Source organism: Streptomyces sp. NBC_01197 (assembly GCF_036010505.1).
GTDB lineage: Bacteria > Actinomycetota > Actinomycetes > Streptomycetales > Streptomycetaceae > Streptomyces.
In genome coordinates this window covers 6,878,143-6,935,813 of record NZ_CP108569.1, presented here as the reverse complement: position 1 = coordinate 6,935,813, position 57,671 = coordinate 6,878,143, and the positions used below count along the sequence as shown (strand labels likewise).

The 57,671-nt window shown below is 69.1% G+C and carries 50 protein-coding genes and 2 pseudogenes (2 of these 52 only partly in view); 21 read left to right on the top strand and 31 right to left on the bottom strand.

Annotated elements, in window-relative coordinates; all coding sequences use genetic code 11:
- Positions 1–2,340, top strand: the 3' portion of a protein-coding gene (locus tag OG452_RS31840; protein ID WP_327299002.1) for a SpoIIE family protein phosphatase. It extends 96 nt beyond the left edge of the window; the window shows 2,340 of its 2,436 coding nt (coding positions 97–2,436); the start codon falls outside the window, past its left edge; its stop codon occupies positions 2,338–2,340.
- A 43-nt stretch (positions 2,341–2,383) separates the two neighbouring features.
- Here OG452_RS31840 and OG452_RS31835 read toward each other — a convergent pair.
- Together OG452_RS31835 and OG452_RS31830 are read right to left on the bottom strand one after the other, a co-directional pair.
- Positions 2,384–2,703 (bottom strand): annotated as a pseudogene (locus OG452_RS31835) (hypothetical protein); the annotation flags it as partial.
- 56 nt (positions 2,704–2,759) lie between these two features.
- The gene (locus OG452_RS31830) at positions 2,760–3,200 is read right to left on the bottom strand and encodes a LysR substrate-binding domain-containing protein (protein ID WP_327299001.1); all 441 of its coding nucleotides are present in this window, start codon (positions 3,198–3,200) and stop codon (positions 2,760–2,762) included.
- A gap of 652 nt (positions 3,201–3,852) precedes the next feature.
- Here OG452_RS31830 and OG452_RS31825 point away from each other — a divergent pair.
- From OG452_RS31825 to OG452_RS31805, 5 genes are read left to right on the top strand one after another with little or no spacing between them, the layout of a single operon-like run.
- Positions 3,853–4,491: a tyrosine-type recombinase/integrase gene (locus OG452_RS31825; RefSeq protein ID WP_327299000.1), complete on the top strand. Its 639-nt coding sequence runs from the start codon at positions 3,853–3,855 to the stop codon at positions 4,489–4,491.
- The gene (locus OG452_RS31820) at positions 4,488–5,507 is read left to right on the top strand and encodes a hypothetical protein (RefSeq protein ID WP_327298999.1); all 1,020 of its coding nucleotides are present in this window, start codon (positions 4,488–4,490) and stop codon (positions 5,505–5,507) included. The genes OG452_RS31825 and OG452_RS31820 overlap by 4 nt, the downstream gene beginning before the upstream one ends.
- The gene (locus OG452_RS31815; protein WP_327298998.1) at positions 5,432–6,295 is read left to right on the top strand and encodes a hypothetical protein; all 864 of its coding nucleotides are present in this window, start codon (positions 5,432–5,434) and stop codon (positions 6,293–6,295) included. The genes OG452_RS31820 and OG452_RS31815 overlap by 76 nt, the downstream gene beginning before the upstream one ends.
- On the top strand, positions 6,271–7,023 hold the full coding sequence (locus OG452_RS31810; protein WP_327298997.1) for a site-specific integrase: 753 nt from the start codon (positions 6,271–6,273) through the stop codon (positions 7,021–7,023). Before OG452_RS31815 ends, OG452_RS31810 begins: the two co-directional genes overlap by 25 nt.
- The gene (locus tag OG452_RS31805; RefSeq protein WP_327298996.1) at positions 7,020–7,589 is read left to right on the top strand and encodes a DUF6262 family protein; all 570 of its coding nucleotides are present in this window, start codon (positions 7,020–7,022) and stop codon (positions 7,587–7,589) included. Before OG452_RS31810 ends, OG452_RS31805 begins: the two co-directional genes overlap by 4 nt.
- Here OG452_RS31805 and OG452_RS31800 read toward each other — a convergent pair.
- The 8 genes from OG452_RS31800 to OG452_RS31765 all read right to left on the bottom strand — a co-directional run bounded on the left by OG452_RS31800 (position 7,576) and on the right by OG452_RS31765 (position 12,489).
- Positions 7,576–8,220 (bottom strand): hypothetical protein, encoded by a 645-nt coding sequence (locus OG452_RS31800; RefSeq protein ID WP_327298995.1) that lies wholly within the window; start codon positions 8,218–8,220, stop codon positions 7,576–7,578. The two genes, OG452_RS31805 and OG452_RS31800, sit on opposite strands and share 14 nt — an antisense overlap.
- A complete protein-coding gene (locus OG452_RS31795) occupies positions 8,217–9,197 on the bottom strand; it encodes a hypothetical protein (protein ID WP_327299849.1) in 981 nt (326 codons plus the stop codon). The genes OG452_RS31800 and OG452_RS31795 overlap by 4 nt, the downstream gene beginning before the upstream one ends.
- Positions 9,197–9,820, bottom strand: a complete 624-nt coding sequence (locus OG452_RS31790) for a hypothetical protein (RefSeq protein WP_327298994.1) — start codon at positions 9,818–9,820, stop codon at positions 9,197–9,199. Before OG452_RS31790 ends, OG452_RS31795 begins: the two co-directional genes overlap by 1 nt.
- The gene (locus OG452_RS31785; RefSeq protein WP_327298993.1) at positions 9,777–10,040 is read right to left on the bottom strand and encodes a hypothetical protein; all 264 of its coding nucleotides are present in this window, start codon (positions 10,038–10,040) and stop codon (positions 9,777–9,779) included. The genes OG452_RS31790 and OG452_RS31785 overlap by 44 nt, the downstream gene beginning before the upstream one ends.
- A gap of 346 nt (positions 10,041–10,386) precedes the next feature.
- Positions 10,387–10,638, bottom strand: a complete 252-nt coding sequence (locus tag OG452_RS31780; RefSeq protein ID WP_327298992.1) for a hypothetical protein — start codon at positions 10,636–10,638, stop codon at positions 10,387–10,389.
- A gap of 110 nt (positions 10,639–10,748) precedes the next feature.
- Positions 10,749–10,877 (bottom strand): LPFR motif small protein, encoded by a 129-nt coding sequence (locus OG452_RS31775; protein WP_327298991.1) that lies wholly within the window; start codon positions 10,875–10,877, stop codon positions 10,749–10,751.
- Between the two features lie 310 nt (positions 10,878–11,187).
- Complete coding sequence (locus tag OG452_RS31770; protein WP_327298990.1) at positions 11,188–11,439, bottom strand: DUF5133 domain-containing protein; 252 nt, start codon at positions 11,437–11,439, stop codon at positions 11,188–11,190.
- A gap of 168 nt (positions 11,440–11,607) precedes the next feature.
- A complete protein-coding gene (locus OG452_RS31765) occupies positions 11,608–12,489 on the bottom strand; it encodes an RNA polymerase sigma factor SigF (protein WP_442810126.1) in 882 nt (293 codons plus the stop codon).
- Between the two features lie 455 nt (positions 12,490–12,944).
- Here OG452_RS31765 and OG452_RS31760 point away from each other — a divergent pair, with 455 nt between their 5' ends.
- Positions 12,945–14,168, top strand: a complete 1,224-nt coding sequence (locus OG452_RS31760; protein WP_327298988.1) for a phospholipase D-like domain-containing protein — start codon at positions 12,945–12,947, stop codon at positions 14,166–14,168.
- A gap of 158 nt (positions 14,169–14,326) precedes the next feature.
- Here the strand turns inward: OG452_RS31760 and OG452_RS31755 are convergent, their stop codons facing one another.
- The gene (locus tag OG452_RS31755) at positions 14,327–14,497 is read right to left on the bottom strand and encodes a hydrophobic protein (protein WP_327298987.1); all 171 of its coding nucleotides are present in this window, start codon (positions 14,495–14,497) and stop codon (positions 14,327–14,329) included.
- Between the two features lie 189 nt (positions 14,498–14,686).
- On the opposite strand from OG452_RS31755, the gene OG452_RS31750 reads away from it, so the two are divergent.
- On the top strand, positions 14,687–14,863 hold the full coding sequence (locus tag OG452_RS31750) for a CsbD family protein (protein WP_327298986.1): 177 nt from the start codon (positions 14,687–14,689) through the stop codon (positions 14,861–14,863).
- Positions 14,864–15,662: 799 nt separating this feature from the next.
- On the opposite strand, the gene OG452_RS31745 is transcribed toward OG452_RS31750, so the two are convergent.
- The gene (locus OG452_RS31745; protein ID WP_327298985.1) at positions 15,663–17,042 is read right to left on the bottom strand and encodes a PP2C family protein-serine/threonine phosphatase; all 1,380 of its coding nucleotides are present in this window, start codon (positions 17,040–17,042) and stop codon (positions 15,663–15,665) included.
- Between the two features lie 496 nt (positions 17,043–17,538).
- Between OG452_RS31745 and OG452_RS31740 the strand changes: the two genes are divergently transcribed.
- Genes OG452_RS31740 through OG452_RS31725 form a run of 4 tightly spaced genes read left to right on the top strand, consistent with a single transcriptional unit; the run spans position 17,539 to position 23,906 of the window.
- Positions 17,539–18,270: a TnsA-like heteromeric transposase endonuclease subunit gene (locus OG452_RS31740; protein WP_327298984.1), complete on the top strand. Its 732-nt coding sequence runs from the start codon at positions 17,539–17,541 to the stop codon at positions 18,268–18,270.
- A complete protein-coding gene (locus OG452_RS31735; protein ID WP_327298983.1) occupies positions 18,267–20,351 on the top strand; it encodes a transposase in 2,085 nt (694 codons plus the stop codon). The genes OG452_RS31740 and OG452_RS31735 overlap by 4 nt, the downstream gene beginning before the upstream one ends.
- 2 nt (positions 20,352–20,353) lie before the next feature.
- A complete protein-coding gene (locus tag OG452_RS31730) occupies positions 20,354–21,520 on the top strand; it encodes a TniB family NTP-binding protein (protein WP_327299848.1) in 1,167 nt (388 codons plus the stop codon).
- Positions 21,474–23,906 carry a TniQ family protein gene (locus OG452_RS31725; RefSeq protein WP_327298982.1) on the top strand — a complete coding sequence of 811 codons (2,433 nt, stop codon included), beginning with the start codon at positions 21,474–21,476 and terminating at the stop codon, positions 23,904–23,906. Before OG452_RS31730 ends, OG452_RS31725 begins: the two co-directional genes overlap by 47 nt.
- Here OG452_RS31725 and OG452_RS31720 read toward each other — a convergent pair whose 3' ends face one another.
- From OG452_RS31720 to OG452_RS31685, 8 genes are all read right to left on the bottom strand, one after another.
- On the bottom strand, positions 23,907–24,671 hold the full coding sequence (locus tag OG452_RS31720) for a maleylpyruvate isomerase family mycothiol-dependent enzyme (protein WP_327298981.1): 765 nt from the start codon (positions 24,669–24,671) through the stop codon (positions 23,907–23,909).
- Positions 24,672–24,775: 104 nt separating this feature from the next.
- A complete protein-coding gene (locus tag OG452_RS31715) occupies positions 24,776–24,970 on the bottom strand; it encodes a LysR substrate-binding domain-containing protein (protein WP_327298980.1) in 195 nt (64 codons plus the stop codon).
- On the bottom strand, positions 24,967–25,266 hold the full coding sequence (locus tag OG452_RS31710; protein ID WP_327298979.1) for a LysR family transcriptional regulator: 300 nt from the start codon (positions 25,264–25,266) through the stop codon (positions 24,967–24,969). Before OG452_RS31710 ends, OG452_RS31715 begins: the two co-directional genes overlap by 4 nt.
- Before the next feature lie 8 nt (positions 25,267–25,274).
- Positions 25,275–26,651 carry an MFS transporter gene (locus OG452_RS31705; protein WP_327298978.1) on the bottom strand — a complete coding sequence of 459 codons (1,377 nt, stop codon included), beginning with the start codon at positions 26,649–26,651 and terminating at the stop codon, positions 25,275–25,277.
- Positions 26,652–26,799: 148 nt separating this feature from the next.
- Positions 26,800–27,945, bottom strand: coding sequence for a M20 family metallopeptidase (locus tag OG452_RS31700; RefSeq protein ID WP_327298977.1), 1,146 nt, complete (start codon positions 27,943–27,945; stop codon positions 26,800–26,802).
- Positions 27,945–28,619, bottom strand: coding sequence for a DUF1028 domain-containing protein (locus OG452_RS31695; protein ID WP_327298976.1), 675 nt, complete (start codon positions 28,617–28,619; stop codon positions 27,945–27,947). The genes OG452_RS31700 and OG452_RS31695 overlap by 1 nt, the downstream gene beginning before the upstream one ends.
- Positions 28,616–29,086: a RidA family protein gene (locus OG452_RS31690; RefSeq protein WP_327298975.1), complete on the bottom strand. Its 471-nt coding sequence runs from the start codon at positions 29,084–29,086 to the stop codon at positions 28,616–28,618. Before OG452_RS31690 ends, OG452_RS31695 begins: the two co-directional genes overlap by 4 nt.
- 10 nt (positions 29,087–29,096) lie before the next feature.
- Positions 29,097–30,383: a flavin-containing monooxygenase gene (locus tag OG452_RS31685; RefSeq protein WP_327298974.1), complete on the bottom strand. Its 1,287-nt coding sequence runs from the start codon at positions 30,381–30,383 to the stop codon at positions 29,097–29,099.
- A gap of 274 nt (positions 30,384–30,657) precedes the next feature.
- On the opposite strand from OG452_RS31685, the gene OG452_RS31680 reads away from it, so the two are divergent.
- Positions 30,658–30,888, top strand: coding sequence for a hypothetical protein (locus tag OG452_RS31680; protein ID WP_327298973.1), 231 nt, complete (start codon positions 30,658–30,660; stop codon positions 30,886–30,888).
- 195 nt (positions 30,889–31,083) lie between these two features.
- On the opposite strand, the gene OG452_RS31675 is transcribed toward OG452_RS31680, so the two are convergent.
- Positions 31,084–32,187 carry an LCP family protein gene (locus tag OG452_RS31675; RefSeq protein ID WP_327298972.1) on the bottom strand — a complete coding sequence of 368 codons (1,104 nt, stop codon included), beginning with the start codon at positions 32,185–32,187 and terminating at the stop codon, positions 31,084–31,086.
- 506 nt (positions 32,188–32,693) lie between these two features.
- A complete protein-coding gene (locus OG452_RS31670) occupies positions 32,694–33,899 on the bottom strand; it encodes an L-talarate/galactarate dehydratase (RefSeq protein WP_327298971.1) in 1,206 nt (401 codons plus the stop codon).
- Between the two features lie 165 nt (positions 33,900–34,064).
- Here OG452_RS31670 and OG452_RS31665 point away from each other — a divergent pair, with 165 nt between their 5' ends.
- Positions 34,065–34,943, top strand: a complete 879-nt coding sequence (locus tag OG452_RS31665; protein WP_327298970.1) for a LysR substrate-binding domain-containing protein — start codon at positions 34,065–34,067, stop codon at positions 34,941–34,943.
- A 106-nt stretch (positions 34,944–35,049) separates the two neighbouring features.
- Here OG452_RS31665 and OG452_RS31660 read toward each other — a convergent pair whose 3' ends face one another.
- From OG452_RS31660 to OG452_RS31650, 3 genes are all read right to left on the bottom strand, one after another.
- Positions 35,050–36,798, bottom strand: a complete 1,749-nt coding sequence (locus OG452_RS31660; protein ID WP_327298969.1) for a multicopper oxidase family protein — start codon at positions 36,796–36,798, stop codon at positions 35,050–35,052.
- 300 nt (positions 36,799–37,098) lie between these two features.
- Positions 37,099–37,704 carry a class I SAM-dependent methyltransferase gene (locus OG452_RS31655; protein WP_327298968.1) on the bottom strand — a complete coding sequence of 202 codons (606 nt, stop codon included), beginning with the start codon at positions 37,702–37,704 and terminating at the stop codon, positions 37,099–37,101.
- A 21-nt stretch (positions 37,705–37,725) separates the two neighbouring features.
- Complete coding sequence (locus tag OG452_RS31650; RefSeq protein WP_327298967.1) at positions 37,726–38,940, bottom strand: cation:proton antiporter; 1,215 nt, start codon at positions 38,938–38,940, stop codon at positions 37,726–37,728.
- Positions 38,941–39,365: 425 nt separating this feature from the next.
- Between OG452_RS31650 and OG452_RS31645 the strand changes: the two genes are divergently transcribed.
- Positions 39,366–39,650: a LapA family protein gene (locus OG452_RS31645; protein ID WP_327298966.1), complete on the top strand. Its 285-nt coding sequence runs from the start codon at positions 39,366–39,368 to the stop codon at positions 39,648–39,650.
- Between the two features lie 40 nt (positions 39,651–39,690).
- Here OG452_RS31645 and OG452_RS31640 read toward each other — a convergent pair whose 3' ends face one another.
- From OG452_RS31640 to OG452_RS31630, 3 genes are all read right to left on the bottom strand, one after another.
- The gene (locus OG452_RS31640; protein WP_327298965.1) at positions 39,691–40,254 is read right to left on the bottom strand and encodes an RICIN domain-containing protein; all 564 of its coding nucleotides are present in this window, start codon (positions 40,252–40,254) and stop codon (positions 39,691–39,693) included.
- Positions 40,255–40,517: 263 nt separating this feature from the next.
- Positions 40,518–42,176, bottom strand: a complete 1,659-nt coding sequence (locus tag OG452_RS31635; RefSeq protein WP_327298964.1) for an acyl-CoA dehydrogenase family protein — start codon at positions 42,174–42,176, stop codon at positions 40,518–40,520.
- A gap of 35 nt (positions 42,177–42,211) precedes the next feature.
- Positions 42,212–42,832: a TetR/AcrR family transcriptional regulator gene (locus OG452_RS31630; RefSeq protein ID WP_327298963.1), complete on the bottom strand. Its 621-nt coding sequence runs from the start codon at positions 42,830–42,832 to the stop codon at positions 42,212–42,214.
- Positions 42,833–42,906: 74 nt separating this feature from the next.
- On the opposite strand from OG452_RS31630, the pseudogene OG452_RS31625 reads away from it, so the two are divergent.
- Positions 42,907–43,119 (top strand): annotated as a pseudogene (locus OG452_RS31625) (AMP-binding protein); the annotation flags it as partial.
- 413 nt (positions 43,120–43,532) lie between these two features.
- Here the strand turns inward: OG452_RS31625 and OG452_RS31620 are convergent.
- Positions 43,533–44,921, bottom strand: coding sequence for a PP2C family protein-serine/threonine phosphatase (locus OG452_RS31620; RefSeq protein WP_327298962.1), 1,389 nt, complete (start codon positions 44,919–44,921; stop codon positions 43,533–43,535).
- Positions 44,922–45,248: 327 nt separating this feature from the next.
- Here OG452_RS31620 and OG452_RS31615 point away from each other — a divergent pair, with 327 nt between their 5' ends.
- Entirely contained in the window at positions 45,249–48,092 is a 2,844-nt protein-coding gene (locus tag OG452_RS31615) for a SpoIIE family protein phosphatase (protein ID WP_327298961.1), read from the top strand.
- A 374-nt stretch (positions 48,093–48,466) separates the two neighbouring features.
- On the opposite strand, the gene OG452_RS31610 is transcribed toward OG452_RS31615, so the two are convergent.
- Positions 48,467–48,895, bottom strand: a complete 429-nt coding sequence (locus tag OG452_RS31610) for a secondary thiamine-phosphate synthase enzyme YjbQ (protein ID WP_327298960.1) — start codon at positions 48,893–48,895, stop codon at positions 48,467–48,469.
- A gap of 117 nt (positions 48,896–49,012) precedes the next feature.
- Between OG452_RS31610 and OG452_RS31605 the strand changes: the two genes are divergently transcribed.
- Positions 49,013–50,116 carry an NAD(P)-binding domain-containing protein gene (locus tag OG452_RS31605; protein WP_327298959.1) on the top strand — a complete coding sequence of 368 codons (1,104 nt, stop codon included), beginning with the start codon at positions 49,013–49,015 and terminating at the stop codon, positions 50,114–50,116.
- A 322-nt stretch (positions 50,117–50,438) separates the two neighbouring features.
- Here the strand turns inward: OG452_RS31605 and OG452_RS31600 are convergent, their stop codons facing one another.
- A complete protein-coding gene (locus OG452_RS31600; protein WP_327298958.1) occupies positions 50,439–52,241 on the bottom strand; it encodes an ABC transporter ATP-binding protein in 1,803 nt (600 codons plus the stop codon).
- Between the two features lie 108 nt (positions 52,242–52,349).
- Between OG452_RS31600 and OG452_RS31595 the strand changes: the two genes are divergently transcribed.
- From OG452_RS31595 to OG452_RS31585, 3 genes are all read left to right on the top strand, one after another.
- Positions 52,350–52,805 carry a MarR family winged helix-turn-helix transcriptional regulator gene (locus OG452_RS31595; protein ID WP_327298957.1) on the top strand — a complete coding sequence of 152 codons (456 nt, stop codon included), beginning with the start codon at positions 52,350–52,352 and terminating at the stop codon, positions 52,803–52,805.
- A 118-nt stretch (positions 52,806–52,923) separates the two neighbouring features.
- Positions 52,924–55,872, top strand: coding sequence for an FAD-binding and (Fe-S)-binding domain-containing protein (locus OG452_RS31590; RefSeq protein ID WP_327298956.1), 2,949 nt, complete (start codon positions 52,924–52,926; stop codon positions 55,870–55,872).
- Positions 55,873–56,007: 135 nt separating this feature from the next.
- Positions 56,008–57,671 carry the 5' portion of an ABC transporter ATP-binding protein gene (locus tag OG452_RS31585; protein WP_327298955.1) on the top strand. It continues 208 nt past the right edge of the window, so 1,664 of the gene's 1,872 nt are visible here — the first part of the coding sequence; the start codon lies at positions 56,008–56,010; its stop codon lies off the right edge, out of view.

Below are 57,671 nucleotides of genomic sequence, written 5' to 3'. Positions count from 1 at the left end.
ATCGGATGGAGCTCCGCTGCGGAGCAGCTTCTCGGTTACCAGCCGCACGAGATCCTCGGCCGGCCCCTGACCACGTTCCTGTCACCCGGCCCGGCACCCTCTGCCCGGCCCCGCCCTCCCCTCCCTCCCCGGCTCCGCGGAAACGAGATCCGCGCCGCCCGGCACCGTGACGGGCGTGAGCTGATCGTCGCCACCGCGGTGTGCCCTCTGTCGGACGCGGGCACGGCGGAGCGCGTCCTCGTCGCGACGGAGCTGAAGGATCTCCGGCTGTGGGAATCCCGGCTGGCCCTGCTGCACGGACTGACCACCCAGTCACCCGTCGGGCTGGCCATCTACGACACCGACCTCCGCCTCGCCTGGTGCAATGCGGCGTACGAACAGGAGATGGGGCGGCCGTTCGCCGAGTTCCGCGGCTCTCGGGCCGACGAGATGTACTCCGAGGGAAGATTCGTGACCAAGGGGCACCCGCCCACTCTCGACGCGGTCATGCGTCAAGTGCTGGACACCGGAGAACCATTTCTGGACCTGCACTTCCTGGGCCGGCCGCCCAGCGACCCGGAAACGGACCACCTCTGGTCCTGCGCCTATTACCGGCTCCAGGACGCCGACGGACACGTATTCGGGGTGTGTGAGGACGCATTCGACATCACCGATCGGTACCGGGCACAGCAGCGGCTGGCCCTGCTCGTCGAGGCCGGCCGCGGCATCGGCACCGCCCTCGATGTACTGGCCACCGCCGAGAAGATCACCGAGGTCGCGGTACCGGAGTTCGCCGACACGGTCACGGTCGACCTTTCGAGGGCGGTACTGGAAGGCGAGGTGCCGCCCGCCAGCGACTCGGCCGCGATATCGCTGGTGCGGGTCGCCCGCCGCCCGGCCGGGGACCACGAGGAAGCCGGACAGGGGGAGCCAGGACAGCGGGAGCCCGGCCGGCAGCCTTCTCCCCCTCCCCTCGTGAACCACGCACCCGTCGAGTACCGGCCCGGTTCGCCGCAGGACCGCAGCCTCTCCTCGGGCGGGCTCGTACTCGACGACATGGCCCTGGTCGTGCCACTGCGCACCGAGAGCAGCATGCTGGGGCTCGTCACCTTCATCCGCGACACCGGTTCGGCCCCCTTCGACAGCGGCGAAGTGGCGCTGGCCCACGAGCTGGCCGCCCGTACGGCGGTGTCCATCGACAACGCTCGCCGCTTCGCCCGTGAACGCACCGCCGCCCTGGCCCTCCAGCGCCGGCTGCTGCCGCAACACCTCCCGGAGCAGTCAGCGGTCGACCTGGCCCATCGCTACCTGCCCGCGGACGACGTGACCGGGGTCGGCGGTGACTGGTTCGACGTCATCCCCCTGTCCGGAACCCGGGTCGGACTCGTGGTCGGGGACGTGGTCGGCCACGGCCTGCAGGCAGCCGCCACCATGGGACGGCTGCGTACGACCGTACGCGCCTTCGCCCAGCTGGACATGGACCCTGTCGAGCTGCTGTCGCGGCTCGACGACCTGGTGGGGCAGTCGGCCGACGAGCAGTGGGTCGATCCGGCCACACCCGACAGCGCCTACGCCGATGTGACCACCGGGGCGACCTGTCTCTACGCGGTCTACGATCCGGTCTCCCGGCGCTGCGTGATGGCCAGGGCCGGGCATCTGCCGCCGGCGATCGTGGATCCGGACGGCCGGCTGTCCTACCCGGACCTGCCGGCCGGGCCGCCGCTGGGTCTCGGCGGCCTGCCGTTCGAGTCCATGGAGATCGAGCTGGCGGAGGGCAGCCTGCTGGCTCTCTTCACCGACGGCCTGGTCGAGGCCCGCGACCGCGACATCGATCAGGGGCTGCACACCCTGGGCCGTGTACTGCGCGACCACCACGCGTCGCTCGAAGAGCTCTGCGACCGGGCTGTGGCAGAACTCCTGCCGGACGGAACAACGGCCGACGACACCGCCCTGCTGCTCGTCCGCACCCGCGAACTCCACGCCTCGCAGGTCGCCGAATGGGAGCTGCCCGCGGAACCGTCCGCCGCGGGCCATGCCCGGGAGCTGGCCACCACACAACTGCACCACTGGGGACTTGAGGAGTTGTCGTTCGCGACCGAGCTCATCGTCAGCGAGCTGGTGACCAACGCGGTCAGATACGCCGATGGGCCGCTCCAGGTGCGCCTCATCCGCGACCGGACCCTCGTGTGCGAGGTCGCGGATACGGGCCACACCTCACCGCATCTGCGCCACAGCGGCGAGGACGACGAAGGCGGGCGCGGCCTGTTCATCGTCGCGCAACTCGTCCAGAGGTGGGGAACGCGCTACACCCGCTCCGGCAAAACCATCTGGACCGAACAGGCCCTCCCCGGGGCCGGTTAGGACCTTCCATGGCGGGCGGCGCACCGCCGCCTGTCCCGGCTCGTCAGGCTCCGTCCGAACTGGACAGGGCTTCGGTGATCAAGCGGGTGGCGAAGCCGGGATCGTCGGTGATGCGGTTGATGTGCTCCGCGAGCAGGAAGGCGGTGACTTCAAGGGAAGCCATCTCCTTCTGGGTCCAGTCTCCGTACTGTTTGCGCCACAGGCTGGGGCTCAGGCCGGTGCCCGCCGCGATGACGAGACCGGCCATGGTGGGGATGGCCTCGGTGAGAATCAGCGTGCACGCGCCGTCCAGTACGTCATCGGCTCCCCGGGGCCCAGAGACGCGGTGAACTGGTCGATCAGCGCCCGCTGTTCGGGGTCGGTCCCGTCCTCCGTGGGATCACGGAGGGACAGGGGGGACAAGCCCTGCCTGAAGCACGTCAGGTCACCGGGATGGTGCCGGCCGCCATCTCCCGCACCGTCTCCATGACCGCCCGGGCACGGGCGGTCTGCGTCACGCCCTGCACCGTTGCCAGCTTGAGTTCCAGCGGTGGGTATCGCTCACTCAGCTCCAACTCCACGACCTCTCCGCCGCCATACGTCTCTCTGGTCGCGGGGCGCTGGTTCAGCACCGAATAGCCGAGACCTCTGGCGACCATGGAGCGGACGGTCTCATAGCTCCGGGTGCGGTATCGCACCTCGGGTGCGGTGCCGGTGGCCGCCACGAGCGCGCGGAAGTAGTCCCGGCTGTAGGGCAGGTCGAGCAACACCAGTGGCTCAGCGGCGAGTTCGGTCAAGTCCACCACCGCCTGGCCGGCCAGGCGGTGGCCGGCCGGGACGATGACATGGGCCGGAACGCGGGCGATCGTCTCTCCGCGCACTTCGAGATCGGCGGACAGGCCGAGGTTATCTTGGGCGCCTGAATGAGGTCAGGCATGCAAGACAAGTAGGGTAGTTCTGTACTTGCCTCAACGGTATCCAAGGGGTATTAGGCACGTTGGCTACGTCTGCTCTTCTGTACCGGCGTTATCGAGCTGAGCGGGCCATATCGGGCGACGGGTCTACGCACTGGGTCGTCGTCAACGAAGCCTTCGAGCTGCACATCGAGGCGTGCGCCTGGCTGGCGGGACTCAGGAGCAACGACCGGGCCTACAACACTCAGCGCACGTATGCCGGCCGGATCGCCCTGTATCTGTCGTACTGCACCGGGAACGCAGTCGACTGGACGTGCCCCACCCTGACCCAGCTCATGGCGATGATGCGGTGGTTGGTCGATGAGCCGCTACCGCCGAAGGGCCGCCGCCCGGCTGCTGAGCCGCGCTTTCGCGGCAAGGGCACGGCGAACAAGATCATGGGCACGGTCGGGGAGTTCCTGACGTGGTCGGCGCTTCAGGGCTGGGTGCCGGCGAGTGTGGTGAGCCAGCTCGTGCAGCCGAAGTTCCTGCATTACACCCCGCCCGGGTTCGATCCGGGCGAGGACGGCCAGCACCGCACGATCCAGGAGAGGCCGATCAAGTACAGTACCGTGTCGCGGTGCCGGGTTACGAGTGGCTGTCCGACGACCAGATCGAGAAGGTCCTCGACTGCACGACGCATGCCCGTGACCGGTTCCTGGTGTCTCTGCTGGCGGTCACCGGCATGCGTATCGGCGAGGGGCTGGGGCTGCGGCGTGAGGACATGCACTTCCTGCCCGACTCCGCCTCGCTGGGCTGCCGGGTCGAGAGGCCGCATGTACATGTGCGGCGCCGTCTGAACAGCAACGACGCGTATGCCAAGTCGCACTATCCGCGGTGGATTCCAGTGGAGGCCGAGACCGTGGAGCTGTACGCCGCCTACCGCTACGAGCGCGACGCGGTAGCGGAGGCCGAGGGCTGCGACATGGTGTTCGTGAACCTGTTCCGCGCCCCGCTCGGCGAGCCGATGAAGTACCCGAGCACGTATGAGCTGTTCAAGCGGCTCGCGGCCCGCGCCGGGTTCCGCGCCCGCCCCCATATGCTGCGGCACTCGGCGATCACCCGGTGGCTCCGCTCCGGGATGGACCGCGACGTGGCCCAGAACATGGCTGGACACCAGTCGCCGCAGTCGATGGACCCCTACACCCACGCGACCGACCAGGACAAACGCGACGCCGTCAAGCTGGTGGCCGCCAAGAGGAAGGAAGCCAGTCAGTGACGGTGTCCGGCAACGTCGTTCCGCTCCACCAGCCCCGGCGGGACGCCAGCCAGGCGGCGAGCGGTCTGCCGCAAGAGGTCCTCACCGAGTGGACCGCGTGGCTGCGCGCGGAGTTCGAATCCGCCTGGCGGCCCGGTGAATGGGACGCTGACACCCGCCTGTTCAGCGGTGACGTCGACCACGCGGGCACGGCCGTCTACCGGTGCGATGTGGCCGCCTGCGACGCCCTTACCCGTACCCGGCGGGGCCTGTGCGCCATCTGCGAGAAGACCCACCGCGCCGGCAGTCTGGGGCTGAAGGAGTTCAAGGCCACCTACGTGCCGGACCGTAACCGGGTGATCTCTGGTGAGCGGGCCGACTGCCGTGTGACGGGGTGCCCGCGGGACTCGGTCCTGTGGGGCCTGTGCAACGCGCACGGTTCGCTGCGGCACAAGGATCTGCAACGCGACCCCGGCTCCGAACTGGAGACGTGGATCGAGCGGCAGACGCCGTATGGGCCCTCTCCTGCCTGCCGGGTGGCGGGCTGCCGCTACGACGCTCGGGAAGTGTGGGGGCTGTGCAGCATACACCAGAGCCGCTGGAAGAAGACCACGGCCACAGCCCGGGGGCGGCGGTCCGCGCCGCCGCCGGCGTGGTTGGAGAGGCAGGCACCGTTCCTGAACGTCCACCAGTTCTCCTTGGCCCCGCTGCATCCGGTGACCCGTCTGGAGATGCTGTACGCGTTGCAGCAGCGCGACGAACGCGGCCAGAAGATCGACCCCGTGGCCGTGCGCCAGGCCGTCTCGCACCTCGCGGAGCGGGTCGGCTCCATCGCCACCGCGACGGCCGGGCAGTTGCCGAGCGGGACGCAGGCGATCGTGGACGCGCTCCTTCGCGAGACGCACCGCATCCTGCGCCGGCGTTCGACCGCTTCGAGGGCGTCGACCCGACCAGCAGGGACGTGCTGGACCTGTCTGAACTCGGCGTCAAGAGCCTGCGCGGGGGTATCACCCAGCGGCCTCTCGGCCTGGACGTGACGGACATCCGTCAGCCGTGGCTCAGGGACATCCTGGTCACCTTCATCGCCGAGATGAAGCCGAACACCACCGAGGCCAGACGGGGCCTGCGGGTGTGCAAGGCGGTCTCCCGGGCCCTGGACACGCGGATCGGTGGCGGCATGGACCCGGCCAAGCTGATGTTCGCCGACATGAACGCCGTGGTCGACACCTTCCGCGTGCTGCCCAAGCTGGACGGCGGGCCCCTGTCGAGCAAGCAGCGCGGGGCCCTGCTGTCGTTCTTCTTCAAGATCCTCGACTACAACCGGGCCGCGGGCCACCTGGACGGCATGTCCGCGAGCTTCGCGAGGCACTCCAGCCACGTCATCAAGACCGAGGAGGTCGACGAGGACGAGGCCGGCAAGGCCCTGCCGGAGTCCCTCATTGCTCAGCTCGACGATTACGTGGACCTGCTGGGACAGGGCATGACGCACGGGAAGATGACACCCGAGCAGGTCCAAGCGATGGCCCGCGCGGTCTACGAGCTGCTGCGGGAAACCGGCCGGCGCCCGTATGAGATCGCCGAGCTGCGAACGAACTGCCTCAAACACGCGGATCGCGAGTGGCTGTTGATCTGGGACAACCGCAAGGGTCGCCGTCTGAACCGGCGCCTGGAGCTTGAGCACGGCACCGTGGAGACCATCCGCACCTGGCGGGCCGTGCGCGACACGCTCGACCTGCCCACCGGCAGCGAAGGGTTCCTGTTCCCCCCCCAGCGGGTGAGAACGGCATCATCCGTCATCTGGTGCCCGAGCAGATCTCGTCGATGATCCGCAAGTGGGCCGACAGCGTCCCGGTCCTGCTGTCCGAGGAGTTCGACCAAGACGGTGACCGGGTGCCGTTCGACCGTTCACTGATCTACCCATACGCGTTCCGCCACTCGTTCTGCCAGCGGTACGCGGACGCCGGGGTACGCATCGAGGTACTGCGGGAGCTCATGGACCACAAATCCATGCAAACCACCCAGCGGTACTACAAGATCAGTCACAAGCGGAAGCGGGAGGCGGTCAACGTGATGCGCCTGCACACCGTGGACCGCAGGGGCAGGTCCGCGCCGATGGCGTCAGCTACCGCGTACGAGGCCCGCTCGGTGGCGGTGCCGTTCGGCAACTGTACCGAACCCTCCAACGTCAAGGCGGGGGGAAAGGCATGCCCGATCCGCTTCCAGTGTGCTGCCTGCCCTTCCTACTGGCCGGACCCGTCCTATCTGCCCGCGATCGAGGACCATGTCCGGTCGCTGAAGGCCGACAAGGAGATGGCGGTGATGATGGAGGCGGACGAGTTCGTGGTGAGGAACCTGGACGATCAGGTCGCGGCTTTCAAGGGGACCGTCGAGACGATGCGGAAGCTGATGGAAGCGATGGACCCAGGCGAGCGCGAGGATGTCGAGCAGGCATCGGCCGTCCTGCGGAAGGTCCGGGCCGTCCAGGGGCACGGCTCCGCGGTGTCGTTGGGCATGCCGGGCTTTCCTGGCCAGCGCGGCGGGAGTACAGCATGAGCGAGGCCAGACGCACCCCCGGTGACGTCCTGCGCGAGACCCGCAAGAAGGACAGCAAGACCAAGCGGGCCAAGGTGCTGGCCACCGTGGACGCGATGAAGACCAGGGGCGAGGCGGTCTCTTTCCTTGCGGTCGCCCGCACGGCGGGCGTGTCCAGCTGGCTCGTCTACGCCGAAGGCGTCCGTGAGCACATCGAGGCCGCCATGAAGAGCCAGGCCAAGGCCGACCGCCGCACCCGCCAGGCCGGCCGGGATGCCTCCGCGGTGAGTCTGGCCACCGATCTGGCCCTGGTCCGCGAGGAGAACAAGGCCCTGCGCGACGAGTGCGACCGCCTCAAGAAGGCCGTCCAGCGCTCGCTGGGCGCCCAACTCGACCAGGCCGGAACCAAGGAACTCAACCAGCGGGTCAACGAGCTTCTGGCGGCTGTGGAGCGGATCACCCTGGAACGCGACGAGATACGCGCCGAACGGGATGACTTCAAGCGCAGGCTCACGGAGACCGAGGATGACCTGAGTGCCGCACGCGAAGCGGGCAAGCGGATGCTCAAGCAGATCAACCGCACCTGACCCGGTGCGATACGAGGCGGCCCGGCGGCTGTCGCTGCCGGGCCGTGTCGTACACGGGGTCAGGCCGAGGCGGCGGACTGGCCGAGGTCATTTCGGCGATCTGGGCCTCCAGGTCCGCGATCCGCTCGGCCTGGCGCCGCATGGTGCCCTGGTTCTTCACGACCTTGCTGCCCAGCCTCTCCACGCCGCTGAAGGTCCGGATGCTGCCTTCGGCGGCCTCCGCCATCTGCCCGAACGCCTCTCGGTCGAGGCTGTTGGGGTTGCCTGCCTCGAACGAGCAGGCCCGGTGCATGTCGCCCATGTAGGCCACCGCCTTGCGGCAGGCCCGCAACGCGTCACGGGCGCCGAACTCGCCGCCCTGGCCACACTTGTGGAAGCGCGTCACCTTCGCACCGCGCTTGAGCGGGTCGCGGGAGGGCTTGAACTGCTCCACCCGGTGCCCGAGCACGTGGGCGGCGGCACGGGCTTTGGGCACCGCACGCCGCAGACGGCTGCCGTCGGGAATGCCGGTACCGCGGGAGATGTCCACGTAGGACAGTTCGCGGCCCGCGTTGGGCCCGAGCCACAGCAGGACGTCGATCGCGTCCTGCTCCAGCTGGGAGGTGGTCTCACTGTGGCGCTTGCGGCTCATCCCAACTTCCTCTGACTCTCGTCCAGGAACGCTTGCAGGGCGTCGTCGTTCAGCGCCGTGTAGGGGCCGGCGACCAGGTCGCGGATGAAGGCGAGGGCCGCCTCCGACGCGGTGCACAGGTCGGTGATGGCCCGGCTGCGGTCGCCGGTGAACTGCACCTGGTGACGCTGCAACAGCGACAGCGCCCGCAGCGTGGCCAGACGGACCTCGGTCATCTCAGTGAAGACCAGCAGAGCCACGTCGGGTTCGGGCTGGTCCCGCGACGCGGTGCACACCGCCCGCTCGACTGCCGCGGCCTCCTCGCCGGGCACCTGCCGGGCTGGGGGCACGTCCTGAACGTCACGCGCGCGGTCGCCTTCCTCGGCCGCCTGGCGGGCTGCGGCACGGTCTTCGAGGTCGGCTCGTGCCTCGCGCCGTTCGAACTCCGCCAACGCTTCCTGGGCGGCGGCACGGGTATCCGCGTCGGCCAGGATCGCCGTCTTCAGCGCCTTCGGCTGTTGAGCCACGTAGACCGGGGAGCCCGGCTTGATCCCGGCCCGCTCGGCTTCATCCTCGATCGCCTGCCGTCGCTCGCCGTTGTTCATGCGAGCCTCGTAGCTGCGGTAGTAGCCGTGCTCGCCGAAGAACGGAACCTCCTCCTCGTCCGGCAACTCGACATGGCGGCCGGGCTCCAGCTCGTGGACCGAGGGAACGCGCCCGAGGGCCGCCGCCCGTTTCCATGCCTCGTGAAAGGCCATGATCCGCTTGGCGGAGCTGCCCGACCTGCGGGCGAACTCCTGTGCGCTGATGCGGCGGAAGACTTTGTTTCGGCCGAAACAAGGTTGCAGGTCCGTCCGTTCGCCCTGTCCTGCACGCGGTTCGACGCGCCGTGCGATCAGGAGTGCTCGGGCCCAGCCGCCTTTTCGGTCGTGGGTGGCGAAGTCCTCGATATCAGCGTTGAGGCGATCCTCGCCATCGTCTGCTGCGGCCGGCTCCATCACACACCCACCAGATCGCGGGCCCCGGCCCGGTCGTCAGCGGCAGCCGGCTGGTCGTCGATGACCCTGACCCTGATCCACGTGGCGAGGACGTCCAGGGTCCCCAGCACTTCCTTGCAGGCGACCCTCTGCTCGTTGGTGAAGGCCAGCGAGGCGGACGGTGGGTAACGGCTCATGAAAGCGGCCCCCTGGTCGCTGAGCCGCACCAGATCCCGGGCCACGGCCGCGGCCTTGTCGGGCTTCCCGCCACCGCACTCGGGGCCGCGGGTCTCACGGTCCCGGCGGCGCTTTTCGTCCATGACCCGCTTGAGGGCGTCGTGCACCTCCGCCTTCTGCTCCACCAGGTCCCGAAGAGCCTGATCACGCTCCTGGGGCGCCAGGGAGGCGAGATAGTCCGCCAGGGATGTGTTGCTGGAGGGGTCCAACAAGTCCTGCAAGGCCGGGCCGATGCCCAGGGCACGGCGGTACCGCGGAGCACTGATGCGGCCGATGCCGCCCTCGCTCGCTTCTTGCAGCAGCGAGCGCAGGGTGCTGTAGCCCTCGTCGTACGGCTTGCCGGAGGGGGCAAGGCGGGCGCCTTCACGAAGCGTGCTGTAGCTGACGTGGACGCCACTGTCGGCCACGAGCTGCCGCACCGGCGGGGTGCACACGGCGGGCGGTATGCCGGTACTGCCGGGCCGTCTTGGGGCTCAGGCCGATCTCGTCGCAGTACTGGTCGAAGGCGCTGTCCGGGCCGCCCGCGGCCGTGCCGGCCAGCAGCTTGTCGCCGATGACGAGGCGGTTCTCGCAGCCCTCGTTCATCAGCCGGCGGCCCTCACGCACGTCCTGGTCTGTGTAGCTCATACGGATTCCTCATTGCGCCGATGGGATGAGCGCACAGAGTAATCGTGTGAATGCGTACCGTTTGATCTTCCAAGATGCTTTGAGATGTGCCACGTTGACGCTCACCAGCACTGATCAGCGCGGTTAGGCCGTCACGTCGAGGTAGAGACGCACCGGTGCCGGTGAATGTCTCATCCCTTGCGGGGGCTCAGAGTTCGGCGGTGGCGACGAAGCCGCAGGAACGCAGCTCCTCGGCCGACAGAGGCAGTCGCAGGGTCCGCCGGTCTCACTCTGGAGGAGTTGGCAGTCGGCGCCATGGTCGGCTCCACGTCGGAGCGGCCCGACACGGGTGCCCGGCCGCTCTGGTTCACCCGGACCTATTGCGCAGAGCCCGTACCGCATCCTCAAGCTCATGGTGTCGCCCGGCGATCAAACCCGCTCGCCACAGCGGCCCCTCATGATCGGGCTCGGCGTAGAGCATGCCGAGGAACCCGCCCCCGTCGTACGCGCCCCAGGCCGGGCCCTCAATGTCAGCGGGTCTGACGAACTGCACCATCTGTCCGTCGACATCCCGGGTGAACAGGTCCCCCCACCCAGCCGGATCCGTCGTGATGGCCACCGCCATCCCTCCTCTGCACCTGTCCTCTGCGTCTGCCAGTTGGCCGCCACCTCAACGGTACTGATCGCGTGAAGATGCCTGCCCAGCTTCGGGCCGGGCAGGCAAGGGCGTTAGTGGCGGCCGTGCGCGCTGTCCGAAGCGCCGCCGAAGAGCCTCGCGACCAAGCGGAAGGGCAGGGTGACCACGGTGGCGATCGCTCCGCCGATCGTTCGCAGAACATCTGCAATTGCCCGCAACATAGAACGTGCCTCCAAGCCACCCCGCGCCACTGGCTGAACTCCTCGGCCCACCGCTCCTGGCGAAGCCTGCGAGGTTCTACTCCCCATTTTCGTCCGGTTCCCCGCTCTGCGCCAACGGCAACGGGCACTGTTCCTACGAAGGGTGCACCTATCGGGAGACCGCGGGCGGCTGGGGCTGCCTCCAACGGTCTCGGGGGCTGTCTGAGCGCACCTACTGAAGGACATCGCCGATCAGTCGATCTGCCCCGGGAGAAGACCCCGGTTTGCCGCGGGAGCCGTGTCCCGCGTCGTTGTGGTGATGCTTTGTGTGTCAGGCCGTGAGCTGCACGTCGCCTGCTGCCCCGTTGTGTGGGGTCGTCGGGTCGGCGAGGGCGGCGGTCAGTTGCTGTTGCGCGGCGGTCAGCGCCGCTTCGGCGGTGAGTGTGCCGGTGGAGACGCAGAGCGTGTAGGTGATGTCTTCCAGTTGCCGCCGGGTCTCAGCGTCCTGGCCGCCTCCCTGGGCGACGAGGGTTTCGTACTGTTCGACCAGGTTGCGCAGTATCGCAGGGTGGGGCAACAGCACAGGGACTCCTCCGCTTGCCGGGCCGAGATTCCCGGCCCGTCTGCTTGTAGGGGCCCCGCCGGGGGCCGCTCTGGTTCTGAGGGTGCCGGGCAGCGTTGGCCCGGCGGGCGCACAGCGCGCTTGCCCCCCGGAGGGTGTGGCGTGCTGGGTCGGCATGACGGGCCTGGTTCAGGTGAGCACGCCGGTGCGGAGCTGGGTGAGGGTGCGGGACAGGAGCCGGGAGACGTGCATCTGCGAGATGCCCAGGGCGGTGCCGATCTGGGACTGTGTCATCTCCTGGCCGAAGCGCATCTCAAGGATGCGGCGCTGGCGGTCGTCGAGCTGTGTCAGCAGCGGTGCCAGGGTGTACAGGTTTTCCATCGTTTCCATGGCAGGGTCCGGCTCACCGAGCACGTCGGCATAGTTGCTGGAGGGGCCCTCACCGTCGGTGGGCATCTCCAGAGCGCCTGCCGTGTAGCCGTTGGAGGCGATGATGCCTTCAACGATCTCGTCCGCGCTGAGATCCAGACGCTCGGCGAGTTCCTTGACCGTCGCTTCACGGCCCAGGGAGGAGGCGAGCTGGTCCTTCGCCTTGGCGATTTCCACCCGCAGTTCCTGCAGGCGCCTCGGTACGTGGACGGACCAGGTGGTGTCGCGGAAGAAACGTTTGATCTCGCCGATGATGTAGGGGATGGCGAAGGTGGTGAACTCGACCTCGCGGGAGAGATCGAACCGGTCGATGGCCTTGATCAGACCAATGGTGCCGACCTGGACGATGTCCTCCATGTCGCCGCTGCCGCGGTTGCGGAACCGGCCTGCCGCGAACCGCACCAGCGAGAGGTTCATCTCGATCAGGGTGTTGCGCGCGTACTGATATTCGGGCGTGCCCTCTTCCAGGACCTGGAGCTGGTCGAAGAACAGCTTCGACAGGGCCCGGGCGTTCTTGGGGGCGAGCTTGGCCCCGTCCTCGATCCACGGCAACTCACCGCTCGTGGCCGCACCGGTCGCTACGGACAGCGCCGCGCCCTCCGTTCGCATAATGTCGGCGGTAGGCGCAGAAGTCGCTGCCATGTCCCCATCCCTCCCTGGTATGCACTGCGTTCCGCAACGGCGTATTCCCCGGCAGGCGACGTGCATGTCTGCCGGCGGTAGGAAAAACGAGACCGGGGAGCCCAATGGGTCGCGATCACCGGATCGGCTGGCCAGTAGACTCTTTGACCCGTTGGCGGAGCGCTGGCCGCCTGCCGCGGGTATCCAGTCTCGGACCGGGGTGGTGCTCTCTTGGAACGACGCTGGCCCCATCGGCTGGTGGAACCGGTGCTACCCGCAAGCGCTGGGACTGTTGCGGCCGGGCTGATGAGCTGGCCAGGTATGACCGGGGCGCGCCGGTGCATGCCGGTCGGCAGGCCGCCGGGGCTGTCCTGCCGAGGTGCGGGCGCGGGTACAGTCGCTTCGCTGTGCCAGCCCGTGCCGGACCGGGTCGGCACGGGCACCGTTTTCCCCTCTTTGTCCCGGCCAGGTGACCCATGCCCAGTACACAGGAACCACCCGAGCTCACCGCCGAGACCTCCACAGCGCGGGCCATACCGTCTTTCGACGAGCGCGTCGTACGGATACGGCGGCGTCTGGAGCGGCTGATCGGCATCGCGGCCACCGAGGGCAACGCGCTCATCCCGTTGCGCAACGGGGACGAGATCTTCGCCGCCATGCTGGCGGGCATCCGCGGGGCCGAGCACACCGTGGACATGATGACGTTCGTGTACTGGAAGGGTGACATCGCCCGCCAGTTCGCCCAGGCGCTCGCGGAACGTGCCCGCGCGGGCGTGCGGGTGCGGCTGCTGCTGGACGGCTTCGGCAGCCGACTCATCGAGACGGACCAACTGGAGGCCATGGAGGAGGCCGGAGTGCAGGTGGCATGGTTCCGCAAGCCGTTGCATCTCTCGCCGTTCAAGCAGAACCACCGCTGCCACCGCAAGGTCCTCGTCATTGATGAGCACACCGGGTTCACCGGCGGTGTCGGCATTGCCGAGGAGTGGTGCGGCAACGCCCGCGATGAGAACGAATGGCGTGATACCCACGTCGAGGTCCGCGGCCCGGCCGTGGACGGCATCGCCGCGGCGTTCGCGCAGAACTGGGCCGAGTGCCATGCCGAGCTCTTCGATGACCGGGACCGGTTCATCGAACACGCGCCGCAGGGCGAGGCGATCGTTCAGGTGGTACGCGGTTCGGCCAGCTTCGGATGGCAGGACATGCAGACCCTGATCCGGGTGATGCTGGAGTCCGCGGAGGAACGCTTCCGCCTGACCACCGCCTACTTCTCACCGGACGCCTACTTCATCGAACTGCTGTGTGCCACCGCTCGGCGCGGCGTCGAGGTAGAGATCCTGCTGCCGGGCCCGCACACCGACAAGCGGGTGTGCCAGCTGGCCGGACAGCACTTCTATGAGGACCTTCTGGCCTGCGGGGTGAAGATCTGGCAGTACCAGCCGACGATGCTGCACACCAAGGCGATCACCGTCGACAACGTCGCGGCCCTGGTCGGCTCGACCAACTTCAACCGCCGCTCCCTGGACCACGACGAGGAAGTCATGCTCGCCGTCCTGGACGAGGACTTCACCGCGGTGCTGGACGGCCATTTCGAGCAGGACCTGCAGGTGAGTGAACTGATCGCACCGGGCCGCTGGAAGCGCCGCTCGGCCGGCCAGCGTATGCGGGAAGCAGCCGTTACCCCCATCCGCCGGTTCCTGTGAACCAGCGGGCCGGCCGATCGCTTTTTCACTCCATGCCACGACCGGAGCCATGCCCCGGCGCTGACCGGAGCTGATGGCGCATCCGGAAAAGAAGTGTGGGTGGGTCCCGACAGGAATCTGTCGGGACCCACCCACATCACATCAGCTCCCGGGACCGTCTACCAGCGGTACCACCGGCCGCGCTTGCCGCCACTGGCTGCCGGGCGAATCACGAAGCCGAGGATCCACACCACCAGCACGATAGCGGCGATCCACCACAGGGCCTGGAGTGCGAAACCCGCACCGAAGAGGATCAGCGCAAGAAGAAGAACGAGCAGAATGGGAACCATTGTTATCAACCTCCGAGGCATCTCATGCCCCGGCTCGGTCGCTCCACTCCTGCCAATCTTACGTAATCCTTATGGCACGCTGCGTCACGCTAGTTTCCGTCCGGCAATCGTCTGGGGTTTGAACTTCGGTACTCCGGTAAGACAGGCAATGACCTAATTTATTTCGAGTACGGCAGGGTGTGAGTGGCTGTGGCTGCGGACGAGAAGGCTCAGGCCAAGGAAGAGCAGGCCAAGGGCAAGGTCAAGAAGGTCGCCGGAGGCGCGGTGGGCAACGAGTCCCTCGAGGCCGAGGGCCGTGCCGAGGAGTCCAAGGGTGACGCGCGGCAGGCCAAGGAGAAGATCAAGGACGCCGTCAAGCCGAAGTAGCCGAACTCCACAGTGCTGGTCCGGACAGCCCCGGCTGTCCGGACCAGCACTGTCTGCGCAACTGAGCGCCTTCGGAGCGTTCGCCCGCCGCGCTGATGTCAAGGCCGCCGACAAAAACTGCCCGTGAGCTGCTGGACAGCTTGCTCCCCCCCGACTGCGTGCAACACCAGCCAGCGTCAACCGTGGCAGTGCCATGATGGCGCCCCGGGCCGCGAAGCCAACGCGGCCACCGTGTGACCGCGTCAAGCAGGACACTACTGCAGCAGCCCCCAACGGCATCAGCCCTGACCAGCACGACACAATCCCCCACCCATCGGCTCCATGGCACAGCCACGCCAATCACTCACCTCCAGGGAGCGCCTCGTGGTCGCCGCAGTAGCTATCGCAGTCCTCCTCGCCACCGTCCGGTGGAACAACCACCGCCCCCACCACGCCGGCCTCGGCATCATCGTGGGAATCCTCATCGCCAATACCGTGTTCGGCCGATTCATCCGCTCCGCAATACAAACCGCCGTGCACGGCCTCCAACACCTCCACTAAAGAGATGCCTGGTAGACCAGCACATGCGTAGACCTGCCATGGGCGACGGAAAGGGCCTGCGGATCCGATAGCGGGTAAACAGATATATAGGGCTGGAATTGCTGGGCAGACGTATCAGCGTGGCCGGGGCGGAAGGCGTCTTCGCAGGGAACCTTGCGCCTCCAGCGTCCTTCGCTCCGGCCGCTTGCCAGCCCTATATCCCGCGTGGCCCGACGCCGCAGCGAGACGGAGTTGCCTCCCAGCGAGGTTTCGGGCCCCGTCAGCGCTCCCTGGCCGGCGACGTCCGGCGGGGTACAGGAGCGGCGATCGCACGGGAGCCCCCACTGGCACCGGGGCCACCGGAAACAGCCGGATACAGCGGGACGGACAGGGCCAGCAGGGCGACATCGTCACCGGCCCCCTGCGGCAGATCTTGTATGAGAGCGACGGCGTCCTCCACGAGGGCCCCGGCGGTTGCCGGTGACGTGCGCCGGGCCAGGAAGTCGGCCAAACCGTCCTCGCCGAGCATGCTCTGGTCAGCCAGCCGGGCCTCAGTGAGCCCATCGGTATACAGCAGCAGGCTGTGCCCGGGCGCCAGATGCAGGGTGCAGGAGGCGAACTGAGCTTCATGGAAGGCCCCGACCAGCATCCCGCCCGCCGGGTGCACGGCATCCACCCGCATCGCCCCATTAGCGCCGCCCTGATGGAGGTGGAAGAGCGGCGGATGGCCGCCAGTGGCCACGGTCACGGAGAAGCCGCCGCCGGGCACCGGGGTCAGCGTGCCGAAGACACAGGTGCAGAACCGGCTGCCCAGGGACGTATCCCCCAACAGTGCGCCGTTGAGCTCGGCCAGCACATCGGCCGGCTCGTCATGGTGACCGGCTGCCGCCCGCAGCGTGTAACGGGTCAGTGAGGTCACCGCGGCGGCCTCAGCACCCTTGCCGCACACATCACCCAGGAAGAACGCCCACCGCTCGCCGCCAAGAGCGAAGACGTCATAGAAATCGCCCCCGACATCACGGGGGGAGTCGGTCTGGTAGTGGCAGGCCAGCTCCAGCCCGGGCACCGCCGGCAGCGCTGGCGGAAGCAGCGTGCGCTGCAGCGTCGAGGCAAAAGCGGTAATGGCCGCCGCGTCCCGCTCGGCCTGCTCCCGCGCCGCCTCCTGCTCCTTGCGCCGCTCCTGCTCCTCACGCAGCAGCCGCAGCGCCGACAGACGCAGCTCCATCGCGTCGAGGACCATGGAAGCCAAGTCACTCAGCGTGGCGGTGTCGGACTCGGTGATCGATCGCGGCTTGGTGTCGAGAATGTTGACCGTGCCCAGCCGGTGCCCGTCGGGGGTGATGATCGGAGCAGCCGCGTAGAACCGCACCCCCATCGGGCCGGCGACCAGCGGATTGGCGCAGGCCACCGAGTCGGCCAGCGTGTCCTCGATCACCAGAGCTTTGTCGCTGAGAATCGCCGAAGAACACAGCCCCGGATCCCGGCCGATCTCGCTGACCCCCTCCAGCCCGTGCGCGGCCTTGAACCAGATCCGGTCCTCATCGACGATCGTCACGCTCGCCACCGGCACCTCGAACAACCGGGCCGCCATCGCCGCAACCCGGTCGAACGCACCGTCGGGCGGCGTGTCGAGAATGTCGTAGCGGCGCACCGCCTCCATCCGCTCCGCCTCTTCCGAGGCCAACGGCACGACCTGGAGCCATGGCTCATTAGCAGCAGACGAACCAGCAGGTACCGGTGGCATATGCCTCTCCTCGGCGCGTCCAGCCCTCTTGGCCGTTCCAACGGTGACTGACCCTACGGCAACAGTTGTCCGCAAAAAATGGCAGCGGTGGGAGACATTCGTCGCCTACTTGCCTAACTTGCCTCGCCACTACGAAGTGGTGCTGACCTGGGAAATCAGTTGACAGCCCTTAGATAACCGCCGCCGTAGGTGAGGGCGAAGTCGATGCGTCCCGCGCTGTAGGGTCCGCGTTTCGATATCCCTTTCCACGCGAGTCTGTCCCCAGCTTGTCCTAAGGGACACCTATCGCGGATCTGCAGGTCGCTGGCGTCACTCGTTTGGGTGGCACCTCCGGCCTGTAGCCCCAACTCGGTGGTTGCAGCTTCACCTTGGTGATGTGGGTTGGAGAGCCGCATCAGGAGGTGCAGATCTCGTGTCCGTCAAGGGCGTCATCGACAGCGCTACCGTGCAGACGAAGCCGGTGGGCAAGGGCGAAGTTGAGGAGTCCAGCTTCCGTGAGGCTCCCTTGGGGCAGCTGCTCGATGCCGGTCCATGGCGGACGTTTCGATGGCATCTGGGGCAGCAGCACTACTCGGGGACATATTGGTCGGCAACCGAGCATGGCCACGTGATCTACGAGTCTCAGCTGGAGTTGGCGAGGCTGCTGTACGCCGACTTCGATGACGATGTCTTACGCATCATCGCCCAGCCGTTCCTGATGACCGCTCGCGTCGATGGAGCTGTCCGCAGGCACATCCCGGACTTCCTGCTGTTGACCGGCTCTGGGCCGGTGGTCGTCGACGTGAAACCGGCGCGCAGGCTGTCTCATCCCGATGTGGCGTTCTCGTTTCGCTGGAGCCGGGAAGTCATTGAGTCGCGCGGCTGGGGCTACCAGGTATGGAGCGAGCCGCCGGCCGTTGAGCTGGAGAACCTCCGTTTCCTGGCGGGCTACCGGCGAGGCTGGCTGTTCAATCCGGTTCTCCTTGAGGCACTGGACCAGGCCGGATTGGACGGCGCGACGCTGGCCGAGGCATTCACCGCGGCGCCTGATTGTGATGCGCTGCTGGTCCGCGCCTCGGTCTTTCACCTGCTGTGGACCGGTCGCTTCCTGACGGAACTCGACAGCCCGCTCAGTGGCGACCACGTCTTGCGGAGCGCGCGGTGAGTACCGGATCGGTGCGACTGGGGGTCGGCGCCCGGTTGCTCTACGACGGTGAGGCCGTTGAGATCGTCGAGATGGCCGCGACGATGACCGGTAACGAGGTGGTACTGAAAGACCGGCTCGGCCGGATCTGTCGGGTGTCGGTGAAGGAGTTGCTGTTCTCCGACCGAGCGCAGGTCGTGGCGGACGGCCCCGGGCCGTCGTCTGCTGACGATCGGGAGATTGCCTCGGTTGTGCTGTCCCAGCTGGTGCCTGAGGTGCGGCAGCGGGTCCTGGAGCGGGCCGAGCACGTCCGCGAGATCCGCACCGGCTACAAATCCGGCAGCGCGGAGCTGGCTCTGCAGGGTGAGCCGCGGCCGGGGTTCGAGCCGGGCCTGCCGAAGATGGTCCGCTACCGGGCGAAGGCCGATGAGCTTGGGGTATCGGTGCGGACGGTCAAGCGTTGGGTGGCAGACGCCGCAGCGAACGGCGAAGCGGGCCTGGCGCCTGAACTACGCGGGACGACGGTCCTTGATCGGTGTGATCCGCGGTGGGTGGAGACCGCATTGGAGGCGATGGTCGAGTTCGTGGACCAGGCCACGCCGATGCAGAAGGAAGTGCTCGACCGAACCCGGGCGCGTGTGATTGCCCGCTTCGGCGAGGGCGCGGTGGCGATACCGGCCAGGAGCAAGGGCTACGAGGCGCTGGCGCTGTTGGAGCGGCAGCATCCAACGTTCCGGTTGAGCACGAAGCGGAACAGGGATATCGCCAGGCGGCCGAAGGAGGCTTACGGGAGGCTGCGTGCGACCCGGCCGGGTGAGTACGTGCTGATGGACACCACCCGGCTCGACGTGTTCGCGCTGGATCCGCTGACGCTGCGATGGGTGAACTGCGAGCTGACAGTCGCTATGTGTTGGTACACACGCTGCATCGTCGGGATGCGTCTGACGCCGGTCTCCACCAAGGCGGTGGACGCGGCCGCAGTCCTCTACCAGGCATACCGGCCGCTGCCGATGCTGCCGAGCTGGCCGTCCGGGGCGGTCTGGCCCGAGCACGGGATCCCGCGGTCGGTGCTGGTCGACCCTCAGGCGATCGAGGGTCCGATCTCGCGAGCTGCCGGGCCCGCGTTGGCACCGGAGACCATCGTCGTCGACCACGGGAAGATCTACGTCTCGGATCACCTGACCAGTGTCTGCGCGCGGATGGGGATCTCCATACAGCCGGTCCGGCTTCGCACGGGCCGGGACAAGGGGCCGGTCGAGAGATTTTTTCGGACCCTGCGTCAGGACCTGCTCTACGGCTTGCCCGGCTACAAGGGCCCTGACATCTTCTCCCGCGGAGTAGATCCGGAGAGAGAGGCGTTCTTCTTCCTCGACGAGCTCGCCGACAAGATCCGGCAGTGGATTGCGGCGGTCTACCACTGCAACCCGCACCGCAGTCTGGTGGAGCCGGGGGTTCCCGGGCTGCGGATGTCCCCGGCGCAGATGTTTGCCCACGGTATGGCCAGGGCCGGTTACATCGAGGTGCCGCGGGATCCTCATCTGGGCCTGGAGTTCCTGGAGACCTCTTGGCGAACGATTCAGCCCTATGGGGTGGAGATCGGGGGGTGCCGCTACGACGGCGCGGGGCTGCCCAAGGACGGGCGGCCGAGCCCCTACCCCAACGGGCTGTGGCCGTTCCAGGTCAACCCGGACGACATCACCCGCGCCTACTTCCGGGACCAGGGCCGGCGCTGGCGCGTCCTGCACTGGGAGCATGCCCCGGTCCTGAACATGCCGATGAGCAGGGATGCACTGCGATACGGACGCGGGCTGGCCGCGAAGCAGTACCGGCACCCCAACGACCGCCTGGTGACGGCCGACTTGTTCGAGCGGTGGAATCTGGGCTTCGGCCAGACGCTGGCCGAGCGGCGGATGGCGTTGCGCATGGCCCGCGATCAGGCGGCGTTCGCGATCGACATCGAGGACGACAAGCCCGTGGCCGAGGACTCACCGCCGCCCGCGCAGGAGGCCGGCGATGACGACGCGGCCGACTTCGAGGACTTCGACGGCGGCACCGACCTCGACGAGGACGCCTTCTACGCCGACGCCCTGGAAGACCTGTGACCATGGCGGAAGCCGGCCCGGCGGCATCGGAGGATCCGGCGTGGCGCGCGTTGCCCTTGGACAACCTGACGCTCACCAGGAAGGAAGGCTTCGCGGCGTTCGCCGAGGCGAGAGAGACGCCTATTCCGCTCACGCTGACCATGGCGGACCTCAGAGCGCTCGATCCTGCGGCGCTCGAACACTACAACGATGACCGTCGCAGGTTCCTCGCCAACCTGCGGCCGATCAAGACCATGCAGGTCCAGGAGCTCTCCGCGGACCTCACCGACATCTTCGACGCGGGGGTCGACCAGCCCAACTGGCAGGCCAAGGGCATGGCCGCGATCGACGCGTTCCCCGGCTTGGGCAAGACCACCATCGGCCTCTCGTTCGCCAAGAAGGTGCACAACACCCTGATCAGTAGGCATGGGCGGTTCACCGAGGCCGGTCACGAGCGCTGGCCCGTAATCCGGGTCGGCATGATGGGCGACACCAGCGTCAAGGACTTCAACTGGGCGATGCTGGAGTTCTTCGCCCACGCCGGGCGCAACAGCGGCAGCGCCAACGCGTTCCTATCGCGCGCCCTGGACTGCGCGGTGTCCTGTCAATCACGGCTCTTGCTGGTGGACGACCTGCAGTTCCTGCAGTTCCGTTCCCGCCGCGGGACCGAGCTGGCCAACCAGTTCAAGACGATCGCCAATGAGTTCCCGCTGATGATCCTGTTCATCGGCCACGACCTTGAGGGCAAAGGTCTCTACGACGATCCGCAGCTCGCCCGGCGGATCACGCCGCTCGGACTCCAGGCGTTCAGCATCGAAGACGAGGCCGGGCGAGAGCAGTGGCGGCGCTTCCTGCTCTCCCTTGAGCAGCGTCTGGTCCTGGCCAACAAGTACCCCGGGATGCTCGCCGATGACTTGTCCGACCAGCTCTATGCCCGCTGCAGCGGGCATATCGGCTCGCTCATGTCGCTGATCAGGCTCGGCAGCCTTCGTGCGATGCGCACCGGGCAGGAGCGCCTGACCAAGGACGTGCTCGCCCAGGTCAAGCTCGACTGGGCAGCCCAGCAGCAGCTGGCCAAGTGGGAGGCGTTCCTCGCCTCCGGGAAGGTGACCAGCAACCGGACAAGAGCAGAAGGCGGCGGTGATGATGCCCCGGACGCTGCCCATCCGGCTGCCCGCGCTCCCGGGTGAGGCTCTGGACTCGTGGCTGGGCGCCATCATGCACCGCAGCAGTATCGACCTGCGCGACCTGCTCATCGCCGCTGGATCGCCGTTCCCCACCCGGACCGACCACACACCGGACTACACCACCTACCTCACCCCCGAGGAAGCCGACCGGCTCGCCCACGTCACCGGCACCAACACGCGGCTCCTGCACGCCATGACACTGCGCCGCTACGACGGCCACGCACTCGCACTGCACGACAGCCGCCGGGTGGTACGTCGTGTCAGGTTCTGGGGCCGCGGCGTCGGCTCCCGATACTGCCCGCAATGCCTGGCCGAAGGCGCCGGCCGCTGGCCCCTCCGTTGGCGCCTCACCTGGTCGATCGCCTGCACCCAGCACCAGGTGCTGCTCGCGCACACCTGCCCGGCCTGCGGCCGATGGCCGCACCGCCGCCCCTCCATCAGCCACAAGGTCGGCCAGCACGAGTGCTCGGCACGGGCCGGCGACGGCAGAGCCTGCCGAACCGACCTGACGCAAAGCGAGGTCATTCCGCTGCCCCCGGACAGCCCAGTCCTCGATGCGCAGGAATGGATCAACGGCTTGCTGAGCCGGATCGAGGCCGGCGACGACGATCCCTACCTGCATGACGCCTTCACCGATGTCACCGCGATCGCCGCCCGCAGTCTCCTGCGAGCTGAGCCGGGTGACTTCACCGACTGCGGCCCGCAGATCGAGCAGGCACGCCAACGCCACGGGAACAGCGCCCTCTACGCGCCGGTCGACGCGGCCGTGATCGCCGGCCCCTTCACCGTCGCCGTCGAGATCGTTCGCGACCCTCTCGCCGAGGCCGCCTTCACTGCCATACGCACCCTGGTCGACCGTGAGGTCGCGGTCATGCCAAAGGGGCCAACGGAGCAGATACGCCGCGGCATCACACGGCTGGCCTCAGTCGATCTGGAACAGCAGTTCTGGCGAGCCGCCGACCCCCACCTGGCCACAGGGCCCCGGCTTCGCTACCGCACCTGCACCGCCCGGCCCCGAGTCCCGAAACGCCGCGACCACGCGGTCATCATGCGGACGCACTCGCTGCCACAGTTGCTCTGGCTGGACTGGGCTCTGCTGCTGTTCCCCCCGCAGAGCAACCTCGCCGACCGCTACAACTACCACTTCTGGCGCGCCGCTCTGGCCGCCGCCGTCGTGCTCCCCGGCTGGTGGCAGCAGCGCTACGACCTCGCGACCTCGCTCCTGCACGGCAACCGGCCGCTACCCATGGCGCAACTCCTCCCCAAAATCGCCCCGGCCGACACCGACCTACCCGCCGCGATCTGCCTTCTCGCCGAGTACCTCGACCAACACCCAGCACCCATCGACTACGCCCGTCGGCGGAAGCTGAAGGGCAGCGACCTGCTGCCCGAGGCCACCTGGATCGATATCCGCCACCGGACCGGCAGCCCGCCTGACGCCCCGTACCGACTTACAGCGGTGCGCAGATACCTCTACCAGCGCATGACCGGCTCTGACCTCTACTCACCCTCCGCTTCGCTGAACTTGGACTTCACCGACAAGACCCGGAACCTGCCGATCATCTTGACTTCGTCGCTCCTAGCAGCTCTCGACGAGCACGCCGCGCACTACCTGGCCTCGCACGGCATCCATGAGCCTGTCACTTGGTCGCCGCCCTTGGCGCTGGTCGATCACCTCGACCTATCCGGCCGAGGCATGCTCCTGCCCGATAGTGAACGCGCATCCAGGCTGATCAGGAGCCGCCTCTCGCCATCCGCCGCCGCCAGCGCGCTCGGCATCAGCCTTGAGCACCTCACGATTGCCTTCGAACCCCGGAACCCGATGCCGGAGCCCTGGCCGCGGCATCGGTCAGATCGTCGTGCAAGAGCCGAGGAGCCCGTGCCCAGGAACACTGATGTCACCCCTTCGGATGAGGTCTGTGTCAGACCGTTGGACGGGGCCACGGCCAAACGGACCCCGGCCCAGGTGCTGCGCGAGGCCAGAGCACGCGACAGCGAGATCAAGCGAGGCCGAGTACTCAAGGTCCTCGACGAGATGGCCGCTGCCGGGGAGAAGATCACCTTCCTCGGACTCGCTCGAACTGCGCGGGTCTCGAACTGGCTGGTATATGCCGAGGGACTGCGCGAGCGCATCGAGGAGGCAATCGACAAGCAGGGCAGGGGCGTTCGCGAAGTAGGGGTCGGCTCAGGTGCTTCAATCGAATCGCTCACGGCCGACCTGGAACTGGCCATAGCCGAGCTCAGGATCTTGCGCGCGGAACGCGACAGGCTCAGGGCGGACACGACCCGGCTGCGGGAGACCGAAGCCGAGCGTGACCGATTGCGAGAAGCGCTGAAAGAGTCCGAGGCGAAACTGGAGGACACACTCAGGGAGAACCGCTCCCTTTAATTAGTCCCAGTCCTGCAGCTGCTGGAGCAGGTCGGCGTCGCCCTCCATCCGCAGCGAGCCGGCCGGGATGCGCATGTACATGAGCAGGGCCATCTCGCTCGCCGTGCCGTAGATGGCGGCGGTGGGCTTGCTCTCGGCGGCCTCCGCCGCGGTGAGGCGGGTGAAACGGGAACCGGCGGCGTCCACCGTCTGGCGCCAGGAGCCAGCCTCGGCCGCGTGGTAGTCCATGGTGGCGGGCTCGCCCGGCCACGGGACCGTGACGGTGCAGACGGTGGCGAGGAACTCCTCGATGGCGTCGACCGCCTCGGTCGTCGGCAGCTCCTGCGGGGTACCGGAGGCCAGCTGGGCGTCGTAGGTGTGGATCAGCGACTCCGGGACGCGGCGGCGGGCCACGGCGGCCACCGTGTGCGGCGAGGCCAACGGCTCCCACCAGGCCCAGCAGCCCCGGTCCGGGTCGGCCTCGCGCAGAGCAGTAAGCAGCTGCTCCGTCGAGTCGGCCAGCCAGGTTATGAGGGCCTCGCGCTCCCTGGGCGCCGCCAGCCCGTCCTTGCTCGGCCGCTCGTCGCCCGGCGCGGTGTTCAGCACAATGTAGGCCCAGAAGCGGTCCCCCTCACTGAGGTGGTTCGCCAGGTCGTACAGCGTCCAGCCCGGGCAGGACGGGACGTCGGCGTCGAGGCTGGGGGCCGCGGCGACGGCGGCGCGGAACGCGGCGGACCGCTCGTCAATCATCCGCAGCAGGGTGGGGAAGTAAAGATGCTCAGTCACGCAGACCTTGTATCACCCGGACAGGGACTCTCGCACTCGATTAAGAGACCGTCCAGGGAAGTGACACGGAAGCCGGAACGATCAAGGTGACACGGAGCGCGGATTCAAAGGAACGCACACCTCACGGACTCGCCATGTGACATCAGAACGCGGACCCTACACGCGCGCAGTACCTGGAGCAGATGTTCGGCCTCGGCCTCCACGACGTCGATCTCGATCCCCGGGTACCGGCTGGTGCATTCGCTGAACAGGGCGGGCAGGTAGTACGGGGCCAGCGTGATGAAGCATCCGACGCTCACCGGCCCCGACAGGATCTGCCCGCTGCCGCGCGCTCCCCCGCCACCTCACGCGCCCGGGCCAGCAGCTGACGTGCCTGGTGCTGGAGCCGCTCACCCGCGGGTGTCAGGACCAGCCCTCGGCCGCGGCGGCGGATGAACAGCTGTGCCCGCAGGTCGCCTTCCAGGTTGTGGATGGCAGCGGACACCGCGGACTGCGCGATATGCAGCTCGGCCGACGCCGCCGTCATCGAACCGCATTCGGCGGCGATGAGGAAATAACGGAGCTGGACGAGGGTGAAGCCCACCGGTGACGTCATGCGGGACTCTAGCGACGCTCGGTGGCCGGCACGGCCACATCCTCGGGTGCGGGATCGGACACGTCCCCGGGGCGCAGCATGGCGGAGCCGGCTGTCTCCCGGAGGGACAGCGCGGCGACGAGGCCGCCCACGGCGAACACCATCAGATAGAAGCCGGGCAGCAGAGTGCTGCCCGTCGCGGAGATCAGCACGGTCATCAGATAGGGCACCGTGCCGGCGAAGAGCGCGGCGGTGATGTTGTAGGCGATGGACAGGCCGCTCTGACGGGTGCGGGTGGGAAAGATCTCCGCCGACCACACCGCGTAGGTGCCGAGAATCGCCGCCAGGATCACGCCGAGCACGAGACCCGCCGCCCAGGTTCCGACGAGCCCGGTCCGCATCAGGAGAAACGCGGGGACGGCGAGGACCAGCAGGGCCACCGTCGCTCCGACGAAGACCGGTTTACGTCCCACACGGTCGGACAGCAGGCCGAACACCGGAACGAACACCAGCCCCAGCAGCGAGATCGCCGTCGACAGCAGGGCGGCATCTCCGGACGACTGCCCCAGGTGGTCGGTCTCGTACGTCACCAGGTAGGTCAGCACTATGTAGAAGGGCACGTGCATGGCCGTCATGAGGCCCGCTGCCTGGAGCAGTTGCCGCTTCTCGGTGCGGAGCAGTTCTCGTACGGGGCTGCGCGGGACGGTGTCGTTGGCTTCGAGTGCCCGGTACTCGGGGGTGTCCTCGATCCTGTTCCGGATGATGAAGCCGATGACGCCCAGGGGCGCGGCGATGAGGAAGGGGATGCGCCAGCCCCACGACGACAGCTGGCTGTCGTCGAGCCCCGTCGACAGCAGCAGGAAGACGAACGATCCGGCGAGGAAGCCCAGCAGGGAGCCGACCTCGAGCCAGCTGACCCCGAATCCTCGACGGCGCCGCAGGGCGCTCTCGGCGAGGAAGCTCGCGGCGCTGCCGAACTCGCCGCCCGCGGCGAAGCCCTGTACCAGGCGCAGGACCAGCAGGAGCACCGGGGCCGCGACCCCGATCGTGGCGTAACCGGGAAGCAGTCCGATCGTCAGGGTCGCACCGGACATCATGAAGATGACCAGCGACAGGGTGCGCTTGCGGCCGATCCTGTCACCGAGCGGCCCGAAGACCATGGCGCCGATCGGCCGGATGCCGAACGACACGGCGAACACGCCGAACACGGCGAGCAGTCCGCTGGTCTTGTCCTCGGCCGGGAAGAACACGGTCGCGACGGTGCCTGCGAGGTAGGCGTAGGCAGCCCAGTCGAACCAGTGCACGAACACGCCGATGGCTCCCGCGGCGACGTTCCTGCGCAGTGCGACCACATCGGTGGCCACCTCGACCTCGGTCGTCGTGGCGCCGGTGTTACGGGTGGACATACACGCCTCCTTGGGGATGGGGGAGAAGCTGAGCTGTTGCGGGTTCCGTCGGCGCGAGCCGTCGGAACCCGGGCAGGCCGGTCAGGGAGGCGGGACTGGTCCGGTCCCCGCTACGCCGGGGGTGCCGGCGCGGCGGCGGCCGCTCCCGTCACGCCACCGGTCCCACGGCCGTGCCACTGCGGTCCAGACCGGTCCAGGCCAGCGCGGTCGCCGCGTCGAGCAGGGCCCGCTGGGCCTGTCCGCCCACACAGAACGCGGCGAACTCGTGCTGATGGTTGGTGGCGGGCAGCGACCCGATGCCGATGTAGGGGTGGATGGCCGGCACCACCTGCGACACGTTGCCCATGTCGGTGGATGCGCGGTTCATCCGCGCCGCCTGTCCGGGCGGCGCGAACTCGCGTCCCAGCGCGAGGGCGTTCGCCCGGTAGTGCCCCAGAGCGGTCTCGTCCGTGCGGAACTCCGCGTACGGCTTGCTCTCCGGCTCGATCACCAGCTCGCAGCCCGTCGCGAGGGCACCCGCTTCGAAGGCCCGCATGACGCGTGGCTCCAGCTCGGCAAGTTCTGCGAGCGTCTCCGCCCGTACGTACCAACGGCCGGCGGCCCGCTCCGGGATGGCGTTCGGCGCGTCCCCGGCGTGGGTCACCACGCCGTGCACCCGGGCCGATGGCGGCAGTTGCTGCCGCAGCAGCCCGATCGCGACCTGGGCCACGGTGAAGGCGTCGGCCGCGTTGACCCCGGCCTCGGGGTAGGCCGCGGCGTGGGCGGACTTCCCGGTGTAGGAGACCTTGGAGTGGGTGACCGCGAACGGGCGGGCCTCGGCGACGTCGACCGGCGCCGGGTGCACCATCATGGCGAGGTCCACTCCGGCGAAGGCGCCCCGGTCAAGCATCTCGATCTTGCCGCCGCCGCCTTCTTCGGCGGGGGTGCCGTAGACCTCCACGGTGAGGCCGACGTCGTCGGCGACAGCGGCCAGGCCGAGCGCGGCGCCGACGGAGCTCGCCGCGATGAGGTTGTGCCCGCACGCGTGGCCGAGCCCGGGGAGCGCGTCGTACTCGGCGCACAGCGCGATCCGGGTGGGCCCGCTGCCGAACCGTGCCAGGAACGCCGTCTCCAGGCCCAGGTAGGACGAGGTGATCTCGAACCCGGCGCGGTCCAGCAGCTCCGGCACCGCGGCGGCGGCCCGGTGCTCCTCCCAGGCCGTCTCCGGGTCGGCGTGCAGCCGCTCGGAGAGACCGATCAGCTCGTCGGCGTGACGGTCGACCTCGCGCCGGGCGGCCGCCTTCGGCGCGCCCATCACAGGTCGCCCAGGACGCCGTACGAGGGCGCGGCCTGCGGGTCGAGTCCGCGCCGCACGTAATCGTCGCGCTGCGGCAGCCAGACGTCGAGGAGATCGGCGAGCCGGTCGACGGGGTCGTCGGCCCAGTCCACGCGCAGGTCGGTCACCCGCCAGTCCACGTCCGTGACGACGGCCAGCCCCGCTGAGTGCACCGGCCCCTCTTCCCCGCCGGCCGCGACCGCCGCACGCAGACCCGCGATCAGACGCTCTTCCAGCTCGCCGGTGGCCGCCGCGTACGCGTCGATGAGTACCTGCGGGATGTGCTCGCCGGACAGCATGTTGCCCGCCGCGACCGCACCGTCCGCGGTGGCCGACGCGTACGTGCCCAGCGTCCCCGAGCCGCTGTACGCGAACCCGGGGCCCGACCGGCCGAGCACCGTCAACTGCCGGTAGCCGATGGTCTTCGCGTTCCGCGCCGCACCCGTGACGTCGGTCAGGGCGCGCCGCGCGTCGCCGTGTTCCGCGAGCCCGGTCAGCAGGCTCGTGCCGAGGGTGGGGTCGGTGACGTTCTGCGAAGCCGCCGCACCGACGCCGGGTTTCAGATGGGCGACACGCGCCGCGACCGCTGGGCTCGACGAGCTGACGGCGATACCGAACCGCTCGCCGTCACGGGCCACCAGGGAGAAGGTCATGACCGCTCCCCCTCCGGGATCACCGCGACGGCGTCGATCTCGCACAGCCACTCGGCACGGGCCAGTGCGGACACCACCAGGCCGGTGGAGATCGGGTGCACACCCTTGGTCCAGCGGCCCACCGTGCGGTAGACGGCCTCGCGGTAGCGCGGATCGACCAGATAGATCGTCAGTTTGACGAGATGCTCCATGCGGCTGCCCGCTTCTTCGAGCAGCATCTTGATGTTGGCCATCGCCTGCTCGGCCTGGGCCCCGGCGTCACCGATACCGACCGACTCGCTGGTGTCGAGGTCCTGACCGATCTGGCCCCGGACGTAGACGGTGTTGCCGGCCACGACGGCCTGACAGAGGTCGTTGTCGAGGTTCTGCTCGGGATAGGTGTCGCGGGTGTTGAACGGCCTGATCCGGGTGTGGCCGCCCGCGGTGATCGGGGCCCTCACCGGGCGGCTCTCGCTCGTGGAGGTCATCGTCTGCTCCTCAGTTCTGCTGCGTCGCCGGCACGGCGCCGGTCCGGTCGGTGGTGGTGTACGCGAGGTAGCCCCGCTGGGTCGCGATGTGGTCGGCGATGTACCTGGCGTCGTGCCAGACGCCCCAGATGAAGCTCGACCCGCGGCGGGACAGCCAGGGCAGGCCCACGAAGTAGACGCCGGGTTCGGAGGACACTCCTCGTCGCTGGTCCGGCCGGCCGTTCTCGTCGAAAGCGTCGACATCGAGCCAGCTGTAGTCGGTGGCGAAGCCCGTCGCCCACACGATCGAGGTGACACCGGCCTCGGCCAGGCGGAGCTCCAGGAGCGGGTCGGTCACGCATTCCGGGTCCGGGCCCAGGACATGGGCCTCCGGCTCCTCGGGAAGGTCGAGCCCGTTGCGCTCGACGTACGCGTCGGCCGCCTGAAGAAGCGCGAGGTACTTGGCGTCGCCGACGGCTATGTTCGTGGCGAGATCCGGCGCGAAGCGCAGTACGCCGTCGTCACAGGACGCGGTCAGGCCGACGAGCTCGATGCCGGTGCCGGCCAGGGCACGGAAGTCCACGGTGTGGCCGCCCCGGGCACCGCTGACCGCGATGGTGACATGTTCGGCGCCCTGGGGAGGCGTCTCCGCGTCCCAGAGCCCGAGCACACCGAGCCACCAGCAGAAGTCACGTCCGCGGTACTCGCGGGGCGGACGGTCGTGAGGCCCGACGGAGAGGAAGACCCGGCGGCCCGCCTGGCGCAGCTCGTCGGCGATCTGCACCCCCGATGAGCCGGCCCCGACCACGAGAACCGCGCCATCGGGCAGCTGCTCCGGATTGCGGTACCCGCTGGAATGGATCTGTACGGGGACGGTGCCGTCCGGGACGATGGGCGGGATCACGGGCCGCTGGAACGGTCCGGTCGCAGCCACGACGAAGCGTGCGCCGACGGAGCCCTCCGACGTCTCGACCCGGAAGCCGGGCCGGCCGGTGTGCTTGCGCACCGAGTTCACCTCGACACCGCAACGGACGGGGGCACCGATCTTCTCGGCGTACGCAGTGAAGTAGTCCGCGACTTGGTCCTTCGAGGCGAAGGCATCGGGGTCGACATCGGCGAACTCCAGCCCCGGGAACCGGTCGTGCCACGCAGGCCCGTTCGCGACCAGGGAGTCCCAACGCTCCGAGCGCCACCGCTCGGCGATACGGTTCCGCTCCAGGACGATGTGCGGTATGCCGCAGGCTCCCAGGTGCTCGCTCATCGCCACGCCCGCCTGGCCGGCCCCGACGACGACTACTTCGGTCTCTTCACTTGGCACTTCAGCCTCCACTCAGGCGGTAGTTCATCCCTGTGTCGCGTTGACTGTGCTACCGCACGGGAAATCCTCGGCCGTGCCGGAAATTCTGTCCAACAGATGTTTCCGTTGCAGGTCATCTGATTTATAGATTCAGATGCATCAGAGACGAGCGCAGTCCACCAGGAGCCGGTATCCGCCGTGTCCATCGGCTCTTCAGAGCGTTTGCACATGTATGACCACAACGCGACGAATCGCCGCATGTCTCGCTCTCGCTGCCGCTCTCCCGTGCCTTGCCATGTCGTCAGCGCATGCCGCTGACGCCGCCGGCCGGGCCGGCTCGAAGCTGAATCCCATCGGCGAGCTCGATGCCGTCGCCACGAGCGGCATCCCCGCGCCGTACGCGGCCCGGCTGCCGAAGGTGAAAGACCAGCTGGCCGGTGTGAACCACCTGAACGAACTGAACCAACTGCACCAGCTCACGGACCAGGCCGCGCCCGTACTCAGCCTGGTTTCCGCGGTGGAGTGACGTTCCCCCGTCGCACCGGAGGCGCGCCGACCGCCCGGCGGCCCTCATGACCTCCAGCCGACGCCTCGTGCACAGCGCGAACGGGCCGCCGGAGCCCAGCGGCTCCGACGGCCCGGCACTCTCCGCCTCATGAGTCGAGGGCGGAGAGGTGGGAACGACGAGTTGTTATGGACAAGCGCCGGGGGCGGCGCGACGTCAAGCGCTCGCGGTGACCGGTGACTTGCCCTTGTCGCCCACCGAGTTCTGCACGGCGGACTTCGGTATCGGCTTGTCGTCCCGCAGCGCCTTCCAGACCTGCTGGGATGCCTTGGTGAGAGGCAGGACCCGGTCCGGGGCCTGACGGTCGTAAGTCACCGGCATCGTGACCATGTTCATGTTCTTCGGGCTGATGCCCTTGAGGTCCTTCGCCAGACCCAGCAGCTTGTTCGCGGACGCCAGCCCGGAGTCGGCGCTGACGGTCCGGGTCGCGGTGTCGGCGAGGTCGTAGAGCTTGGCCGGGTTGCCGAGCAGGCCGATGTTGTCGACCTTTTCGGTCAGGGCCTTGATGAACGCCTGCTGGAGCTGGATACGGCCGAGGTCACTGCCGTCGCCCACACCGTGCCGGGTCCGTACCAGGCTGAGGGCCTGCTCGCCCTTGAGCGTGTGCTTGCCGGCGGACAGGTTGAGATGGCTGTCGCTGTCGTCGATCGCCTGGCTGGTCGTGATGTTCACACCGCCGAGCTGGTCGATGAGCTTCTTGAAACCGTTGAAGTCGACTTCGACGTAGTGGTCCATGCGGACACCGGACATCTTCTCGACCGTCTTCACGGTGCAACCGGGGCCACCCACCTCATAGGACTCGTTGAACATCGCCTGGTGCGCGCCGGGCACGGTGCCGCCGTGCGGCTTCGGGCACGCGGGGCGGTCCACCATCGTGTCCCGCGGAATACTGACGACGCTCGCCTTCTTGTGAGTCTTGTCCACGTGGAGAACCATCGTCGTGTCGGACCGGGCGCCGCTGATGCCCTTCCCGTACTCGCCGTGCGTCCCCGCCCGCGAGTCGGACCCGAGGAGGAGAATGTTCATCGCGCCGTTGTGCGCGTCGCTGGGCCGGTCGTGTCCGAGGGCCGCGTTGATGTCGACGCCCTTGACGTTGCCGTTGAGGTGCGACCAGAGGTACGCCGCGCCTCCGCCTCCCACCGCCAGTACGCCGAGGGCGGCCCAGGCGGTGATCCGCAGCGCCCTGCGACGCGGACGCCGCCGCCCGGGCGGCCCGTCACCGGCCGGCCCGGGTATCGCGTTCCCACTCTCGTACGCCATCAGCTATCAGTCCTTCGGCTTGCTGTCCTGCGTGCTCTGTCCGCTGTGTGCGGGTGCTCAGTAGGCGGAGTCGACGTTGTCGATGGAGCCGTACTTGTGGGTGGTCGCGGGGACCGCGGCAGCGGAGCTACGTGTCGTGGGCCGGAGCAGCGGTGGCGGGCGGGGCCCGACCGGTCCGGCACTCAGCTCCCCGGGACTCGGACCATGGTTAGCGCCGCTGGAAGGCGGGGGCAACGAGGCCCCTTACTACCTGTGTACGTAGTGCGGGCCCGGAGCGGCGTCGACGACCCCGGTGCCCGGTCAGCCACCCTCCGCGCATCCCCTACTGCCATGCCTCGTACATGACGTAGGTCCTATGGGCAGGCTCACAGTCGCGGCGCCTCGCAGCCACCCCGGAGCAGACGTGGCGAACGCTCTGTCGACCTCCTCTTACTCTCTGCGGTTATCGGCAGGTTGGCGGCGCTGCGGCGGGTTGAGGGAGGGGCGGAGCGGGGTGGCCATGAAGGTCAGGCGCAGGGGCGGGCGCCGGCCTCGTGATCGTCGACCGTCCAGGCTCGGGCCTGATCGCTGAGCGTGAAGCCGAGGCCGGGGCGGGCGGAGACGTACATGCGTCCGTCCCGGATCTCCAGGCGCTCGTTGAACAGCGGCTCCAGCCAGTCGAAGTGCTCCACCCAGGGTTCGATCGGATAGGCGGCGGCAAGGTGGAGATGGATCTCCATCGCGAAGTGCGGTGCGAGCTGCAACTGGTGGTGCTCAGTGAGAGCGGCGAGCTTGAGGAACTGGGTGATACCCCCGATGCGGGGGGCATCGGGCTGGATGACGTCGGCGGCGTTGTGCCGGATCAGCTCGACATGCTCAGCGACGCTGGCCAGCATCTCGCCGGTGGCGACGGGGGTGTCCAGGGAGGCGGCGAGCGCGGCGTGGCCCTGCGCGTCGTACGCGTCGAGGGGCTCCTCGATCCAGACCAGGTTGAACTCTTCCATGGCGCGGCCCATGCGCTGTGCGGTGGGCCGGTCCCACTGCTGGTTGGCGTCGACCATGAGCGGCACGTCGTCGCCGATGTGCTCGCGCACCGCAGTCAGACGGGCCAGGTCGTATCTGCCGTCGGGGTGGCCGACCTTGATCTTGATGCCGCCGATGCCGCCGTCCAGAGATGAGGTGGCGTTTTCCAGAACCTGTGCTGTCGGCGTGTGCAGGAAGCCGCCGGAGGTGTTGTAACAGCGCACGGAGTCGCGGTGGGCGCCGAGCAGCTTGGCCAGCGGCAGACCGGCCCGCTTGGCCTTGAGGTCCCACAGCGCGACGTCGAAGGCGGCGATCGCCTGGGTGGCCAGTCCGCTGCGGCCCACTGACGCTCCGGCCCACAGGAGCTTGGTCCAGATCTTGCCGATGTCGCTGGGGTCCTCCCCGATCAGGACGTCGGCGATCTCCCGGGCGTGGGCGAACTGGCCGGGGCCGCCTGCCCGCTTGGAGTAGCTGAAGCCGATGCCCTCGTGCCCCTGCTCGGTGACGATCTCCACGAAGAGGAAGGCGACCTCCGTCATCGGCTTCTGGCGGCCGGTCAGAACCTTCGCGTCACTGATCGGCGTGGCCAGCGGCAGGGTCACCGAAGAAAGACGTAGCCAGGCGATGCGGTCGAGGGTGGCTTCGCCCGCGGAGGGCACGGCGAGTGCGGCGTGTGCGGCGTGAGTTGTCGTGTTCGTCGTGGTCGCCACTTCGTGTCCCTGGGTCGGTCCGGTCGGGATGGTGCGGGCGTGGAGGACAGGGCCGCACGGCCCAGGAGCGGGAAGGCGGTGTCCGACCGCAGATCCGAACGCTACGGTCGCGATTGATCCACGTCCAACATAAGTTTTGGATGTGACCATTCAAGGAGGGCATCATTGTTCACGTTGACTCAGCTGTCGTGTTTCGTGGCCGTGGCGGAGGAGCTGCACTTCACCCGGGCCGCGGAGCGACTGCGTATGACCCAGCCGCCGCTGAGCCGGCAGATCCAGCTGCTGGAGAACGACCTGGGTGTGAGGCTGCTGGACCGCACCAACCGCAGAGTGCGGCTGACGCCCGCAGGCCGGGCCTTCCTCTCGGAGGCGCGCCGCATCGTGCGCCAGGCCGAGCGCGCCACCCTCGCCGTGCGCCGGGTGCCGACCGGAGAGTCCGGCGCGATCGCCGTCGGCTTCACCGCCGCCAGTGCCTACTCCGCGCTCGGTGAGCTCCTCGACATCGCCCGCAGTTCGCTGCCAGGGGTGGAGATACTGCTCCACGAGCTGGTCACCCGCGACCAGTTGGAGGCTCTCGGCGAGGGCTCTCTCGACCTCGGTCTGATCCGCCCGTCAGCAGTGGGCAACGACCTGACCGCACGCACCGCCGTCAAGGAGGGCCTGGTGGCCGCGCTGCCCGCCGCCCACCCGCTGGCAGCCGTCGACGGGCCCATCGAACTGGCGGACTTCGACGGTCAGGACTTCTTGATGTACTCCCCCATCGAGGCCCGCTACTTTCACGAACTGCTGCTCACCACGTTCCGCGCCGCAGGGGTACGGCCGGTGTTCACCCAGTACCTCAGCCAGGTCCACAACATCCTCGCCCTGGTCAACACCGGCTGGGGCATCGCCCTGGTCCCCGAAGCCGCGAGGACCATGCAGCACCAGGGTGTCGTCTACCGGCTGCTGCACCTGCCCGACCAGCCCCAGCCCGTCGAGCTCGACTACGTATGGCGTAAAAACAACGACAATCCTGCACTTGAGGCTCTTCTTCCGCTTCTATGAGCCCGCCCCGCGCCCCAGAAAGCAGCGCCGGAGCCCCGGCCTTGACGACGTCAACCTTCTGGAACGGTCGCACGAGGCCGGCCGGAGCTCCGTTGTGCCCTTTCCGTCAGTCGTCCGCCTTGACGATGGTCCAGGGGCGCATCAGGTCGTCATCTTCGTGTTCGAAAATGTGACAGTGATGGATGTACGTCGCCGGGAACTCGGTGCCGCTACCGGGGATACCCGCGAGCGAGTCCGTCGGTGGATCGAATCCCTGAATGATGATTCTGGTCACCATCTCGGAATAGACTTTGACCGTGTCCTTGTGGGACTGCGCTTCATCCGGGTCCGGCGGAATCGGTGGGCCGGTCAGATAGTTCGCCAACACCGGCCTGTCCTCCGGTTTGCGGCCGCCGTCAAGCCACTTCTCGTAATCCTCCTGGTATCCGGCCGCGTCGAGTGGCTGCCTGTTCAACACCTGGAAGTTGACGAGGTGGACATGCATCGGGTGGGCGTCGTGGTTGGGATTGATGTACTCCCAGATCTCGGTCGAGCCCGCCTTGATGAAGTCCTGGGACGGCGCATAGAACGGCACCGCGTTGAATGTCATGGTGGTGAACAGCTTGTGCTGGTACACCACCCATTCCCGCCGCGGGGTGTCCGGTTCGGGCTCGATGGGCTCGACCGGCGGCAGTTCGAGTTTCCCGGGCAGCGTCGTCCTGTCCGCGCGGGACAAGGGCTTGGTGACCTGGAACTGCATGACTTCCGAGATTTCCGGTCCGACGCCGGTCGGGTAGTGGACGGGCGCGTTGTAGTTCGTCAGGGTGACGTTCGTGCCCATGGGCAGCTTGCTGAAGTCGACGATCAGGTCGTACCGCTCGCCTGATGCGATCAGGAAGTCCAGCATGTGCAGCGGAGCACGGAAGCCGCCGTCGGTACCGATCAGCCAGAACGGCAGTGTGGGCTGGGGCAGTACGTCTGCGGGAACGGTGAACCTCAGCCGCCAGAAGCGCTCGTTCGAAGCGTTGAGGATGCGCAGCCGGTAGCGTCGCGGCTCGACGGCCAGGAAGGGGTACGCCTTCCCGTTGACGACCGGGGTGTCCTCGCCTTCCTGCGCCATCATGGTGTAGGCGAGCGAGCCGTCCCGGTAGAACGTCCGGTCCTGCAGGATGAGGGGAACCTCGAATTCGCCTCGCGGCAGCCCGAGCCGCTCGTCGGCGGGGTCATGGACGAGGTAGAGACCGGCAAGGCCCGCATAGCAGTTGACGCTTGTCAGCCCCATGCCGTGATCGTGATACCAGAGCGTGGACGCACGCTCATGGTTGGTGTAGCCGAAGATCGCCTCGTTGGGTTTTACCCGGCCCGGGTCCAGAGTGGAGTAGGACTCGGCATGAATGCCGTCCGGGCTGAACGACTGCTTCGGCATTCCGTCGGACTGGGGGGCCGTGTAACCGCCGTGTTTGTGCACGACGTTCCACACGTTGACGTTCGGAGGGAAGGGCAGGACGGTCTTGTAGGGAGCCGGAGGGATCGGGGCGAGCTGGGGGTTTCCGCTGCGAATGGCGTCGACCACGGACTGGAACATGTGGGTGGTCGGCAGCTCGTTGCGGGACTTGACGATCGTCGGATGGTCCTTGATCACGTTGATGGTCGGACCGAGATAGCCCATACCGATCGACTTGTGGGGAGCATGCGGGTTCCTGGCCCAGTAACCCCACACCTTCGCCGGTCCGAGATCCCGGTGGAAGCGCCACGAGCCCTGCCGCATCGTGATCTCGTAGTAGTCGGCGCCCGGATAGACAGAAGGATCCGGGATGGCAGTCAAGGGGATGGGCAGCGGGTCGACGTACTTCTTCAGCGGAGGGGTCTTCGGCACGGCACTGTCCGCGGCCCCTGTCCCTTCGCCAGTCGACGCGTACGCCTGTGCTCCCCTGACACCCCAAGGAAGCATGGCCGCACTGCCCGCAGCTCCAGCCATGAGGAATTCTCTTCGCCCGACCATCTTTTACCAGCCTTCCGTCGCCTCACGTAACGGCAAAGAGATACAGGGCTGGTTCGGAACGTTGCGGCAGCACGCCGGTCCAGTCCGAGAAGGCCACTCAATAAGCCGTTCTCAGCGGCAATTTGGCAGGCATGGGGGAAACCAGAAAGAGAACCGGAAAGGGAACCGATTAAATTATCGGCGGTCTGACCTTGTTTTGTCAGCGGGGATCGGCTGCTTGGGCTGTTCCGGTGGCGAGCAGTGCCCTGTGCGGCAGTGCGAGCCTTCCGTCCGGACCGGCGAACTCCGCGCTGAGCAGATCGAAATGCCGCTTGATCTCCGCTCTGGTGCCAGGCGGCTGGGCGGCGATGCGGTGAAGCCGACACCCGCCGCCGCGCCATGCCACCACTCCTGGGCAGATGCCCGGTGATTCCAGGCGATGGTCCGGCAAGTGGGCCCGGAGAGGCCGGCGGCCAGCAGCAAGTCCACAAGCCCCTGCTCAGTGCGCGCAAAATCGGTCTCGGGCGCCAGGACCGGCCGGTGGACAGGCCGCTCCACACCGGCGGCCTCCATCGCTCGCCCCAGCAGGGCCTGCCCGGCCCCGGTCGGCACCGACCACACCGTCACCGCGATCCGGCCACCAGGCCGGCTCACCCGGCCCAACTCGACCAGCGCGCGCTGCGGCCAACCGACGTGGTCCAGCACGAAGTTGGCGGTCACCACATCGAAAGCGTCATCGGCGAAGGCATCACAAACACCAACCCCCTGAGACCAGACTGAACTAGACCCAACCCACGTCAACTTCTGCTGTCGGCACCATCGTTACCACGCCTCCGACTTTTCGGCAGCCCGGGGGCCCGGCTGTGCTCCGTCGCGGGCGGCGCGAATGCGCCTGGCCAGCAGCGGGAATACCAGCACGGAGACCATCGCGGCGCCGACCAGAGCCGCCGCCACGGCCGAGTCCACGATCTTCTGGCTGACGCCGATGGTGGTGATGGCGACCACCAGCGGCAGGCAGGTCGCCGCGAACAGGGTGAGCGCGCCCCTGTCGCCGCGGTCCAGGTCGCGGGGTGCGAGCAGGGATACGGGCCCTCCCCGCAGGAGGAGGAACAGGAGCAGGAAGACCGGCATCAGTGTCAGCGAGCGGCCGTCGTGGAGCAGGGCGTGGAGGTCGAAGTTGATGCCGGTCACCACGTAGAAGAGCGGCACGAGGAATCCGAAGCCCATGGCCTCCACCTTGCCCAGGATCTCGGCGCTGCTGTCGGGGGCGGCGCCCTGCAGCACCAGGCGGGCCAGGATGCCCGCCGCGAACGCGCCCAGCAGGACGTCGAGTCCGAATGCCGACGCGAGGCCCAGCATCCCGGCCAGCAGGAACATGACGAAGCGGACAGCGAACTGGGCACTGTTGTGCAGGGTCTTGTCGATCAGGTGGGAGAACCAGGGGCGCCTGGGTCGCAGCGCCCAGACGATGGCCGCAGCCGTGACAGCCGCGAAGACGACCAGAAGGGCGGCCGACACCCCGGGTTTACGGCCGCTCAGCAACAGAGCGGTGGCGACGACCGGACCGAACTCGCCTACCGCACCGAACGCCGTCACCACCGTACCGAAGCGCCCGTGCAGGTCCCCCTCGTCCTTGAGCATCGGCAGGACTGTGCCCAGAGCGGTGCTGGTCAGCGACGTGCCGATCACGAACGCCTTGAACACGTCGTCACCGCTGAGCAGGAAAGCCACCGCGATGGCGACGGCGAGAGAGGCCAGCCAGGCTCCGGCAGCCCGGCGCAGCGTCCTGCCTCGCACCGCCGCGAAGTCGATCTCGTAGCCGGCGAGGAAGATCAGCATGGACAGCCCCAGATTTGACAGGGTGTCGATGGCCTGGTCCGAATGTGCCCAGTCAAGGGCGTTCGGGCCGATGACGATGCCGAGCGCGATCTCGAAAATGACGAGCGGGACGGCGAGGCGTCGCGCCGCAGCGTTCGCCAGCAGCTGAGCGAGCACTGCGGCGGCCGTGATCAGGACCAGCGTGCCGGGGTGCGACACGGGCCCGGGGGCGGTCAGGCCCGGCCCGGCATGCCGTGCCGGGCCGGGCGGAACGGACCCGTGAAGCCGTACCTCGCCTCGTCCGGGTCCTGCGGGTCACGGATGGGACAGCGCTTCCGCACCGCCCGGATCGACTCGGCGGTGCCCGGTCGGCCCGGCTTTGCTTCGGAGGTGGACAACAACGGCCTCCCTGGCAGGGCGTGGACACGGCGGGCCGCACACCTGGTACGCCCGGTGCTGCCCACCCTCACCTCGCGAGCGAGGTGTCACGAGCGGGGGTAGCCCATCGGGGGAGCCAGGACCGGCGCCTGGCGTGGCGTACAGAATTCAGCGGCGCCACGGCCCCGAGGCGGGCACAGTGCGCCCGCACCCGGATGGCGCAGCCCGAAGCGGCATCCCGTAATCCGGGGGCCGATTCTGGAGAGATGAGCGGACAACAGGCTCCAGACACACCGGGCGCCGCGACCAGCCGTGGTTCACGCTGGCGCCAGGCCCTGACGCCTTCGCGCATCCTCGCCCTGCTGCTGACCGCGGTCGCGATCGTCCTCATCGCCGAGAACACCCGGGAGGTGAAGATCCGGCTGCTGGTTCCCGTCGTCACCATGCCCCTGTACGCGGCGCTGCTGATCATGTTCGTGATCGGCCTCCTCGCCGGGGCCCTGCTTGTCTACAACCGTCGCCGCCGCAGGAGGCGGCGCGAGCGGTACTGAACGAGGGTGCACCGTACTGGCGGCTCCCCTCCGCGTGCGGTCAGATGTTGTGGGGTTCCCAGACCGGCAGCCAGACGTCGTTGACCGCTCCCCGCGGGGTGCACTCGTACTGGATCAAGTTGTTTCCGGTGCCGGGGCCGCCCTGGACGTTCAGGCACTTGCCGCTGGACTTGACGACGATTTGGTAGCCGATGCCCTTGGGTACGAACTTCCACAGTTCGTTGTCGCTGTTTCCGCAGGTGTACTGGATGACCTGGGCGCCGTTTTCGCTCCCGCCGCCCCTGACGTTGAGGCACTTGTCGCTGCTGACGGACTTGAACCGGTAGTAGCCGCCGAGGGCGGAGTCCGCTTCCCAGCGTTCGTTGGCCTTGCCGGACCAGGGGTACTGGATGACATGGGCACCGTTTTCCGTGGCTGCCCCGCGTACGTTGGCGACCTGACCAGGGTCGTCGGCGAGTCTGAGGGTGAACTGCTGGGCGACGATCGACCGGGGCGTGGGGCTCGCGGCGTCGTCGGCTGCCGCCGTGGCGGCCGTGCTCGACACGAGTCCCGCACTGATCGCGAGAGCCCCCACTCCGGCAGCCCACTTCTGGTACAGCTTCATGCTTCTCCTCCGGTTCCGCTGTCGCACCACCGACGTGAATCGTCTCCGTGTGCAGTCAACTCACCACCGAAAGTAGCGATCTGTCGTGCTCGGCCACAGAGGGCACCGGGAGCAACGAGCGTGGCCGGAGAGACTCCGCACGCCCTCATCCGGCTTCGGCATCCCTGCCCGCGGAGGTTTGACCCGTTGCGTTCACCCCAACGGGTAACTCGCTTGAACCGGCCGGCGGTTGATACCTGGGGCACACCTCGCGGCACCCGCCGTCAGACGGGGAGACGCTCCAGCACACCCGCGAAGTCCGTGCCCGGCGGGAGGGTTCCGAACGCCAGCCCCCGGTCCCCGGCCAGCCGGGACGCACAGAAGGCGTCGGCGACGGCGGGCGGCGCGTGACGGACGAGGAGCGATCCCTGGAGCACGAGCGCCGCGCGTTCGATGAGACGGCGGGCCCGCAGCGGGGCGTCCTCGGTGAGGACGAGTTCGCCGCGCAGCTCCTGCCAGGCGGCGTCCAGGCGCCGGTCGGCGCCCGATGCCGCCTCGATCTCGGTACGGAAGGCGTCGACCGACTCGGCCTCCCGCGCCAGCGCCCGCAGCATGTCAAGGGCGTTGACGTTGCCGGAGCCCTCCCAGATGCCGTTGAGCGGGGCCTCGCGGTAGAGGCGGGGCATACCGGACGCCTCGTCATATCCGTTGCCGCCGAGGCATTCCAGCGCCTCGGCGACTGCGGCGGGCTGCCGTTTGCACACCCAGTACTTGCCGACGGCCGTGGCGAGTCGCAGGAACGCACGTTCCCGGGCGTCGCCGCGCTGGGCCCGGTCGGCGGCCCCGGCGAGGCGCAGGGCGAGTGTGGTGGCGGCCTCGGACTCCACCGCGAGGTCGCCGATCACATTGCGCATCAGGGGCTGGTCGATCAGTTTCGCGCCGAACACCGCGCGGTGGCGCACATGGTGGACGGCCTGCGCGAGCGCGGCGCGGGTGCCCGCTGCGGATCCGAGTACGCAGTCGAGGCGCGTCGAGGTCACCATGTCGATGATGGTGCGTACGCCCTTGCCCTCGGGGCCGACGAGCCAGGCGACCGTGTCGTCGAACTCGGGCTCGCTGCTGGCGTTGGCACGGTTGCCGAGTTTGTCCTTGAGCCGCTGGATGCGGAAGGTGTTACGGCTGCCGTCCGGCAGCACGCGCGGCACGAGAAAGCAGGAGAGCCCGCCGGGTGCCTGCGCGAGCACGAGGAACAGGTCGTTCATCGGCGCGCTGGTGAACCACTTGTGACCGCGCAACCGCCAGGTCCCGTCGGGCTCTTCGGTGGCCGATGTGGTGTTGGCGCGCACGTCGGTGCCGCCCTGCTTCTCCGTCATGCCCATCCCGGCGAGCAGTCCTCGCTTGCCGGCGGGGGCCCGCAGGCCCGGATCGTAGACGCGGCTGGTGAGCAGGGGCTCGTATGTGGCGGAGAGGCCGGGAGAGTGGCGCAGCGCGGGGACCACGGCGTACGTCATGGAGACCGGGCACAGGTGCCCCGGCTCCACCATCGACATCAGCATGAACCCCGCGGCGCGGGCCACATGGGCGCCCGGGCGCTCGTCGGCCCAGGCAGCGCCGGCCAGCCCCGCGCTCACGGAGGCGTCCATCAGGTGGTGGTAGGCGGGATGGAACTCCACCTCGTCGATGCGGTGACCGTAGCGGTCGTGCGTGTGCAGCACGGGTTCGTGGCGATTGGCCTGGTCGGCCCAGACCTGAGTTTCCTCGCCCGCGACGAGGCGGCCGAGGTCATGGAGGTCCGCGGTGTGCCATGACGCGCCCTCACGGCACATGCTCTCCAGCAGTACGGCGTCCTGGGCGGCGTCGTGGCCGGTCAGCGGCGGGGGCTGATTGGTCACCTCGTGGGTCGGGGCGGTGGGGCGGCTGCGGGGGGCGGCGGTCGTCGACACGGGTTTCCTCCGGGTGCGGGCGTACACGGAACGGGTCAGGGCTGCTGTGCGTCGGCCGGGATGCCCGCGCAGCGCAACGCCATGGCGGTGAGTTCGGCGAGGAGTTCCTCGGTGGCCCTCTCGTCGTGGTCGCCGAGCGGGTCGACGAGTACCTCGCCGATCGCCCCGGTGAGCGCGGCCGCGGTGATCTCGCCGTTCTGCGCGGGCAGCAGGCCGTTCGCGATGCCTTCGTGGACGACTTCGGCGAACAGCGCCCGGTAGCGGCGCCGGAAGTCGAGGCGCTCGGCACCGACCGCCGGTTCGGCCGGGGCGGCGAGCAGTGCGTATGCCAGTCCGCGGTTCTCCAGGGCGCGGCGGGCGAAGACCCCGACACCCCGGCTGAGCCGCTCGGCGGGCGTTCCTGGCCCCTGGAGCACCTCGCCCAGGACGTCGACTTCGCGCCCTGCGGCGCGTCGGAACACCTCGACGGCCAGCGCCCCCTTGGACGGGAAGTGCTGGTACACCGAACCGGCCGCGATGCCCGCCGCATCGGCGACAGCGGTCACCGACGCCTGTGACCAGCCCACTTCCGTGACCACCGAGGTGGCACACGCGACGAGGTGCTCTCTGGCGGCTGCGAGCCGATCGATTTCGGCGCTGGTCTTGCGGTAGGCCATGAAAGAAGTGAACCACCATTCAGAGTTTCCCGCCATGGCCGGTACCACCGGCTCGGCCCCATCAGGAGAACGTGATGCCCCTCAGCACCCTGCTGGACAGCCCGGTCCGCTCCGCCGGCAGCAGAGAAGCGGTCGTCCACGGCGAACAGCGGTGGATCTACCGCGAGTTCGCGAACCGGGCCCGCCGCGCCGCGACAGTGCTGCGGGGAGCGGGACTGCGGCCGGGCGACCGGCTGGCGGTGATGACGTACAACACCTCCGCCTTCCTGTTCGCGGCGTTCGGCGCCGACGGACGTCACCGCGTCGAAGCGGCCGGCGGCCATGTACGCGGCCGAGCAGGCAGCCGGCGTCCCGTACCGCAGGATCCTCACCAGCCGTACCTGGATCGGCGCCCCCTCGCCTACTTCACCAGCTACTGGGCTGTCGCCCTCATGCCGGGCTGGCTGCCCTCCCGCCCCGTAGCGACTACTGCCCGGGCGCGGCCGACCGCCTCTCCGCGGTCACCCGGTCCCGCCCTGGCGCGGAGGCACTGGGCGACGCCAACTGCCGCATCCTGGTGCCGGACATCACGGATGCCGGCGAGATCCGATTTCGTGCCCAACGCGTTCATGCTGGCGCAAGCGGAGAAGACGGTGCTGCGGGCCCCGTTCGCGCCGGCCCCGCGCGGCTGACGCCCCGAGCGCGGCGGCCGCCCGCCGCCTCACGGAACCGCCAGCACGGGCCCCGTCCGCGGCGGCCCCGTGCGCACCGCGATCATCGCGACGTCGTCGGTACCGTCGTCCGCCAGCCCACTGAGCAGTTCGTCGCAGAACGCCTCAAGCGGCTTCCGCGCGAGGGCCGCCGCGTGCTGCCGCAGGCGGGCCAAGCCGCGGTCCAGCCCTTCGGTCCGGCGCTCGATGAGGCCATCCGTGTACAGCAGGAGGGTGGATTCGGCCGGCAGCCGTTCGATGGCCCCCGGGCGGTGCTCGCCGGGATCCATCCCCAGCAGCATGCTCCGGCCGCCGGTGAGGAAGCGGGTCTCCCCCTCACGGGTCACCAGCAGCGGCGCGGGGTGCCCCGCCACCGCATAGTGGAACTGCCAGAACTCGTCGGGCGCCGTCTTCTCGATCAGCCCATAGATACAGGTCAGAGTCTGATGCGGGGAGAGGATCTGGTGAGCCGCGTCCAGCCGCGCCAGGATCTTGCCCGGTGGCTCCTTGCGGTCGCAGGCGATGCCCCGGAGCATGTTGCGGGTCTGGCTCATCATGATCGCCGCACGCAGATCGTGCCCCGCGATGTCCCCGATGATCAGTGCCAGGGCCCCGTCGGGCAGTACGAATGCGTCGTACCAGTCGCCCCCGACCCTCGCGGTGGCCACCGCCGACTGGTACCGGGCGGCCAGTTGGAGGGGCCTGTGGGCGGGCAGGTCGGGCAGCAGCGAGCGCTGCAGGCGCTCCGCGGTGTGCTGCACCTGCGAGTGCAGGCGCGCGTTGTCGATGGCCAGGGCCACCCGGTGTGCGAGATCCTCGACGAGCGCGAGGCTGTCCTCCGTCAGCGCCGCCTCGCGGCGGGTACGGGCCAGGGTCAGCACTCCGAAGACCTGTCGGCGTGCCCTCAGGGGAGCGATCACCGCCGTGTCGGTCGCCAGCCTCTCGAAGAGGTCGAGCTCGCGAGCGAGCAGTGGATCCTCGGTCCCCCGCGAGCTGGGGAAGTCCGTGAGGAGCACAGGTCCCACGCCCTGCAGAGCACGAGCCCAGTTGGCCTCCGACCCCTCGTCCGACGGCAGCAGCCCCTCGTACATGCCGGGGGCCGCCGTCTCGGCCTCCCGGTGTTCGACGGCGACACGGCGCAGCCGTCCGTCCCCGTCCAGGAGATCGACGGCGCACCAGTCGGCGAGACCGGGAACGAGGGTGTGGCAGAGCCGCCGGATGCCTGTGTCCGTGTCGAGGGTGCTGGCCAGGGCTTCGGCGGCGTTGATAAGGAGTGTGAGCCGGTCGAGTGCGTGCTGCACCTCTTCATCGACCTCGAAGGCGTCCGCTTCACCGCCCGGGTGGCCCTCACCCGGGCGGTTCTCCGGCTCCCCGGCCGAGGGGTCCTGCAGCGAGCACATGCCGGCTCCTTGCCTCCGTTGCGGCCGGCTGACGAAGGGGAGACGGCCCGCCCTCACATTCTGCGACCCACCCCGCGCCCCGGCATGTCCGGACCGGCGGCCGAGCTGGGGCGGACGGGTGTTCCACCCGGGACCGGCGCCCCCACGCCCGCGTCATGGGCCTGCCGACCGGCACATGGGCTGCCCACTCGGTGGTGGGTCGGCCAAGTTGTCGAGCAAGAAGACATTTCGGTTGATTCTTGGTCTTATTGTGGTTCCGTCTGCGGGTCGCCGCCCCGACGGACGAATCCTCCGGGTACTCGAAGAAACGATCGGCAGGACCGGCCCATGGGTGAGCGCAAGGCGTCTTTCGGGTCCTCGCGGGGGCGCCGCATCTCTCTGCCGGGTCTACGCAGCGTCGCGGGCCAGATGTTTGTCCTGCAGGTGACCGTCGCGGCGGTGCTGATCGCGGCTGCGGTGGTGGCGCTGGTACTGCAGGCCCACAGCAACGGCACGCGGGACGCCCGCCACCGCACGCTCAGTGTGGCCCAGGCCTTCGCGGAGGCACCCGGAACGGCAGCGGCGGCGACCAGCGCCCACCCGACAGCGCTCCTGCAGCCACGCGCCGAGGAGGTCCGTAAGTCGACCGGCGTCGACCTCGTCGTGGTGTTCAGTACGACAGGGATCCGCTACACCCATCCCGACCCGAAGCTGATCGGCAAGCATGTACTCGGCCCGTACAAGTCGGCCATCTCCCACGGGGCTTTTACGCGGACCTTCAGTGCGAGCCGGGGCCTCGCCGTGGACTCGATCGTCCCCGTCACCGGGCCTCACGGCAGAGTCGTCGCCCTGGTGTCGGTCGGGATCACAGTGACGAAGGTGCAGAACGCGGTCAACAGTCACCTGCCGGTGCTGCTGGCCGCAGCGGCGGGGGTACTGGTGCTGGCGGCGGGCAGCTCGATGCTGGTGTCGCGGCGGCTGCGGCGGCAGACCCACGGGCTGGGGCCCGCGGAGATGACGCGGATGTACGAGCACCACGACGCCGTGCTGCACGCGGTGCGGGAGGGCGTGGTGATCGTCGATCAGAGCGGGCGGCTGCTGCTGGCCAACGACGAGGCGCGGCGGCTGCTGGAGCTGCCGGCGGACGCGGAGGGGCGCCGCATCGCGGAGCTGGGGCTGGCGGCCGGGGTGGCGGAGCTGCTCGGCTCATTGCGGCCGGCGAGCGACGAGGTGCATCGGGCGGGGGACCGGCTGCTGGGCGTCAACGTGCGACCGGCGGCGGACGGCGGTGGGCGGCCCGCGATGTACGTGGCGACGCTGCGGGACACCACGGAGCTCGCGGCGCTGACGGGGCGGGCGGAGGTGGCACGGGGGCGGCTGACGCTGTTGTACGAGGCGGGGGTGCGGATCGGGACCACCTTGGACGCGGTGCGCACGGCCGAGGAGCTGGCGGAGGTGACGATGCCGCGGTTCGCGGACCTCGTCACCGTCGACCTGGCCGATGCCGTGGTGCGGGGGGAAGAGCTGGAGTGGGCAAGAGCGGAGATGCACCGGGTGGCCCTGCGGGGGGTGCGGGCCGATGCGCCGGTGGCCCAGGTCGGCGATGTGGTGCAGTTGATTCCCGCGGAACAGCAGGCGCAGGCGCCGGCCACGAACCACGGGCCGGAGGCACCCGCCACGGACCACGGGCCGGAGGCACCCGCCACGGACCGAGCGTCCGAGGCGCCGGCCGCGGACCGAGGGGGCCTGATCGCCGACCTGCGTGCCGAGCACGACTGGCGGACCTACGATCCGCAGCGCGCGGAGAGGATCCTCGACCACGGCATCCACTCGCTGATCGCGGTGCCGCTGCTGGCCCGCGGGACGGTGCTGGGCAGGGCGTGCTTCTGGCGCTCGGAGCAGGTGCAGCCGTTCGAGCCGGACGATCTGTCCTTCGCCGAGGAGCTGGCCGCGCGGGCGGCCGTGTGCCTGGACAACGCCCGTCGCTTCACCCGGGAACATGCCGTGGCAGTGGCTCTGCAGCGCAGCCTGCTGCCGCGCGGCCTTTCCGGGCAGACGGCGGTGGAGGCCGCCCACCGCTATCTGCCCGCGCAGGCCGGCGTGGGCGGGGACTGGTTCGATGTCATCCCCCTGCCGGGGGCCCGGGTGGCCCTGGTGGTGGGCGACGTGGTCGGGCACGGGCTGCACGCCGCGGCCACCATGGGCCGGCTGCGGACCGCGGTGCACAACTTCTCCGCCCTGGACCTGGCGCCCGACGAACTGCTGGGGTACCTGGACGAGTTGGTCGTCCGGATCGACGCCGACGAGGGCGCGGAGGAGGAATGGCCCGCGGTGACCGGGGCGGCCTGCCTGTACGCCGTTTACGACCCGGTGGCCGGCCACTGTTCCGTGGCCCGGGCGGGCCACCTCGGGCCCGCGCTGGTGCATCCGGACGGCACGGTCTCGTTCCCCGATGTCCCCCTCTCCCCGCCGCTGGGGCTCGGTGGCCAGCCGTTCGAAACCGCGGAGCTGACCCTTGCCGAGGGCAGTCGGCTGGTGCTGTACACCGACGGGCTCGTGGAAGACCGCGACCGGGACGTCGACGTGGGTCTGGCCCTGCTGAGGGAAGCCCTGACCGGACACCCCGGACGGAGCCCGGAGCAGACCTGCCAGGCGGTCATCGACTCCGTGCTGCTGCCGCAGCCCAGCGACGACGTCGCACTGCTGGTGGCCCGCACCCGTCTGCTGGGCCCGGAGCATGTGGCCGACTGGGACGTCCCGTCCGATCCGGCGGCGGTCGGCTCGGTGCGCGCCGGGGCCAGCCGGCAGCTGGCGGACTGGGGCCTGGACGAGATCGCTTTCACCACCGAGCTCATCCTGTCGGAGCTGATCACCAACGCCATCCGGTACGGCACGCCTCCGGTCCGGGTACGGCTGCTGCGTGACCGCACCCTGATCTGCGAGGTCTCGGACGGTTCCAGCACGTCCCCGCACCTGCGCCAGGCGAAGACGACTGACGAGGGCGGCCGCGGGCTGTTCCTGGTGGCCAAACTCGCGCAGCACTGGGGCACTCGGTACACCCCGACCGGCAAGGTCATCTGGACCGAACAGGCTCTGGAGGACGGCATGGAGGAGGTGGGCCTCGACCTGGGCGACCTCTTCCTCGAACACGGGGTATCCCCCGACGACCCCGGCGATGACCGGAGTCCGTGATGGTGCCCGATGGACGAGGGAGAAGGGCCGTCGACCACCTTCGGCAGGATGATCTCGAACAACCCGGAAAGCTCAGTCGAACCTGACGGTCGGCCTTCGCGAGGCCGGACCGAAGCGCGTCCAGCTCGCGCAGGGCTGCTCACTCCTGCTCAATCGACCAACCCGAGGTCGGCCGGGTTCGACCGCCAGGGCAAGGAACCATGGGACAGCGCGCGGTGAGTCGCCCCCTTCAGTGACTACGCCTCGGTCGCCGAAGCCGAAGTCCGCCCTACTTCAGCCCTTCCATAGCGGAGACCCGCGCGGTATTGGCGATCAGCACATCCGTGGCCTTGCGGATCCAGCTCTGCGCGCCTCTACTGTCCTTCCGGCGCGACTCACTGGCCGAAGAAACTCAGCCGGACCCGTCGCTCCGCGTTGTCCACGTTCGTGTCCACCAAGCACACCGACTGCCAGGTCCCCAGTTCCAGCCGCCCCCCGATCACCGGAAGTGTCGCGTGCGGTGCCACCAGGGCCGGTACCACGTGGTCTCTGCCGTGGCCCGGGGTGCCGTGTCTGTGCTGCCAGCGGTCGTCCGCCGGCAGCAACCCGTGCAGGGCCGCGAGGAGATCGTCGTCGCTTCCCGCGCCGGTTTCCAGGACGGCGATACCGGCCGTCGCGTGCGGTACGAAGACATTGAGCAGGCCGTCGCGGCCCGCCGCCGCCTCGCGGAGGAAGTCCTCGCACTCCCCCGTCAGGTCGGTGACGGTCTCGTGGTCGCCCGTTCCGATGTGCACGGTGCGCGTCGTGAAAGTGGTGTCTGACATGCGTCCCATCCTCCCGCGCGCGGGGCGCGCGTGCCTGTCCGGGCGGGGGTTCTGTCAGGACGGCCCCGGCCGTCGCCGGGCGGGAAGATCCCGGAAACCGGAGCTGTTGGATGAGACGTGAACAACTCCGGGGTACGCGCAGTGGACGTGGTGGTCATCGGCGCCGGGCAGGCAGGGCTTTCCGGCGCCTACCATCTGCGGCGTAGCGGGCTGGTCCCCGGGCGGGATTTCGTCGTGCTGGACCACGCCCCGCGGCCGGGTGGCGCCTGGCAGTTCCGCTGGCCCTCGCTGACGTACGGCAAGGTGCACGGCATGCACTCGCTGCCCGGTATGGAGCTGGGTGACGCCGATGGGGACCGGCCCTCGTCGGAGGTGGTGGGCGAGTACTTCGCAGCGTACGAGGAGGCCTTCGGGCTTCTGGTGCGCCGGCCCGTCGAGGTCACCGCGGTACGCGAGGGCGACGGCGGGCGGCTGCGCGTCGAGACGTCCCAGGGTGCCTGGGCCGCCCGTGCGGTGATCAGCTCCACCGGTACCTGGGACCGGCCCTTCTGGCCGCGCTATCCGGGCCAGGAGACTTTCCGGGGGCGGCAGTTGCACACCTCGGGGTATCACGGCCCCCAGGAGTTCGCCGGGCAGCGGGTGGTGGTCGTCGGGGGCGGGGCGTCCGGCACCCAGCATCTGATGGAGATCGCCGACGTGGCCGCCGGGACGACCTGGGTGACGCGGCGCCCGCCGGTGTTCAGGGACGGGCCGTTCACCGAGGAGTGGGGCCGGCGAGCGGTCGCGATGGTCGAGGAGCGGGTACGGCGGGGGCTGCCGCCGCAGAGTGTCGTCTCGGTGACCGGGCTGCCGCTGAACGACGCGATCCGGGCCGCCCGCGACCGGGGCGTTCTCGACCGGCTGCCCATGTTCGACCGGATCACTCCGGACGGGGTCGTCTGGGACAGCGGTCGCGCCGTGGCGGCGGACGCCATCCTCTGGGCCACCGGGTTCCGGGCCGCCATCGACCATCTCTCACCCCTGAGGCTCCGTGAGCCGGGCGGCGGCATCCAGCTCGACGGCACCCGCGCGGTCCGGGACGAGCGGGTCCATCTGCTCGGCTACGGGCCTTCGGCCTCCACCATCGGCGCCAACCGGGCGGGACGCTCGGCCGTCCGGGACATCCGGCGGCTGCTGGAAGGCTCGGGAGCCCCCGTTCCCGTCGGCGCGTCAGCCGCCTGAGCGTGGCGGCGAGTTACCGAACGCACGAACAGGGGATCGGGTGTTCGCTGGAACGTGTGGTCGCATCGGATTCACTTGCTCGGCCCCCGCAGGAAGCAACATGCTTACCGTGCGCAAGCGACGGGCTGCAGACCGCGACTGCGCAGTCCCACTGATGAACCATGCACAAGGAGAACGCGCCACCATGAACTTCCTCACCAACCTGCTTGCCGGCATCGTCCACTTCGTGGGTTGGCTCGTCTGACACTCGTTCCGACCGGCGCCGTCGCTTCCCGTCCCACGGGAGCGGCGGCACTGTCGTGTCGCGTGGCGTCACAGGGCGTCAGGCAGTGGGGGTCAGCTCGCCGTCCCTGCGGACCAGTGCGGCGTAACGGCCGTCCAGAGCGAGCAGTTCGTCATGCGTTCCGCGCTCCGCGACCCGGCCGCCGTCCAGCACCACGATCTGGTCGGCGTCCCTGACCGTGGAGAGCCGGTGCGCGATGGTGATGGTGGTACGGCCCGCGGACAGACCGTCGATGGCCTGCTGCACCGCGTGTTCGGTGCGGGTGTCCAGGGCGCTGGTGGCTTCGTCCAGGATCAGGACCGGCGGGTCGCGCAGGATCGTACGGGCCAGGGCCAGGCGTTGTTTCTCCCCGCCCGAGAAGCGGTAACCGCGCTCGCCGACCAGTGTCCGGTACCCGTCGGGCAGCGAGACGATGTGCTCGTGGATCTGTGCCGCCCTGGCCGCCTCTTCGAGCTGGGCGTCGGTGGCGTCCGGCCTGGCGAAGCGCAGGTTGTCGGCGACCGACGCGTGGAAGAGATACGTTTCCTGGGAGACGACGCCCACGGCCCGCGCCAGCGTGGCGAAGTCGAGGTCGCGCACATCGACACCGTCCAGCGTGACCTGTCCGCCGGTCACGTCGTACAGCCGTGGCACCAGATAGCTGAGGGTGGACTTGCCCGAACCGGTGGGGCCGACGACCGCCAGGCTGCCGCCCGCCGGCACCGCGATGTCGATGGCCTCAAGGGTGGGCCCGCTCTTCTCGTCATAGCCGAAGTCGACGTCCTGGAAGCGCACTTCGCCACGGACGGTGGCCAGCGGTACGGGGTTCTCGGGTTCCGTGATGTCCACCGGCAGATCCAGGTACTCGAAGATCCGCTGGAAGAGGGCGATCGACGTCTGCATGTCCACACCGGTCGACAGCAGGCTGACCGCCGGGCGGAAGAGGCCCTGCTGGAGCGAGACGAACGCGACGAGCGTGCCGATCGAGACCTGGGGCCCGCCCTCGTGGAGCGCCAGACCCGCCGCCCAGTAGATGACGGCCGGCATCGCGGCCATCACGATGCCGATCGTCGACATCCGCCACCGGCCGGCCATGCTGGAACGCACTTCGAGGTCGACGAGCCGTTCGGACTCAGCGGCGAAACCCTGGGTGAGCGAGTCGGAGCGGCCCATGGTGCGCCCGAGCAGGATGCCGCTGACCGACAGCGACTCGGTGACCGTCGCGGCCATCACCGCCATCTGCTTCTGCCGCTCCGTGGTGATCTTCTTGCGCTCGCGGCCGACACGGCGGCTGATCCAGACGAACACCGGGAGCAGCAGGAGCGACACGATCGTCAGCCGCCAGTCGAGGGCGACCATGGCGACGACCGTGGCGATGACGGCCGTGAGGTTGGAGACCAAGGAGGTCGCGGTGGAGGTGACCGTCGCCTGCATACCGCCGATGTCGTTGGCGATACGGGACTGGACCTCACCGGTGCGTGTCCGGGTGAAGAAGGCGAGCGGCATCCGCTGCAGCTGGGCGTAGACGGCGGTGCGCAGATCGTGCATGACGCGCTGGCCGACCGTGGTCGAGACCAGGGTCTGGAGCACCCCGAAGACGCTGTTCACGACGGCGGTGGCGATCATGCCCAGGGCGAGCAGGCTCAGCAGACCGGTACGGCCCTGCGGGATCGCGGTGTCGAGGATGGCCCGCAGCATGAACGGCGAGGCGACCGAGACCAGCGACGAAGCGCAGACCAGCAGTCCGACGAGCGCCAGGCGCGCGCGGTAGGGGCGGAAGAGCCGGACGATACGCCGCACTTCGGCGGGCGGCCGCCCGTCCCCACGGGGTGGGGGCGTCCAGTCGGGGCGTTCGGGTTTCATGAGCTCCTTCGGCGGTGGCTCGGCAGCGGCGGTGACTCGGCAGTCCATAGAGCATAGTGCACTGTTACCTACGCTCATAATGCACATGGTCCTGATATTGTTCCCGGCATGTCATCACCCTCCGGTGCCCTCGACGCCGACGGCCTGCTGGCCGAGCAGCTCCTCCGGCTGACCCGCAGGCTCCACCGCATCCACAAGCAGCATCTGGAGCCGGTCGGCATCACCCCCGCGCAGTCCCGGCTGCTGCGTACGGTCGCGCACTGCGCCGAGCCGCCGCGCATGGCCGACCTGGCCCAGCGGCTCGAAGTGGTACCGCGCGCCGTGACCAGCCTCGTCGACGCCCTGGAGGAGAGCGGCAGCGTCCGCCGGGCGCCCGATCCGAGTAACCGCAGGGTGGTGCGGATCGAGCTGACGGACAGCGGCCGGGCCACCCTGCGGGCACTGCGCGCCGCGCGCCGCCGGGCCGCTGAGGAGATCCTCGCCCCACTGGCCGCCGACCAGCGCGATGTGCTCGGCGAGCTGCTGTCCACTCTGCTGGACGGCCCGGGCGACCACCGTCCCTGACCCGCCGCCCGCGCTCTGAGCGGCCCGGAGCGGACGCCACCCGTACAGCTCTCCTGCTCGCCATTCGTACAGCTCTCCATTTCAGCTCTCCAGCCGTCCAGCCGAGGAGGCTCCCCCCATGCCGCTGCTCGACCCGAAGCCCGGCGCTCTCCGACCGCGTACGGAGCGGGCGCCGGCCCCCGACCGGGTGCCCGACACCCGGTCGGCCGGGACCCCCGAGCCGCTGCGCGGCGATCTGGCCGCTCTGCTGGGCGAGGAGAAGGTGCTCTCGAAGATCTCCGACCTCGTGCGGTACGCGTCCGACGCCAGCCCGTACCGCTTCGTCCCCCAGGTCGTGGTGGTCGCCGAGGACGTCGACGACATCTCGGCCGTGCTCTCGTACGCGCGGGACAACGGCCGCCAGGTCGTCTTCCGGGCAGCGGGCACCTCACTGAACGGGCAGGCGCAGGGCGAGGACTTCCTCGTCGACGTCCGCCGCCACTGGTCCGGCATCGAGCTCATGGACGACGGCGCCCGGGCCCGCATCCAGCCGGGCACCACCGTCGTCCGCGCCAACGCGACGCTCGCCCGGCACGGCCGCGTCCTGGGCCCCGACCCGGCCAGCGCCATCGCCTGCACGCTCGGCGGTGTCGTCGCCAACAACGCATCCGGTATGACGGCGGGCACCACCCGCAACTCCTACCGCACGCTCGCCTCACTGACCTTCGTGCTGCCGGGCGGCACCGTGGTCGACACCGCCGACCCGGCCGCCGACGACGCTCTCGCCGCCGCCGAGCCCGGCCTGTGCGCGGGGCTGCTCGCGGTCAAGGCGGAGATCGAGGCGGACCCGGAGCTGACTGCCCGGATCCGGTCCAAGTACGAGATCAAGAACACCAACGGCTACCGCCTCGACGCCTTCCTGGACGGCGCCACCCCCGTTGAGATCCTGCGCGGGCTGATGGTCGGCTCCGAAGGCACCTTCGGTTTCATCTCCGAGGTCGTCTTCGACACTCTGCCGCTGGACCGCAAGCTCTCCACCGCGCTGCTCTTCTTCCCGACACTCCGGGCGGCGGCCGCGGCGGTCCCGGTCTTCAACGAGGCCGGGGCCCTGGCCGTCGAGCTGATGGACGGCAACACGCTGCGCGCCTCGGTGAGCGTGGCGGGAGTCCCTGCCGACTGGGCGGCGCTGCCCAAGGAGACGACTGCGCTGCTGGTCGAGTTCCGCGCTCCGGACGAGGAGGGCAGGGAGGCCTACGAGCGGGTGGCGGCCGAGGCCGTCGCCGGTCTTGACCTGGTGGCGCCCGTCGCCTCGGTCACCAATGCGTTCACCCGCGATCCGAAGACCATCGCCGGGTACTGGAAGGCGCGCAAGGCGTTCGTCACCGCGGTCGGCGGTGCCCGCCCGTCCGGCACGACGCTGATCACCGAGGACTTCGCCGTACCGCCGTCGAAGCTCGCCGACGCCTGCACGGCGCTGCTCGAACTGCAGACCCGGCACGGCTTCGACGCCGCCGTGGCCGGTCACGCGGCCCACGGCAATCTGCACTTCCTGCTCGCCTTCGACGCGGGGCTGCCCGGGGACGTCGCGCGCTATGCCGCCTTCATGGACGAGTTCTGCCGGCTGACGGTCGGGCGCTTCGACGGCTCACTCAAGGCCGAGCACGCCACCGGCCGGAACATCGCACCCTTCCTCGAACTCGAATGGGGCCCGAAGGCGACGGAGTTGATGTGGCGGATCAAGCAGGTCATCGACCCCGACGGGGTGCTCGCACCCCGTATCGTCCTGGACCGTGACCCGGGGGCGCACCTGCGCGGGCTCAAGTCCATCCCCAAGGTGGAGCTGATCGCCGACCCCTGCATCGAGTGCGGGTTCTGCGAACCCACCTGCCCCAGCCACGATCTGACGACGACACCGCGCCAGCGGATCGTGCTGCGCCGCGAGATGATGCGCCAGGCGCCTGGCTCCCCGGTCGAGGACAACCTGCTGGACGCGTACGGATATGACGCGGTGGACACCTGCGCGGGCGACTCCGCCTGCAAACTCTCCTGCCCGGTGGGGATCGACACCGGCGCGATGATGAAGGACTTCCGCCACCGGCGGCACACCGCGCGCGAGGAGAGGGTGGCCGCGCTGACCGCACGGAACTTCAAAGCGGTCGAGGCCGCCGCGCGGCTCGTGGTCGGTGCGGCGGACCGGATCAGCGACCGGCTCCTTGAGTCCGTCACCGGCCTGGCCCGCCGGGCCGTCCGCCCCGACCTGGTACCGGAGTGGCTGCCGGAACTCCCGGGGGCGGCCGCACGCAAGCTCCCGCGTACCTCCCGCAAGGGCTCGACCGCCGTCTACTACCCGGCCTGCGTCAACCGGATCTTCGGTGAACCGGCCGGATACCACGGGCCCTCACTCCCCCAGGCCGTCGTGGCGCTCGCCGAGCGGGCCGGACGGCCCGTGTGGATTCCGGACGATGTGGCGGGGACCTGCTGCGCGACGATCTGGCACTCCAAGGCGTACGACGAGGGCAACACGGTGATGGCCAACCGCATCGTCGAGGCCGCCTGGGGCTGGACGGGCGGCGGCAAGTACCCGCTGATCGTGGACGCTTCGTCCTGCACCCTGGGGATCGCCCATGAGGTGGTTCCCTATCTCACCGACGACAACCGTGAGCTGCACAGCGAGCTGACGATCACCGACTCCGTCGTCTGGGCCGCCGACGAACTGCTCCCCCGTCTCACCGTGCTCCGCAAGACCGGCTCCGCCGTGCTCCACCCCACCTGCTCCATGCAGCACCTGGGCGACGAGCCGCAGTTGAGGGCCGTCGCCGAGGCCTGCGCCGACGAGGTCGTCGTCCCCGACAGCCTCGGCTGCTGCGCCTTCGCCGGGGACCGCGGGATGCTCCACAAGGAGCTGACCGCCGCCGCGACGGCGCCGGAGGCGGCCGAGGTCAACTCCAGGAGTTTCGACGCGTACCTCTCGGCGAACCGGATGTGCGAGGTCGGTATGGACCGTGCGACGGGGCACGATTACCACTCCGTACTCCTTGAGCTGGAGCGGGCGACCCGCCCCGGTCCCGGGCCGGCCCGGCGCGGCTGACCCGCAGCGGCGGCACGGCACGGTCGGCACGATAGCGCCGCATTCGGGTCCCCCGGCCGGAAAATCGATTGCCCCGAAGCGTGGTGAAGCGCGAACCTTGCACGGTTTGAGCCCCTCTTCGACTTCTGGGATCCCATGCAGATTCGCGATCTTCCCTATCCAGATCCAGGCGATCCCGACGTACGGTCAGGTCCCCGTTTCCTCTACTGGCTCGGCCGCAACCAGCTCGGCGGTCAGTGCCGCTCGCTCGCCTGGGGACTGCTGCACCAGTGCGGGATCGCCGGGCTGCCGCTGGCGGTCGGCTTCGCCGTGCAGGCGGTGGTGGACCGCTCAGGCGGCCGGCTCGCGCTCTCCGGCGGGCTGATCGCGCTGCTCGGTGCGGTGATCGCGGTGGGCGACACCATGCTGCACCGGACCGCGGTCACCAACTGGATCACCGCCGCGGCCCGCGTCCAGCAACTGCTCGCCCGCAAGACCGCCGAGCTGGGTTCGGCACTGACCCGGCGGGTCGCGGCGGGTGAGGTCGTCGCGGTGTCCACCGGGGACGTGGAGAAGATCGGCTGGTTCGTCGAGGCGCTCTCACGCTTTCTCGCCGCCGCGACCGTACTGGTCATCGTCTGTGCCGGCCTGGTGCTGTATCTGCCCTCGCTGGGTATCGTGGTGGCGCTCGCCATGCCCGTACTGGCGCTGGCCGTCCTGCCGTTGCTGTCCACCGCCACCGCGCGGGCCGATGTCCAGCGGGAGAAGGCGGGCCGGGCCACCGAGCTGGCGGCCGACACCGTGGCGGGGCTGCGGGTGCTGCGTGGCATCGGCGGCGAGGAACTGTTCCTCGGCCGGTACCGCAGGGCGTCCCAGGAAGTGCGCAGGGCCGCCGTGCGCAGCGCCCGTATGTGGGCGCTGATCTCGGGGATCCAGGTGCTGCTGCCGGGGCTGCTGCTGATCGGTGTGGTCTGCTACGGCGCGCGGCTGGCCGCCGAAGGACGGATCGAGGTCGGCCAGCTGGTCACCGTGTACAGCGCGGTGACGCTGCTGCTCTTCCCGCTGCGGCACTTCCAGGAGATCGCCATGGCGTACTCGTTCTCCCGGCCGTCGGCGAAACGCGCGGCGCGGGTGCTGGCGCTCGAACGGACCGCGTACCAGGAGACGGCCGGTCGTGGGACCACCCGCACAGCGGTGAGCACGGAAGCTCCGGACGGTGATCTCTACGACCCGGTGACCGGACTGCTCGCGTCGGCCGGCGAGTTCACCGCTGTGGTCTGCGGTGATCCGGACGCCGCCGGCGCGCTGGCCGAACGGCTCGGCGGTCATGCCACCGCGGATGACGCGGTGAACCTGCCGTCGGTCCTGCTCGGCGGGGTCGCGCTGGACGATCTGCCCCTGGACACGGCCCGTACGGCCGTCCTGGTCCAGGACAAGGACCCGGTGCTGCTGTCCGGCACCCTGAACGAGCTGCTCGACGTGCCGTCGTCCGGCCAGGTGCCTGCCGCGGAGGCGCTGGCCGCCGCGCAGTGTGCGGACGTCCTTCAGGCGCTGGCCCAGGCCGCCGTCGAACCGGGCGGCGATCCCCTGCGGACCAGGATCACCGAACGCGGGCGGTCGCTCTCCGGAGGACAGCGGCAGCGGCTGGCCCTGGCGCGTTCGCTGGTGACCGACCCGGAGGTGCTGGTGCTCGACGAGCCGACGTCGGCCGTCGACTCGCACACCGAGGCGCGGGTCGCCCGGGGTGTGAAGGAGCTGCGCGCAGGCCGTACGACCGTGGTCTTCGCCTCGTCGCCGCTGCTGCTCGACCACGCCGACCG

What these genes read in the sequence shown, in the direction of transcription:
- OG452_RS31805 (WP_327298996.1), top strand. Translation starts at nt 7,020, where the DNA reads ATGAGCGAGGCCAGACGCACCCCCGGTGACGTCCTGCGCGAGACCCGC.
- OG452_RS31800 (WP_327298995.1), bottom strand. Translation starts at nt 8,220, where the DNA reads ATGAGCCGCAAGCGCCACAGTGAGACCACCTCCCAGCTGGAGCAGGAC.
- OG452_RS31795 (WP_327299849.1), bottom strand. Translation starts at nt 9,197, where the DNA reads ATGGAGCCGGCCGCAGCAGACGATGGCGAGGATCGCCTCAACGCTGAT.
- OG452_RS31785 (WP_327298993.1), bottom strand. Translation starts at nt 10,040, where the DNA reads ATGAGCTACACAGACCAGGACGTGCGTGAGGGCCGCCGGCTGATGAAC.
- OG452_RS31775 (WP_327298991.1), bottom strand. Translation starts at nt 10,877, where the DNA reads ATGTTGCGGGCAATTGCAGATGTTCTGCGAACGATCGGCGGAGCGATC.
- OG452_RS31765 (WP_442810126.1), bottom strand. Translation starts at nt 12,489, where the DNA reads ATGGCAGCGACTTCTGCGCCTACCGCCGACATTATGCGAACGGAGGGC.
- OG452_RS31760 (WP_327298988.1), top strand. Translation starts at nt 12,945, where the DNA reads ATGCCCAGTACACAGGAACCACCCGAGCTCACCGCCGAGACCTCCACA.
- OG452_RS31755 (WP_327298987.1), bottom strand. Translation starts at nt 14,497, where the DNA reads ATGGTTCCCATTCTGCTCGTTCTTCTTCTTGCGCTGATCCTCTTCGGT.
- OG452_RS31745 (WP_327298985.1), bottom strand. Translation starts at nt 17,042, where the DNA reads ATGGAGGCGGTGCGCCGCTACGACATTCTCGACACGCCGCCCGACGGT.
- OG452_RS31730 (WP_327299848.1), top strand. Translation starts at nt 20,354, where the DNA reads ATGGCGGAAGCCGGCCCGGCGGCATCGGAGGATCCGGCGTGGCGCGCG.
- OG452_RS31725 (WP_327298982.1), top strand. Translation starts at nt 21,474, where the DNA reads ATGATGCCCCGGACGCTGCCCATCCGGCTGCCCGCGCTCCCGGGTGAG.
- OG452_RS31710 (WP_327298979.1), bottom strand. Translation starts at nt 25,266, where the DNA reads ATGACGTCACCGGTGGGCTTCACCCTCGTCCAGCTCCGTTATTTCCTC.
- OG452_RS31705 (WP_327298978.1), bottom strand. Translation starts at nt 26,651, where the DNA reads ATGTCCACCCGTAACACCGGCGCCACGACGACCGAGGTCGAGGTGGCC.
- OG452_RS31700 (WP_327298977.1), bottom strand. Translation starts at nt 27,945, where the DNA reads ATGGGCGCGCCGAAGGCGGCCGCCCGGCGCGAGGTCGACCGTCACGCC.
- OG452_RS31695 (WP_327298976.1), bottom strand. Translation starts at nt 28,619, where the DNA reads ATGACCTTCTCCCTGGTGGCCCGTGACGGCGAGCGGTTCGGTATCGCC.
- OG452_RS31690 (WP_327298975.1), bottom strand. Translation starts at nt 29,086, where the DNA reads ATGACCTCCACGAGCGAGAGCCGCCCGGTGAGGGCCCCGATCACCGCG.
- OG452_RS31680 (WP_327298973.1), top strand. Translation starts at nt 30,658, where the DNA reads ATGTCGTCAGCGCATGCCGCTGACGCCGCCGGCCGGGCCGGCTCGAAG.
- OG452_RS31675 (WP_327298972.1), bottom strand. Translation starts at nt 32,187, where the DNA reads ATGGCGTACGAGAGTGGGAACGCGATACCCGGGCCGGCCGGTGACGGG.
- OG452_RS31645 (WP_327298966.1), top strand. Translation starts at nt 39,366, where the DNA reads ATGAGCGGACAACAGGCTCCAGACACACCGGGCGCCGCGACCAGCCGT.
- OG452_RS31640 (WP_327298965.1), bottom strand. Translation starts at nt 40,254, where the DNA reads ATGAAGCTGTACCAGAAGTGGGCTGCCGGAGTGGGGGCTCTCGCGATC.
- OG452_RS31630 (WP_327298963.1), bottom strand. Translation starts at nt 42,832, where the DNA reads ATGGCCTACCGCAAGACCAGCGCCGAAATCGATCGGCTCGCAGCCGCC.
- OG452_RS31620 (WP_327298962.1), bottom strand. Translation starts at nt 44,921, where the DNA reads ATGTGCTCGCTGCAGGACCCCTCGGCCGGGGAGCCGGAGAACCGCCCG.
- OG452_RS31615 (WP_327298961.1), top strand. Translation starts at nt 45,249, where the DNA reads ATGGGTGAGCGCAAGGCGTCTTTCGGGTCCTCGCGGGGGCGCCGCATC.
- OG452_RS31610 (WP_327298960.1), bottom strand. Translation starts at nt 48,895, where the DNA reads ATGTCAGACACCACTTTCACGACGCGCACCGTGCACATCGGAACGGGC.
- OG452_RS31600 (WP_327298958.1), bottom strand. Translation starts at nt 52,241, where the DNA reads ATGAAACCCGAACGCCCCGACTGGACGCCCCCACCCCGTGGGGACGGG.
- OG452_RS31595 (WP_327298957.1), top strand. Translation starts at nt 52,350, where the DNA reads ATGTCATCACCCTCCGGTGCCCTCGACGCCGACGGCCTGCTGGCCGAG.
- OG452_RS31590 (WP_327298956.1), top strand. Translation starts at nt 52,924, where the DNA reads ATGCCGCTGCTCGACCCGAAGCCCGGCGCTCTCCGACCGCGTACGGAG.